General features: G+C 51.7%; 49 protein-coding genes, 1 other RNA gene and 3 pseudogenes (2 of these 53 only partly in view). 24 read left to right on the top strand and 29 right to left on the bottom strand.

The features are described 5' to 3' along the window. The 12 genes and pseudogenes from garR to SK35_RS03100 all read left to right on the top strand — a co-directional run. On the top strand, positions 1–730 hold the 3' portion of the coding sequence (garR, locus tag SK35_RS03045; protein WP_048215480.1) for a 2-hydroxy-3-oxopropionate reductase. 161 nt of this gene lie to the left of the window's left edge; the window shows 730 of its 891 coding nt (coding positions 162–891); its start codon lies off the left edge, out of view; the stop codon is at positions 728–730. Between the two features lie 65 nt (positions 731–795). Next, positions 796–1,941: a glycerate 2-kinase gene (gene garK, locus SK35_RS03050; protein WP_048215481.1), complete on the top strand. Its 1,146-nt coding sequence runs from the start codon at positions 796–798 to the stop codon at positions 1,939–1,941. Positions 1,942–1,973: 32 nt separating this feature from the next. After that, an RNA gene (gene rnpB, locus SK35_RS03055) (RNase P RNA component class A) lies at positions 1,974–2,350 on the top strand. 1,075 nt (positions 2,351–3,425) lie between these two features. Beyond that, on the top strand, positions 3,426–4,364 hold the full coding sequence (tdcA, locus tag SK35_RS03060; RefSeq protein WP_003828596.1) for a transcriptional regulator TdcA: 939 nt from the start codon (positions 3,426–3,428) through the stop codon (positions 4,362–4,364). Between the two features lie 98 nt (positions 4,365–4,462). Beyond that, on the top strand, positions 4,463–5,452 hold the full coding sequence (gene tdcB / locus SK35_RS03065; protein ID WP_003828594.1) for a bifunctional threonine ammonia-lyase/L-serine ammonia-lyase TdcB: 990 nt from the start codon (positions 4,463–4,465) through the stop codon (positions 5,450–5,452). A gap of 22 nt (positions 5,453–5,474) precedes the next feature. Continuing rightward, positions 5,475–6,806 (top strand): threonine/serine transporter TdcC, encoded by a 1,332-nt coding sequence (tdcC, locus tag SK35_RS03070; protein ID WP_008785886.1) that lies wholly within the window; start codon positions 5,475–5,477, stop codon positions 6,804–6,806. A gap of 31 nt (positions 6,807–6,837) precedes the next feature. Then, on the top strand, positions 6,838–8,046 hold the full coding sequence (tdcD, locus tag SK35_RS03075) for a propionate kinase (RefSeq protein ID WP_008785885.1): 1,209 nt from the start codon (positions 6,838–6,840) through the stop codon (positions 8,044–8,046). Positions 8,047–8,074: 28 nt separating this feature from the next. Beyond that, positions 8,075–10,369, top strand: coding sequence for a formate C-acetyltransferase (gene pflB / locus SK35_RS03080; RefSeq protein WP_043017750.1), 2,295 nt, complete (start codon positions 8,075–8,077; stop codon positions 10,367–10,369). A gap of 13 nt (positions 10,370–10,382) precedes the next feature. Then, positions 10,383–10,778 carry an enamine/imine deaminase gene (locus SK35_RS03085; protein WP_003024870.1) on the top strand — a complete coding sequence of 132 codons (396 nt, stop codon included), beginning with the start codon at positions 10,383–10,385 and terminating at the stop codon, positions 10,776–10,778. Between the two features lie 87 nt (positions 10,779–10,865). Further along, positions 10,866–12,230: an L-serine ammonia-lyase gene (gene tdcG, locus SK35_RS03090; RefSeq protein ID WP_048215482.1), complete on the top strand. Its 1,365-nt coding sequence runs from the start codon at positions 10,866–10,868 to the stop codon at positions 12,228–12,230. Between the two features lie 153 nt (positions 12,231–12,383). After that, positions 12,384–12,604: pseudogene (locus SK35_RS03095) on the top strand (IS5/IS1182 family transposase); the annotation flags it as partial. Positions 12,605–13,068: 464 nt separating this feature from the next. Next, complete coding sequence (locus tag SK35_RS03100) at positions 13,069–13,761, top strand: DUF2726 domain-containing protein (protein WP_187426973.1); 693 nt, start codon at positions 13,069–13,071, stop codon at positions 13,759–13,761. Between the two features lie 108 nt (positions 13,762–13,869). On the opposite strand, the pseudogene SK35_RS26805 reads toward SK35_RS03100, so the two are convergent. Further along, a pseudogene (locus SK35_RS26805) lies at positions 13,870–14,158 on the bottom strand (YciI family protein); the annotation flags it as partial. Between the two features lie 304 nt (positions 14,159–14,462). Between SK35_RS26805 and SK35_RS03105 the strand changes: the two are divergent. From SK35_RS03105 to SK35_RS03115, 3 genes and pseudogenes are all read left to right on the top strand, one after another. Continuing rightward, positions 14,463–14,614: pseudogene (locus SK35_RS03105) on the top strand (L-serine ammonia-lyase, iron-sulfur-dependent, subunit alpha); the annotation flags it as partial. Between the two features lie 348 nt (positions 14,615–14,962). Further along, positions 14,963–16,294, top strand: a complete 1,332-nt coding sequence (locus SK35_RS03110) for an amino acid permease (protein WP_048215483.1) — start codon at positions 14,963–14,965, stop codon at positions 16,292–16,294. Between the two features lie 24 nt (positions 16,295–16,318). Continuing rightward, positions 16,319–17,629 carry an L-cysteine desulfidase family protein gene (locus SK35_RS03115; RefSeq protein ID WP_048215484.1) on the top strand — a complete coding sequence of 437 codons (1,311 nt, stop codon included), beginning with the start codon at positions 16,319–16,321 and terminating at the stop codon, positions 17,627–17,629. 54 nt (positions 17,630–17,683) lie between these two features. On the opposite strand, the gene SK35_RS03120 is transcribed toward SK35_RS03115, so the two are convergent. Continuing rightward, positions 17,684–17,833 carry a hypothetical protein gene (locus SK35_RS03120; RefSeq protein WP_003828578.1) on the bottom strand — a complete coding sequence of 50 codons (150 nt, stop codon included), beginning with the start codon at positions 17,831–17,833 and terminating at the stop codon, positions 17,684–17,686. Between the two features lie 26 nt (positions 17,834–17,859). Further along, a complete protein-coding gene (locus SK35_RS03125) occupies positions 17,860–18,561 on the bottom strand; it encodes a pirin family protein (protein WP_003024860.1) in 702 nt (233 codons plus the stop codon). 104 nt (positions 18,562–18,665) lie between these two features. Between SK35_RS03125 and yhaJ the strand changes: the two genes are divergently transcribed. Continuing rightward, positions 18,666–19,562, top strand: a complete 897-nt coding sequence (gene yhaJ, locus SK35_RS03130) for a DNA-binding transcriptional regulator YhaJ (RefSeq protein ID WP_003024855.1) — start codon at positions 18,666–18,668, stop codon at positions 19,560–19,562. A 108-nt stretch (positions 19,563–19,670) separates the two neighbouring features. Here yhaJ and SK35_RS03135 read toward each other — a convergent pair whose 3' ends face one another. From SK35_RS03135 to SK35_RS03185, 11 genes are all read right to left on the bottom strand, one after another. Continuing rightward, a complete protein-coding gene (locus SK35_RS03135; protein ID WP_008785879.1) occupies positions 19,671–20,036 on the bottom strand; it encodes a DUF805 domain-containing protein in 366 nt (121 codons plus the stop codon). A 125-nt stretch (positions 20,037–20,161) separates the two neighbouring features. Next, on the bottom strand, positions 20,162–21,148 hold the full coding sequence (gene yqjG / locus SK35_RS03140) for a glutathionyl-hydroquinone reductase YqjG (RefSeq protein ID WP_048215485.1): 987 nt from the start codon (positions 21,146–21,148) through the stop codon (positions 20,162–20,164). Between the two features lie 72 nt (positions 21,149–21,220). Then, positions 21,221–21,613, bottom strand: a complete 393-nt coding sequence (locus SK35_RS03145; RefSeq protein WP_003024847.1) for a DoxX family protein — start codon at positions 21,611–21,613, stop codon at positions 21,221–21,223. A gap of 173 nt (positions 21,614–21,786) precedes the next feature. Then, positions 21,787–22,086, bottom strand: coding sequence for a YqjK-like family protein (locus SK35_RS03150; protein ID WP_003828569.1), 300 nt, complete (start codon positions 22,084–22,086; stop codon positions 21,787–21,789). Continuing rightward, positions 22,086–22,481, bottom strand: a complete 396-nt coding sequence (locus tag SK35_RS03155) for a phage holin family protein (RefSeq protein ID WP_003828567.1) — start codon at positions 22,479–22,481, stop codon at positions 22,086–22,088. The genes SK35_RS03150 and SK35_RS03155 overlap by 1 nt, the downstream gene beginning before the upstream one ends. A gap of 2 nt (positions 22,482–22,483) precedes the next feature. Beyond that, positions 22,484–22,789, bottom strand: a complete 306-nt coding sequence (locus SK35_RS03160) for a DUF883 family protein (RefSeq protein WP_003024832.1) — start codon at positions 22,787–22,789, stop codon at positions 22,484–22,486. A 33-nt stretch (positions 22,790–22,822) separates the two neighbouring features. Next, positions 22,823–23,191, bottom strand: a complete 369-nt coding sequence (locus SK35_RS03165) for a DUF1090 domain-containing protein (RefSeq protein WP_032941739.1) — start codon at positions 23,189–23,191, stop codon at positions 22,823–22,825. 148 nt (positions 23,192–23,339) lie between these two features. After that, the gene (mzrA, locus tag SK35_RS03170) at positions 23,340–23,708 is read right to left on the bottom strand and encodes an EnvZ/OmpR regulon moderator MzrA (RefSeq protein WP_165690002.1); all 369 of its coding nucleotides are present in this window, start codon (positions 23,706–23,708) and stop codon (positions 23,340–23,342) included. Positions 23,709–23,726: 18 nt separating this feature from the next. Further along, positions 23,727–24,389, bottom strand: coding sequence for a DedA family general envelope maintenance protein YqjA (gene yqjA, locus SK35_RS03175; protein ID WP_003828561.1), 663 nt, complete (start codon positions 24,387–24,389; stop codon positions 23,727–23,729). Between the two features lie 348 nt (positions 24,390–24,737). Further along, positions 24,738–25,514 (bottom strand): transcriptional regulator ExuR, encoded by a 777-nt coding sequence (gene exuR, locus SK35_RS03180; RefSeq protein WP_003828559.1) that lies wholly within the window; start codon positions 25,512–25,514, stop codon positions 24,738–24,740. Positions 25,515–25,648: 134 nt separating this feature from the next. Then, positions 25,649–26,950: an MFS transporter gene (locus SK35_RS03185; RefSeq protein WP_048215487.1), complete on the bottom strand. Its 1,302-nt coding sequence runs from the start codon at positions 26,948–26,950 to the stop codon at positions 25,649–25,651. 472 nt (positions 26,951–27,422) lie between these two features. Between SK35_RS03185 and uxaC the strand changes: the two genes are divergently transcribed. From uxaC to SK35_RS03200, 3 genes are all read left to right on the top strand, one after another. Further along, entirely contained in the window at positions 27,423–28,835 is a 1,413-nt protein-coding gene (uxaC, locus tag SK35_RS03190; protein ID WP_003024811.1) for a glucuronate isomerase, read from the top strand. 15 nt (positions 28,836–28,850) lie between these two features. Further along, complete coding sequence (locus tag SK35_RS03195; RefSeq protein ID WP_048215488.1) at positions 28,851–30,338, top strand: UxaA family hydrolase; 1,488 nt, start codon at positions 28,851–28,853, stop codon at positions 30,336–30,338. Positions 30,339–30,476: 138 nt separating this feature from the next. After that, the gene (locus SK35_RS03200) at positions 30,477–31,031 is read left to right on the top strand and encodes a YgjV family protein (protein WP_032945077.1); all 555 of its coding nucleotides are present in this window, start codon (positions 30,477–30,479) and stop codon (positions 31,029–31,031) included. Positions 31,032–31,047: 16 nt separating this feature from the next. Here SK35_RS03200 and sstT read toward each other — a convergent pair whose 3' ends face one another. The 4 genes from sstT to SK35_RS03220 all read right to left on the bottom strand — a co-directional run bounded on the left by sstT (position 31,048) and on the right by SK35_RS03220 (position 35,346). After that, positions 31,048–32,292, bottom strand: coding sequence for a serine/threonine transporter SstT (sstT, locus tag SK35_RS03205; RefSeq protein ID WP_048215489.1), 1,245 nt, complete (start codon positions 32,290–32,292; stop codon positions 31,048–31,050). 242 nt (positions 32,293–32,534) lie between these two features. Continuing rightward, complete coding sequence (locus tag SK35_RS03210; protein WP_048216385.1) at positions 32,535–33,503, bottom strand: TerC family protein; 969 nt, start codon at positions 33,501–33,503, stop codon at positions 32,535–32,537. 271 nt (positions 33,504–33,774) lie between these two features. Next, complete coding sequence (locus tag SK35_RS03215) at positions 33,775–34,773, bottom strand: Gfo/Idh/MocA family protein (RefSeq protein WP_048215490.1); 999 nt, start codon at positions 34,771–34,773, stop codon at positions 33,775–33,777. Positions 34,774–34,845: 72 nt separating this feature from the next. After that, on the bottom strand, positions 34,846–35,346 hold the full coding sequence (locus SK35_RS03220; protein ID WP_008785867.1) for a M48 metallopeptidase family protein: 501 nt from the start codon (positions 35,344–35,346) through the stop codon (positions 34,846–34,848). A gap of 82 nt (positions 35,347–35,428) precedes the next feature. Between SK35_RS03220 and rlmG the strand changes: the two genes are divergently transcribed. Then, entirely contained in the window at positions 35,429–36,565 is a 1,137-nt protein-coding gene (rlmG, locus tag SK35_RS03225; RefSeq protein WP_048215491.1) for a 23S rRNA (guanine(1835)-N(2))-methyltransferase RlmG, read from the top strand. A 53-nt stretch (positions 36,566–36,618) separates the two neighbouring features. On the opposite strand, the gene SK35_RS03230 is transcribed toward rlmG, so the two are convergent. The 7 genes from SK35_RS03230 to ebgR all read right to left on the bottom strand — a co-directional run bounded on the left by SK35_RS03230 (position 36,619) and on the right by ebgR (position 48,607). Next, a complete protein-coding gene (locus SK35_RS03230; RefSeq protein ID WP_048215492.1) occupies positions 36,619–38,637 on the bottom strand; it encodes an NADPH-dependent 2,4-dienoyl-CoA reductase in 2,019 nt (672 codons plus the stop codon). 229 nt (positions 38,638–38,866) lie between these two features. Continuing rightward, entirely contained in the window at positions 38,867–41,218 is a 2,352-nt protein-coding gene (gene ygjK, locus SK35_RS03235) for an alpha-glucosidase (RefSeq protein ID WP_048215493.1), read from the bottom strand. Positions 41,219–41,234: 16 nt separating this feature from the next. Beyond that, positions 41,235–42,296 (bottom strand): protein YgjJ, encoded by a 1,062-nt coding sequence (ygjJ, locus tag SK35_RS03240; RefSeq protein WP_032945071.1) that lies wholly within the window; start codon positions 42,294–42,296, stop codon positions 41,235–41,237. Between the two features lie 82 nt (positions 42,297–42,378). Next, positions 42,379–43,812, bottom strand: a complete 1,434-nt coding sequence (locus SK35_RS03245) for an amino acid permease (protein WP_003828538.1) — start codon at positions 43,810–43,812, stop codon at positions 42,379–42,381. A gap of 65 nt (positions 43,813–43,877) precedes the next feature. Then, complete coding sequence (locus SK35_RS03250) at positions 43,878–44,327, bottom strand: beta-galactosidase subunit beta (RefSeq protein ID WP_048215494.1); 450 nt, start codon at positions 44,325–44,327, stop codon at positions 43,878–43,880. Continuing rightward, entirely contained in the window at positions 44,324–47,416 is a 3,093-nt protein-coding gene (gene ebgA / locus SK35_RS03255) for a beta-galactosidase subunit alpha (RefSeq protein ID WP_048215495.1), read from the bottom strand. The genes SK35_RS03250 and ebgA overlap by 4 nt, the downstream gene beginning before the upstream one ends. Positions 47,417–47,623: 207 nt before the next feature. Then, entirely contained in the window at positions 47,624–48,607 is a 984-nt protein-coding gene (ebgR, locus tag SK35_RS03260) for a transcriptional regulator EbgR (protein ID WP_032945068.1), read from the bottom strand. A gap of 209 nt (positions 48,608–48,816) precedes the next feature. Between ebgR and SK35_RS03265 the strand changes: the two genes are divergently transcribed. Further along, positions 48,817–49,149, top strand: coding sequence for a tRNA-binding protein (locus SK35_RS03265; protein WP_016157522.1), 333 nt, complete (start codon positions 48,817–48,819; stop codon positions 49,147–49,149). A gap of 77 nt (positions 49,150–49,226) precedes the next feature. On the opposite strand, the gene ygjG is transcribed toward SK35_RS03265, so the two are convergent. Continuing rightward, the gene (gene ygjG / locus SK35_RS03270; RefSeq protein WP_057067552.1) at positions 49,227–50,606 is read right to left on the bottom strand and encodes a putrescine aminotransferase; all 1,380 of its coding nucleotides are present in this window, start codon (positions 50,604–50,606) and stop codon (positions 49,227–49,229) included. Between the two features lie 430 nt (positions 50,607–51,036). Here ygjG and SK35_RS03275 point away from each other — a divergent pair, with 430 nt between their 5' ends. Beyond that, a complete protein-coding gene (locus tag SK35_RS03275; protein ID WP_048215496.1) occupies positions 51,037–52,557 on the top strand; it encodes a methyl-accepting chemotaxis protein in 1,521 nt (506 codons plus the stop codon). A 53-nt stretch (positions 52,558–52,610) separates the two neighbouring features. Here SK35_RS03275 and SK35_RS03280 read toward each other — a convergent pair whose 3' ends face one another. After that, a complete protein-coding gene (locus SK35_RS03280) occupies positions 52,611–53,291 on the bottom strand; it encodes a PadR family transcriptional regulator (RefSeq protein ID WP_187426974.1) in 681 nt (226 codons plus the stop codon). Positions 53,292–53,526: 235 nt separating this feature from the next. Between SK35_RS03280 and SK35_RS03285 the strand changes: the two genes are divergently transcribed. Then, positions 53,527–54,300 (top strand): siderophore-interacting protein, encoded by a 774-nt coding sequence (locus SK35_RS03285; protein WP_048215498.1) that lies wholly within the window; start codon positions 53,527–53,529, stop codon positions 54,298–54,300. On the opposite strand, the gene SK35_RS03290 is transcribed toward SK35_RS03285, so the two are convergent. Next, on the bottom strand, positions 54,301–55,149 hold the full coding sequence (locus tag SK35_RS03290; RefSeq protein ID WP_020996343.1) for a helix-turn-helix domain-containing protein: 849 nt from the start codon (positions 55,147–55,149) through the stop codon (positions 54,301–54,303). Positions 55,150–55,216: 67 nt separating this feature from the next. Here SK35_RS03290 and cfa point away from each other — a divergent pair, with 67 nt between their 5' ends. Beyond that, on the top strand, positions 55,217–56,371 hold the full coding sequence (cfa, locus tag SK35_RS03295; RefSeq protein WP_048215499.1) for a cyclopropane fatty acyl phospholipid synthase: 1,155 nt from the start codon (positions 55,217–55,219) through the stop codon (positions 56,369–56,371). 247 nt (positions 56,372–56,618) lie between these two features. Here cfa and SK35_RS03300 read toward each other — a convergent pair whose 3' ends face one another. After that, positions 56,619–57,671, bottom strand: the 3' portion of a protein-coding gene (locus tag SK35_RS03300; protein WP_048215500.1) for a glycerone kinase. The gene runs 606 nt beyond the window's last position; 1,053 of the gene's 1,659 nt are visible here — the last part of the coding sequence; its start codon lies off the right edge, out of view; it ends in the stop codon at positions 56,619–56,621.

Here is a 57,671-nt window from a genome sequence, read left to right on the forward strand (position 1 = left end):
TATCGCTGAGCAGTGTGATGTGATCATCACCATGCTGCCGAACTCTCCGCATGTTAAGGAAGTGGCACTGGGTGAAGGCGGCATTATTGAAGGGGCGAAACCGGGCACAGTGCTTATCGACATGAGCTCCATTGCACCGTTGGCCAGCCGTGAAATTAGCGACGCGCTGAAAGCGAAAGGCGTGGATATGTTGGATGCGCCGGTCAGCGGCGGCGAGCCAAAAGCGATTGACGGCACGTTGTCGGTGATGGTCGGCGGCGATAAAGCGATTTTCGACAAGTACTACGATCTGCTGAAAGCGACGGCAGGCTCCGTGGTGCATACCGGTGAAATTGGCGCGGGTAACGTCACCAAGCTGGCGAATCAGGTGATTGTGGCGCTGAACATTGCCGCGATGTCTGAAGCGCTGACGCTGGCGACCAAAGCGGGTGTGAATCCGGACCTGGTGTATCAGGCGATCCGTGGCGGGCTGGCAGGCAGCACCGTGCTGGATGCGAAAGCGCCGATGGTGATGGATCGCAACTTTAAACCAGGTTTCCGTATTGACCTGCATATCAAAGACCTGGCGAACGCGCTGGATACCTCTCATGGCGTTGGCGCTCAGTTGCCGCTGACTGCAGCAGTCATGGAGATGATGCAGGCGCTACGCGCAGATGGATTGGGTACTGCCGATCACAGTGCGCTCGCATGCTACTACGAAAAACTGGCGAAAGTGGAAGTCACTCGCTAACAAGAAGGGCGCGGATGTGCGCCCTGTATTTCTTGCCTTGCGCGGCACAGTCAGGCTACATAACTATGAAAATCGTAATTGCCCCAGACTCTTATAAAGAAAGCCTTTCTGCCACCGAGGTAGCTCAGGCAATAGAAAAAGGATTTCGGGAAATTTTCCCCGATGCGCAATATGTTTCTGTTCCGGTTGCCGATGGCGGCGAAGGAACGGTTGAAGCCATGATTGCCGCGACGCAAGGGAGTGAGCATTCAGCGTGGGTGACGGGGCCGCTGGGCGAAAAAGTGAATGCCTGCTGGGGCATGTCCGGGGACGGTAAAACCGCGTTTATCGAAATGGCGGCAGCCAGTGGTCTGGCGCTGGTGCCTCCTGAAAAGCGCAACCCTTTAGTCACTACGTCACGCGGTACCGGAGAGCTGATTTTGCAGGCGCTGGATAGCGGTGCGCAGAGCATCATTATTGGCATCGGCGGCAGTGCGACCAACGACGGTGGCGCGGGTATGGTGCAGGCGCTGGGGGCAAAACTGTGTGACGCCAACGGGACAGAAATTGGCTACGGTGGGGGAAGCCTGATGAGTCTGAACTCCATCGATATCTCGGGTCTGGATCCGCGCTTAAAAACCTGTTCTATTCGCGTGGCCTGCGATGTGACTAATCCACTCATCGGCGATTCTGGCGCTTCGCGCATTTTTGGCCCGCAGAAAGGGGCGACGGAAGAACGCATTCTCGAACTGGACCGTAATCTGTCTCATTATGCCGACATCATTAAAAAATCGCTGCGGGTCGATGTGAAAGATGTGCCAGGCTCCGGTGCGGCAGGCGGAATGGGCGCGGCATTAATGGCTTTTTTAGGCGCCGAGCTACGCAGCGGTATCGAGATTGTGACCCAGGCGCTCAATCTGGAAGAGCATATTCACGACTGTACGCTGGTGGTGACCGGCGAAGGGCGGATCGACAGCCAGAGCATTCACGGCAAAGTGCCGGTAGGCGTGGCGAATGTCGCGAAGAAGTACCACAAGCCGGTTATTGGTATTGGCGGCAGCCTGACGCGCGATGTGGAGGTAGTGCATCAATATGGTATCGATGCGGTGTTTAGCGTATTGACCAGCATCAGCACGCTGGAAGAGGCCTTCCGTGGGGCATTTGATAATATTTATCGCGCCTCAAGAAACATCGCTGCCACGTTAGCGATAGGAATGCGCAGTGCGGGGTGACATTGCCCCGCAAACCCTCTATACTGCGCGCCGAAGCTGACCAGACAGTCGCCGCTTCGTCGTCGTCCTCTTCGGGGGAGACGGGCGGAGGGGAGGAAAGTCCGGGCTCCATAGGGCAGGGTGCCAGGTAACGCCTGGGGGGGAAACCCACGACCAGTGCAACAGAGAGCAAACCGCCGATGGCCCACGCAAGTGGGATCAGGTAAGGGTGAAAGGGTGCGGTAAGAGCGCACCGCGCGGCTGGTAACAGTCCGTGGCACGGTAAACTCCACCCGGAGCAAGGCCAAATAGGGGTTCACAAGGTACGGCCCGTACTGAACCCGGGTAGGCTGCTTGAGCCAGTGAGCGATTGCTGGCCTAGATGAATGACTGTCCACGACAGAACCCGGCTTATCGGTCAGCTTCACTCTTTAATAAAACCCCGCTTCGGCGGGGTTTTTGCTTTCTGGGTAAGACAGATGAATGACTGTCCACGACGCTATGCTCAAAAGAACGCGGCTTATCGGTCAGCTTCACTCGTTATAAAACCCCGCCGAAGCGGGGTTTTTGCTTTCTGGGTAAGCCAGATGAATGACTGTCCACGACGTTATGCTCAAAAGAACGCGCCTTATCGGTCAGCTTCACTCTTTATAAAACCCCGCTTCGGCGGGGTTTTTGCTTTCTGGGCAGGTTGCCATGCCTGATGGCGCTGCGCTTATCAGGCCTACTGGGGGAGAGACTGGTTTTGTAGGCCGGATAAGGTGTTTACACCGCCATCCGGCAGAGGTTTTACAGCGAGCATTGAGATTGGTTTTCGAGGATGCAGGCGCTTATTTCCTTCTTATCTAATTTTTATATCCCTATTATTTATGCACCGAATTTCTTTTATCTGAGGGGAATGTGTCGGTGGATATTTCTAATTTTGTGACGACCAACACAAAACACTGTGCGATACGTTTTTATCGAGAATAATCGAACGCAATCGATCGCCATCACAAAATTACTTGCTAATAAATTGCACAAAATCAGTGTTAATATGATGTTGCATATGATAATTGTTTGTGTTTTTTAGATTGAATTTTAATGAATGCAATGTTTCTTTACAAACAAATATGGCGAAAAAATGTGATGCATAACGTTATTTAATCGCCATAATCATTAAAATATAATTAAATTTGATAAGTTGTTTATTAAATTTAAGCGCCATCTTGCCTGATAATTGTTCTGTAATTGATTGAAATATAGCCTTTCATGGTTTTAAAAAATAGTGGAAAAAATGGGGAGGTTATAGCCATAAAAAATCGTTATCCCCCCATCTTTTTTTGACTAAAATCAGGATAAAGTAAGATCGATAATTCATATCTATATGATTATTAAGTGATTTAAATTTCAATGATAGTCTTACAAAATGTAAGTCAAGGGGATTTGTGAGGGGTAGCACATATCCTTGTTCGCTTAATTTGGTACACTTCCTGCCGTCAACAAAGTAATTAACGCAGGTCGATATGAATACTATTACACTCCCTAAAACACAGCACTTAGTGGTCTTTCAGGAAGTCATTAGAAGCGGTTCTATCGGCTCAGCTGCAAAAGAATTAGGTTTAACCCAACCCGCTGTCAGTAAAATCATCAATGATGTTGAGGCTTATTTTGGTATTGAGTTAGTTGTACGTAAAAATACTGGTGTGACATTGACTCAGGCAGGTCAGGTGATGCTCTCATGGTCTGAATCTATTACCCGTGAAATGAAAAACATGGTTGATGAGATGAACAGTATGACGAGCAATGCGGTCGTTGATGTGTCGTTTGGCTTTCCTTCACTGATTGCCTTCACCATCATGTCCGGCATGATTAAAAAATTCAAAGAAGTGTTCCCGAAAGCGCAGGTTTCTATGTATGAAGCTCAGCTCTCCTCCTTCTTACCGGCGATTCGTGACGGACGGCTGGATTTCGCCATCGGTACGCTGAGTGATGAGATGAAACTGCACGATCTGCATGTTGAGCCGCTCTTTGAGTCAGACTTTATCCTGGTTGCCAGCAAGTCCCGAACATGCACCGGCATCACCTCGCTGAGCGCGTTGAAAAACGAACAGTGGGTGTTGCCACAAACGAATATGGGGTACTACAGCGAACTTCTTACCACGTTACAGAATAATGGCATCAGCAGTGAAAACATCGTTAAAACAGACTCTGTCGTTACGATTTATAATCTTGTTCTCAATGCTGATTTCTTAACAGTAATTCCCTGCGATATGACCACACCGTTTGGCTCAAACCAGTTTATTACTATCCCGGTAGAAGAAACCTTACCCGTCGCGCGTTATGCCGCCGTGTGGTCGAAAAATTATCGAATTAAAAAAGCAGCATCTATTTTGGTGGAATTAGCCAAAGAGTATTCATCATATAATTGTCGGAGACGAAGGCAATTAATTGAAATTGATTAAAGATTAAATTTGTTTTAACACGAAATAAACGCCATTTGTCTATATCTGACAATGGTCACGGCTATCTATTTACTTTAATACCCAGGTAAGAGGTTCTAATGCACATTACATACGATCTCCCAGTTGCAATTGAAGATATCCTCGAAGCGAAAAAAAGACTTGCGGGGAAAATTTATAAAACGGGAATGCCTCGCTCTAACTATTTTAGTGAACGTTGCAAAGGGGAAATTTTCCTCAAGTTTGAAAACATGCAGCGTACCGGTTCATTTAAAATCCGTGGTGCTTTTAACAAGCTCAGTTCATTAACCGAAGCTGAAAGATGTAAGGGCGTGGTGGCTTGCTCTGCAGGTAACCACGCGCAAGGTGTTTCTCTCTCCTGCGCTATGCTCGGAATCGACGGCAAAGTGGTGATGCCGAAAGGCGCACCGAAGTCTAAAGTAGCGGCAACCTGCGATTATTCCGCAGAAGTTGTACTGCACGGCGACAACTTCAACGACACCATCGCTAAGGTTAGCGAGATTGTGGAAACTGAAGGCCGCATCTTTATTCCACCTTATGATGACCCGAAAGTTATTGCTGGTCAGGGCACTATTGGTCTGGAAATTCTGGAAGATCTGTACGATGTCGATAACGTGATTGTGCCAATTGGCGGTGGTGGACTGATTGCTGGTATTGCGGTGGCAATTAAATCTATTAACCCGACCATTAAAATTATTGGCGTACAGTCTGAAAACGTTCACGGCATGGCGGCTTCTTTCCACGCTGGAGAAATAACCACGCACCGAACGACCGGCACCCTGGCGGATGGCTGTGACGTTTCCCGCCCGGGTACTTTAACGTATGAAATTGTTCGTGAGTTGGTGGATGACATTGTCCTGGTCAGCGAAGATGAAATTCGCAACAGCATGGTGGCATTAATTCAGCGAAATAAAGTTGTGACTGAAGGTGCCGGCGCGCTGGCATGCGCAGCATTATTAAGCGGGAAATTAGATAGCTATATCCAGAACAGAAAAACAGTCAGCATTATTTCTGGCGGTAATATCGACCTTTCTCGTGTATCTCAAATTACTGGTTTAGTTGACGCTTAATATACTTCGTTGAGGATAGGATATGAGTACTACTGATAGCATTGTATCCAGCCAGACAAAACAGTCGTCCTGGCGCAAATCGGACACCACCTGGACACTGGGTTTATTTGGTACAGCCATCGGCGCTGGGGTGCTGTTCTTCCCTATCCGCGCAGGTTTTGGCGGACTGATCCCCATTCTGATCATGCTGGTGTTAGCATACCCCATCGCTTTCTATTGCCACCGTGCGCTGGCACGCCTGTGTCTTTCCGGTTCTAACCCTTCCGGTAACATCACAGAAACGGTTGAAGAGCACTTTGGTAAAACGGGCGGCGTGGTTATCACGTTCCTCTACTTCTTTGCGATTTGTCCGCTGCTGTGGATTTATGGCGTCACCATTACCAACACCTTTATGACCTTCTGGGAAAACCAGCTGCAGATGCCAGCGTTGAACCGTGGCTTCGTGGCGCTGTTCCTGCTGCTGTTGATGGCATTCGTCATCTGGTTTGGTAAAGATCTGATGGTTAAAGTGATGAGCTACCTGGTATGGCCGTTCATTGCCAGCCTGGTGCTTATTTCTCTGTCACTGATTCCTTACTGGAACTCTGCGGTTATCGATCAGGTTGATATCAGCAATATCGCCCTGACTGGCCATGACGGCATCCTGGTTACCGTATGGCTGGGTATTTCCATCATGGTGTTCTCTTTCAACTTCTCGCCAATCGTTTCTTCCTTCGTCGTCTCTAAACGTGAAGAGTATGAGAAAGATTACGGTCGTGAATTTACCGAGCAGAAGTGTTCCAAAATCATCTCCCGCGCCAGTATGCTGATGGTTGCGGTGGTAATGTTCTTCGCCTTTAGCTGCCTGTTCACGCTGTCTCCGGCAAACATGGCGGATGCGAAAGCGCAAAACATTCCTGTGCTGTCTTACCTGGCGAACCACTTCGCTTCACTGTCCGGTACGAAGTCCACTTTCGCAACTGTTCTGGAGTACGGTGCTTCAATCATCGCCCTGGTTGCTATCTTCAAATCTTTCTTCGGCCACTATCTGGGCACGCTGGAAGGTCTGAACGGTCTGGTGCTGAAGTTTGGTTATAAAGGCGATAAAACGAAAGTTTCTGCCGGCAAACTTAATACCATCAGCATGATCTTCATCATGGGCTCCACCTGGGTTGTGGCTTACGCCAACCCGAACATCCTGGACCTGATTGAAGCAATGGGCGCGCCGATTATTGCCTCTCTGCTCTGCCTGCTGCCGATGTATGCCATCCGTAAAGCGCCATCACTGGCGAAATACCGTGGCCGTCTGGATAACGTGTTTGTTACCGTGATTGGTCTGCTGACCATCCTGAACATCGTCTACAAACTGTTTTAATCCTTAAGCTCAGGATGAGCGGAGTAGTGAAATGAATGAGTTTCCGGTAGTACTGGTTATTAACTGTGGTTCGTCTTCCATTAAATTCTCAGTGCTGGATGCAGCAAACTGTGAAGTTTTAATGGCGGGAATTGCAGACGGTATTAACTCTGAAAATGCGTTCATAGCAATTAATGGAGGAGAGCCAGCTAAGCTGGCTCACCACAGCTACGAAGACGCATTAAAAGCAATTGCCGTTGAACTGGAGAAACGTAATTTAATGGACAGCGTGGCCTTAATTGGCCACCGCATTGCCCACGGCGGAAATATCTTTACCGAATCAGCAATTATTACTGACGAAGTTATCGACAATATTCGCCGGGTATCGCCACTAGCACCGCTACATAATTATGCGAACCTGAGCGGGATTGAATCTGCTCAGCACCTTTTCCCAGGCGTGCAGCAGGTCGCGGTATTTGATACCAGCTTCCACCAGACGATGGCCCCTGAGGCCTATCTGTACGGTTTACCGTGGAAATATTATGAGGAGTTGGGCGTTCGTCGTTATGGCTTCCACGGCACGTCGCACCGCTATGTTTCTCAACGGGCGCATGAGCTTCTTGACCTGCAGAGTGATGACTCCGGTCTGGTTGTGGCGCACCTGGGGAACGGCGCGTCAATCTGTGCGGTACGTAATGGACAGAGCGTTGATACCTCAATGGGCATGACGCCGCTGGAAGGGCTGATGATGGGCACACGCAGTGGCGACGTCGATTTCGGCGCCATGGCGTGGATTGCCAGCGAAACCAACCAGACGCTCGGCGACCTTGAGCGCGTAGTGAATAAAGAGTCCGGTTTACTGGGTATTTCCGGTTTGTCCTCTGACTTACGTACGTTAGAAAAAGCCTGGCACGAAGGACATGAGCGTGCGCAGCTGGCGATTAAAACGTTTGTGCATCGTATTGCACGCCATATCGCCGGACATGCCGCATCGCTGCATCGTCTTGATGGGATTATTTTCACCGGCGGAATTGGTGAGAACTCGGTATTAATTCGTCGTCTGGTTATTGAACATCTCGCCGTTTTAGGGGTGAATATCGACAGCGAAATGAATAGCCTGCCAAATTCCCATGGCGAAAGAATTATCTCTAATAAAGATGCTCGTGTTATTTGTGCGGTTATTCCCACAAATGAAGAGAAAATGATTGCGCGTGATGCCATTGCCTTAGGCAAAATTAATACACCAGTAGAATTTGCATAATTAAATTTCAGCAGAGAGATTATTTTTCATGAAGGTAAATATCGATACCAGCGATATGCTGTATGCCGAAGCCTGGAATGGCTTTAAAGGTACGGACTGGAAAGAAGAAATTAATGTCCGTGATTTTATTCAGCACAACTATACGCCTTATGAAGGGGATGAATCTTTCCTCGCCGAAGCAACGCCTGCGACCACTGCATTGTGGGAAAAAGTTATGGCGGGCATCCGTATTGAAAACTCGACGCACGCGCCGGTTGATTTCGATACCAATATTGCGACCACGATAACCGCGCATGATGCGGGTTATATTGAACAAGAACTGGAAAAAATCGTCGGTCTACAAACGGATAAGCCGCTCAAGCGTGCTCTGCATCCGTTTGGCGGCATCAATATGATCAAAAGCTCTTTTGATGCTTATGGTCGTGAGATGGATGCTGATTTTGAATACCAGTTTACTGAACTGCGTAAAACCCATAACCAGGGCGTATTCGACGCCTACTCTCCGGATATGCTGCGCTGCCGTAAATCCGGCGTGTTGACCGGCCTGCCGGATGGTTACGGTCGTGGTCGTATCATCGGTGATTATCGCCGCGTCGCGCTGTACGGTATCCGCTATCTGGTGCGTGAGCGTGAACTGCAGTTTGCCGATCTCCAGTCGAACCTGGAGTGGGGCCAGAATCTTGAAGCCACGATTCGTCTTCGCGAAGAGCTGTCTGAACACCGTCGCGCTCTGCTGCAAATGCAGGAAATGGCGGCGAAATACGGCTGCGATATCTCCCGTCCGGCGCGTAATGCGCAGGAAGCGGTGCAATGGGTGTACTTTGCTTACCTGGCTGCGGTGAAATCGCAGAACGGTGGCGCTATGTCGCTGGGCCGTACCGCATCGTTCCTCGACATCTACATTGAGCGCGACTTCAAAGCGGGAATTTTAAACGAGCAGCAGGCGCAGGAGCTGATCGACCACTTCATTATGAAGATCCGTATGGTGCGCTTCCTGCGTACGCCGGAATTCGACACCCTGTTCTCAGGCGACCCTATCTGGGCGACCGAAGTTATTGGCGGCATGGGGCTCGATGGCCGCACGCTGGTGACCAAAAACTCGTTCCGCTACCTGCATACGCTGCACACTATGGGCCCGGCACCGGAGCCGAACCTGACGGTGCTGTGGTCTGAGCAGCTACCGATAGCCTTCAAAAAGTACGCCGCCCAGGTGTCTATCATCACTTCGTCTTTGCAGTATGAAAACGACGATTTGATGCGTGCCGACTTTGACAGCGATGACTATGCCATTGCCTGCTGCGTCAGCCCGATGGTTATCGGCAAGCAAATGCAGTTCTTCGGGGCACGTGCCAACCTCGCCAAAACGTTGCTGTATGCAATCAACGGCGGCGTGGATGAGAAGCTGAAAATCCAGGTCGGGCCGAAAACGGCACCGCTGATGGATGACGTGCTGGACTACGACACGGTGATGGAGAGCCTGGACCACTTTATGGACTGGCTGGCCGTGCAGTACATCAGCGCGCTGAACATCATCCACTACATGCACGACAAGTACAGCTACGAAGCTTCGCTGATGGCGCTGCACGATCGTGATGTCTATCGCACGATGGCCTGTGGTATGGCGGGTCTGTCCGTGGCGGCGGATTCTCTGTCGGCTATCAAATACGCTCGCGTGAAACCGATTCGTGATGAAAATGGTCTGGCAGTTGATTTCGAAATCGAAGGCGACTATCCGCAATACGGCAACAACGACGAGCGCGTAGACAGCATTGCCTGCGACCTGGTCGAACGCTTTATGAAGAAAATTAAGGTGTTGCCAACCTACCGTAACGCGGTGCCGACGCAGTCCATTCTGACCATTACCTCCAACGTGGTGTACGGACAGAAAACCGGTAATACGCCGGACGGACGTCGCGCAGGTACGCCGTTTGCGCCAGGGGCGAACCCGATGCACGGCCGCGATCGTAAAGGTGCGGTGGCGTCGTTAACCTCGGTTGCCAAACTGCCGTTCACCTATGCCAAAGACGGTATCTCGTACACCTTCTCCATTGTGCCGGCAGCGCTGGGCAAAGAGGATGGAGTGCGTAAAACCAACCTGGTCGGTCTGCTGGACGGTTACTTCCACCATGAAGCACATGTGGAAGGTGGTCAGCATCTGAACGTTAACGTTATGAACCGTGAAATGTTGATGGATGCCATTGAGCACCCGGAAAACTATCCGAACCTGACGATCCGCGTGTCTGGTTATGCGGTGCGCTTCAACGCGCTGACCCGCGAACAGCAGCAGGATGTTATTTCACGTACTTTCACCCAGGCGCTCTGACGCCGGAGGGACTATGAGAAAAGTAATTGCAACCGAATGTGCGCCAGGGGCGATTGGGCCTTACGTACAGGGTGTGGATCTGGGCAGCATGGTGTTGACGTCAGGTCAAATCCCGGTGTGTCCACAGACCGGTGAAGTGGCTGAAAACGTGTCCGATCAGGCGCGTCAAAGCCTGGAAAACGTGAAAGCGATCGTCGAGTCCGCAGGTTTGAAAGTGAGCGATATCGTGAAGACGACCGTTTTCGTTTCTGACCTGAACGACTTCGCCACCATTAATCAGGTGTACCAGCAGTTCTTTGATGAGCATAAGGCAATTTACCCTACGCGCAGCTGCGTACAGGTCGCCCGCTTACCAAAGGATGTGAAGCTGGAGATTGAAGCCATCGCCGTACGTGGCGACACGCTGTAATCCCTTGCGGGGCGATCTCAGGATCGCCCCGATCCTTAATGAGTGTGAAACCTGGTCTTCACTGAACGGCAATCCGAGGGTGTGGATATGATTAGCGCATTCGATATTTTTAAGATTGGCATTGGACCTTCCAGCTCCCATACCGTGGGGCCAATGAACGCAGGTAAAAGCTTTATCGATCTGTTGGTCAGCAGCGGGGAACTTCCCAAGGCTACGCATATTGTGGTCGATCTTTATGGATCGCTTTCCCTGACCGGAAAAGGTCATGCGACGGATGTCGCCATCATGATGGGACTGGCCGGTAACAGTCCGCAAAACGTTAATATAGATTCTATCGCTGGTTTTACTCAGGAAGTGGCCCGTACCGGACGTTTACCGGTTGCAGAGGGCACGCATATTGTCGATTTCTCCCCAGACAAAAATATCCTCTTTCACACCGAAACGCTGCCGCGCCATGAAAATGGCATGCGTATCACCGCATGGAACGGCACCGAGACGCTATTAAGCAAAACCTATTACTCCGTCGGCGGCGGTTTTATCGTTGAAGAGGAGCAATTTGGTCAGGCGCATGATGTTGAAGCACACGTGCCCTACAATTTTCATTCCGCCAGCGAACTGCTGAAACTGTGTGAGCGTAACGGGCTGTCCGTTTCCGGTCTGATGATGCAGAACGAACTGGCGATGCGCAGCAAAGAAGAAATCGATGCTGGCTTTGCCGCCATCTGGGATGTCATGCACGCCGGGATTGAGCGCGGCATGAACACCGAAGGCGTCCTGCCTGGCCCGCTTAACGTACCGCGTCGCGCCGTAGCATTACGTCGGTTACTGGTTTCCAGCGATAATCTGTCCAGCGACCCGATGAACGTTATCGACTGGATCAACATGTTCGCGCTGGCCGTGAGCGAAGAAAACGCCGCCGGATGCCGGGTTGTGACGGCACCGACCAACGGCGCATGTGGAATTATCCCTGCCGTATTGGCCTATTACGACAAGTTCCGCCGTCCGGTGAATGCAAACTCCATTGCCCGCTACTTGCTGGCCGCGGGGGCGATAGGGGCGCTGTATAAAATGAACGCCTCTATTTCTGGTGCCGAAGTCGGCTGCCAGGGTGAAATTGGCGTAGCCTGTTCAATGGCGGCAGCCGGGCTGACCGAGTTGCTCGGCGGTAGCCCGTCGCAGGTTTGTATTGCGGCTGAAATCGCCATGGAGCATAACCTGGGGCTGACCTGCGATCCGGTTGCTGGACAGGTGCAAATACCGTGCATTGAGCGTAATGCGATCAACGCGGTAAAAGCCGTCAACGCCGCACGCATGGCGCTACGTCGCACATCTGAGCCACGCGTGTCGCTCGATAAAGTGATCGAGACCATGTATGAAACGGGCAAAGATATGAACGACAAATACCGTGAAACGTCACGCGGTGGTCTGGCGATTAAAGTGGTCTGTACCTGAAGTTAAAAGCCGTGCCTGGGTTTGTAGGCCGGATAAGGCGTAAGCGCCGCCATCCGGCAATGAATCCATCAATTTGGCATGATAAAAAGGTGTACTTTGGTGCACCTCAAATTTTGTTCTAATAAGATCAGTGCAAAAAATGGACTGATCACCATGCTTAGAGAACCATCCCCACAGCAGTACTTATTTGAAACCATGGCTCTTGGCGATCTTGTCCCCGAAGGCCATCTGGTCCGCAAAATCGATGCCATCATCGACTTTGAATTTATACGTAATACCGTGGCTCATTTATACTGCCGTTGACAACGGCAGACTCGGTATTGCTTCGCGTTCGCCTGATTAAGATAACGCTGCTGGGCTATATCTTTGGCATTCGACCATATCTGTTTATTTATTACTTAATTGACTTAGAGGCTAACCCATTAGGCTATTTTATTCGCCAGAATGGAACCGAGTGTTGCTCGACAAAACGCATTTGCGTTTTGAGCGGCCTTAGTGCGAGCGCAGCGAGTAATCCTCACGAACTACGTATATGCTCCGGTTTCTGCGTGCTCTCTGGCCCCAAACTGGCTTTAACAATTACTCTTGGAGGGATAGATTATTTAGATAAAACTTAATTATTTCAGTCTTATCTTAAAATAAATTTAATGATATGGATGATGCTAATATTATTTATACTCAAAATATTAATGTTGACGTAAAACATAAGTGGCGGTATTAATAAAAATAATATACTGTTTGTAAAGCAACTGTATTGGTAAGGGTATTTTATGATTTCGCACTATCAATGCTGTTTGTGAGATATAATGTAAATTGATTGAATGGGTAGTAATTAATTATGAGCTTTATTTTTTTTGTCAGTTGCCTTGCTATTGCTTTTGCCTCGGGAATTGTTGTTGCACGGAAGTTAATGCCTCGTACGGTCTATAAGTTACCGCCGACTGCGGCAGTACAACCTGTACCGAGCCCGGTCACATCCGCACCAAAATCAGCGACGCATGCACCGAAACCTTATGTTTCAGCAAAGAAATATCGTGATTCCCGTTGGCAAGAGCGTGACGAGTTATTTCAGGGAATGGTTGATGAAGGTGTCTGGTTAGAAGGAAAAGAGTGGCTCATTACCCGTAGTGAGAAAATCTATTTTGATAATCTTGAAAAATGGTTTGGGCAATATTGCTATATTCATTGCCAGGTATCTTTAGGTCGTTTGATTAACTTTCCTGAACAACCTGGGTTTAGTGAAGAAGAACGAAAACGTTTTTTTATGATTTATAATAATATGGCGATGGATTATGTTCTGGTATCTAAAAAGAATAATAAAATTGTCTGCATCATTGAACTGGACGATCCGAGTCATGAGCGAACAGAACGTATAATACGTGATCGCTGGTTAAATGTTATCATGTCAATTGCGCAAGTACCTTTTGTACGGGCCTCTGTGATGAAGATAGATGAAGAACCGCCTGTCTGGCAGATCCGTGACGCTGTTCGTCCATTTGTATCGGCGACAAAAAGCGAAAAAGTACACTGAGATTACGTTGATAACCCCTGCCGGGGTTTCCTCGCAGGTATGCAATATGTAAAAAGTCCGTTGCCCTGGCGTGAACTCCAACCGCCAGGCTTTTTTGTTCTTTGGTGATAAGACCGATTTTAATTCCGTGGCTACCATCGAGGGTTCAAAGGGAATTAAATCGATTTTAGCTGCAGCGGACAAGCGAAAAGGATCTTGCGCCAGACAGTTTGTTGTACATCCGCGTCATAATAGTTTGCAAGTATTATGCATCCTGTGCGTGGAATGTTTCGCTCTGAAGCCAGCAAAAGGCCATCGGCATAATTTTTTTTAGCCATTCCACATGTGCAGGGAGTTGTGCATCAATTTCATGCAATGGTTTTATGTCGGTTAAGGCAACCACACAAAGAATACTAATTTTGTTGTCCATAAATATAAAAAGGATATTACGTTAGCACCCTATGCAGAGACGTGATAAAAGTTAATGTTTGGAATTGTGGAAATGCCCTTCAATAGTCGGCTATTTTTCTATGTGCCAAAAGATGTTGCCAGTAATTTTGATGAACTTCATGCAGTGTAGGTTGAACTGAAAAAAGAGCTGGCCGAAGTGCCTGAAACAGAACTGGCTGCACCCATCCCCCAGATGGGTGTCGTATGCAAAAAAAGTCCCTACTTTCGAACAGGCTCAGACTTTGATCTAATAGGGTTAGGGCAAAAACGATAACGCCGCACGTATGGCGCTACGTCGAACATCTGATCCACGCGTGTCGCTCGATAAAGTGATCGAGACCATGTATGAAACGGGCAAAGATATGAACGACAATACCGTGAAACGTCACGCGGTGGTCTGGCGATTAAAGTGGTCTGTACCTGAAGTTAAAAGCCGAGCCTGGGTTTGTAGGCCGGATAAGGCGTAAGCGCCGCCATCCGGCAATTAATGATTTAATCAAGATAGCAGAATAAAAAAGGTGCACTTTAGTGCACCTTTTTTGTTGTGATCGGCTTCAAAAATAGAATTTAAATCCCATATGTTCATATAAAAGAGAAAATATTTCTTAACTTTTAGAAATTACAGGGGTTTGTTTGTGAAGTTTTTCTCTGATCCTGCGCGTATGATTTCTTCATTACTCCAATAGCTCACCTGCACCTAAGTACTGCGTATCGCATTGATGCAGTACGAAAAAAATATAAAAACCTCTACCTACACATTGAGCGGGAAATTATGGAAACGGCAACGAATAGTAGCGTAATACTCGACGCATCTGCTCCGGCACGTCGGGCGGGAATGACCGAAAGCGAATGGCGTGAAGCCATTAAATTCGACAGCACGGACACCGGCTGGGTCATTATGAGTATCGGTATGGCAATTGGCGCGGGGATTGTTTTTCTTCCTGTCCAGGTAGGATTGATGGGGCTGTGGGTGTTCTTGCTCTCCTCTATCATCGGCTACCCTGCCATGTACCTGTTCCAGCGCCTGTTTATCAACACGCTGGCTGAGTCCCCAGAGTGTAAAGACTACCCGAGCGTGATCAGCGGCTATCTGGGTAAGAACTGGGGCATCCTGTTAGGTGCGTTGTATTTTGTGATGCTGGTTATCTGGATGTTCGTTTATTCCACTGCCATCACCAATGACAGCGCCTCCTATCTGCACACGTTTGGTGTGACGGAAGGTTTACTGTCCGACAGCCCGTTCTATGGCCTGGTACTGATTTGCATCCTGGTGGCTATCTCGTCACGCGGGGAACAAATGCTGTTTAAAATCTCCACCGGCATGGTAATGACCAAGCTGCTGGTTGTGGCAGCGCTTGGCGTGTCGATGGTAGGGATGTGGCATCTGCATAACGCAGGTTCACTGCCGCCGATGGCGCTGCTGATCAAAAATGCGATCATCACCCTGCCGTTTACGCTGACCTCGATTCTGTTTATTCAGACCTTAAGCCCGATGGTTATCTCATACCGTTCACGCAACAAATCCATCGAAGTGGCGCGCCATAAAGCCCTGCGTGCCATGAACATCGCGTTCGGTATTCTGTTTGTTACCGTCTTTTTCTACGCCGTTTCCTTCACGTTGGCGATGGGCCACGACGAAGCGGTTAAAGCTTATGAGCAGAACATTTCCGCTCTGGCGATTGCCGCGCAATTTATCAATGGTGCGGGTGCTGGCTGGGTGAAAATCGTCAGCGTTATTCTGAACATTTTCGCCGTTATGACCGCTTTCTTCGGTGTCTACTTAGGTTTCCGTGAAGCGACTCAAGGGATCGTGATGAACATTCTGCGCCGCTATATGCCAGCTGAGAAAATCAACGAAACCTTTGTTCAGCGCGGCATTATGATTTTTGCCATCTTGCTGGCCTGGAGCGCAATTGTGCTCAACGCGCCGGTGCTGAGCTTCACCTCTATTTGTAGCCCTATCTTCGGCATGGTGGGTTGTCTGATCCCGGCCTGGCTGGTCTACAAAGTTCCTGCACTGCACAAATACAAAGGCGTTTCCCTGTATCTGATTATTTTCACGGGCCTGCTGTTGTGCGTTTCTCCGTTCCTGGCATTTTCCTGAGATATTTGAGCAAAGGTTGTTGTTATGTTTGAGACTACATTGAATCCATTATGGGATAGTTTTATCCGCGCGGTGCAGGAAGAAGTTAAGCCTGCGTTGGGCTGTACAGAACCTATCTCTCTGGCTCTGGCGGCGGCGGTTGCATCCTCTGAGCTGGACGGCGCGGTTGAACGCATTGACGCGTGGGTCTCACCGAACCTGATGAAAAACGGCATGGGTGTTACCGTGCCGGGTACCGGAATGGTCGGGTTACCTGTCGCGGCGGCGCTGGGTGCGCTGGGGGGAAATGCCCGTGCCGGTTTAGAGGTACTGAAAGATGCGTCGCCACAAGCGATCGCCGATGCGAAAGCGATGCTGAGCGCTGGCAAGGTTGCGGTGATGCTACAGGAGCCTTGCGAGGACATCCTCTTTTCCCGCGCGAAGGTTTACAGTGCTGAAGGATGGGCGTGCGTGACGATTGTGGGCGGTCATACCAACATTGTGCACATCGAGACCAATAAGGGCGTAGTGTTCACCACAGAACAGAATGCTCAGGAAGAGGAACAGGAGTCGCCGCTGGCGGTACTGTCTCACACCTCGCTGGAAGAGATTCTGGCGTTCGTGAATGTGGTACCGTTTGAGTCAATCCGCTTTATCCTCGATGCAGCAAAACTGAACGGTGCGCTGTCTCAGGAAGGGCTGCGCGGTAACTGGGGTTTGCACATCGGAACCACGCTTGAGAAGCAGTGTGCGCGTGGCCTGCTGGCGAACGATCTCTCCACCTCTATTCTGATCCGCACCAGTGCGGCATCGGATGCGCGAATGGGCGGGGCGACGCTGCCGGCCATGAGCAACTCCGGCTCTGGTAATCAGGGCATTACCGCGACTGTTCCGGTGATGGTGGTGGCCGAGCACTTTGGCGCGGATGAGGAGAAACTGGCACGTGCGCTAATGTTGTCTCATCTGAGCGCTATCTACATCCATCATCAGCTTCCGCGTTTGTCTGCACTGTGTGCAGCAACCACGGCGGCGATGGGGGCAGCTGCGGGGATGGCATGGATCGTAGATGGTCGCTACAACACCATCGCGATGGCGATCAGTAGCATGATTGGCGACGTGAGCGGAATGATTTGTGATGGCGCTTCAAACAGCTGCGCGATGAAAGTCTCAACCAGTGCTTCCGCGGCGTGGAAAGCGGTACTGATGGCGCTGGATGATACTGCTGTAACCGGCAACGAAGGGATTGTGGCGCATAACGTTGAACAATCTATCGCTAACCTGTGTGCGCTGGCGTGTCGTTCAATGCAGGAAACCGACAAGCAGATTATTGAGATCATGGCCAGTAAGGCACATTAATCTATAGGCCGGGTAAGGCGTTGACGCCACCCGGCATAAGTCTAAGCCGCCTGTTCAGGCGGCTTCTTCGTCTTCCAGCCGTAGTTCGGCATCGGCCACAATCGCTTCCAGCTCTGTCAGCATTTCTTCATAGCCGAAGGTAACTGTTTCCTGTTTTTTCGGCTCAACCTGAGGCTGGCGTTTTTTTGATGATTTCTTGCTCAATAGTCGTACTCCATTGTTTTCCCTGACTATACGGGCAAATCTATCAGCAAAGCGCGCAGCGGGGTATCGGCGACTAACGTTATGTTAGTTTCGTCACGAATAAATGCCCCATCGCCACAGGTGAGCGCTTCTTTTTCGGCGCCAGATGTCACCGCATGGAATCTGCCGTGAATCGACTGTAAATAAGCACGTGGCCCATGTAACTGAAAACTCAACGATTCACCTTGCTGCAGCTCAACGTGGTGCACCCATACCTGTTGGCGCAGATGTAGGCTGCCTTGTTCACCGTCCGGCGAGGCCAGCAGCTGATGCTTACCGGTGCCCAGCGTGGCTTTCTGTACACAGGCGTTCTCACGCTGTGGGCAGGCGTCCAGCCAGAGCTGCATCCGGGTTAACGGTTTGTCTTTGCTGATATTGTGTTCGCTATAGCTAATCCCGGGCTGTGTCGCGAGCAGTAAAACTTCACCTGCTTTGGCCTTGATATGGTTGCCTTCGCTGTCTCGGTACTCCGCTTCCCCTTCGAGGATCAGATTGACGATATCCACCTTCGGATAGGTCCGTGGCTGGAAAGAGGCCCCCGGTGCCAGAACTTCCTGGTTCAGAACACGCAGCGAGGCATAACCCAGCAGTTTAGGATCAAAATAGTGTCCAAAGGAGAAGGTATAACGGGCCTGCAGCCAGCCGTAGTCTGCTTGCCCGCATTGTTTGGCTGTACGGGTAGTAATCATAGTTCTTGACCTCTCTTTACTTCCTTTTATGTTAAATGGCTAGACGCTGCATTGTTAGCCAGATATTCTGCCCGGTATGTTCAAATTTCCTGAATGAGAACGAGATGGCCAAAGAAAGGGCTTTAACGCTTGAAGCGTTACGCGTCATGGACGCAATAGACAGACGCGGTAGTTTTGCTGCTGCGGCAGACGAACTGGGACGCGTGCCTTCCGCACTTAGCTATACCATGCAGAAGCTGGAGGAAGAGCTGGACGTGGTGCTGTTTGACCGTTCAGGCCACCGCACAAAATTCACTAACGTTGGGCGTATGTTGCTGGAGCGCGGGCGCGTACTGCTGGAAGCTGCGGATAAACTGACTACCGATGCCGAAGCATTGGCTCGCGGTTGGGAAACGCATCTGACTATCGTTACCGAAGCGCTGGTGCCGACGGCGGCGTTTTTCCCGCTGATCGACAGGCTTGCCGGGAAGGCCAATACCCAGCTTTCCGTTATTACCGAAGTTCTGGCCGGGGCGTGGGAGCGTCTTGAGCAGGGGCGGGCGGATATCGTGATTGCGCCGGATATGCATTTTCGCTCATCCTCAGAAATTAACTCGCGCAAGCTGTACTCGCTGATGAACGTCTATGTAGCGGCCCCGGATCATCCCATCCATCAGGAGCCGGAACCGTTATCGGAAGTCACCCGCGTTAAATACCGTGGGATCGCGGTGGCGGATACCGCCCGTGAACGTCCGGTGCTGACGGTTCAACTGCTGGATAAGCAGCCGCGTCTGACGGTGAGTACGATAGAAGATAAACGTCAGGCGCTGTTGGCAGGACTTGGCGTGGCGACGATGCCGTACCCGCTGGTGGAAGAGGATATTGCGGCTGGTCGGCTGCGGGTCGTTAGTCCGGAATCGACAAGCGAGATAGATATTATTATGGCCTGGCGTCGTGACAGCATGGGCGAGGCGAAATCCTGGTGTCTGCGGGAAATCCCCAAGCTGTTTGCGGGTAAATAGTCTGACTGTTACGCCGGATGCGGTGCATTGCACCTTATCCGGCATGGAAGACGGAGTATGTTGTAGGCCTGATAAGCGCAGCGCCATCAGGCATCTACATATGCTACGTCAGGATAACTGTTTGGGATCGGGCCCGAAGCGGTTACTCCCCTGAGTACCGTTTTGACAGTTGAAAATGATGATCACCAGCCAGCCAACGATCGGGATCAGCAGCACCAGTAGCCACCAGGCTGAACGATCGGTGTCATGTAAACGCCGGAACTGTACCGCCCACCACGGAATAAAGACCAGAACCCCGTAAATCGTCGTTAATATGCCTTCTCCACCGGCGCGCTCCCAGCCAAACATTCTGTCCAGAATACCCAGCACGAATGTGAAGATGATGTTGACCAGCACAAACATCCAGTATTCTTTACGACGCGCGCGGCCACCAAAACCAAAGTAATTCTTTAATACGTTTAAATACCAATCCATTTTTGCCTCGTTCTGCATTCAATTACTTGTTTTTAAAGTAATCAAATTAAGAATAGCTGTGAATGGAATGATGGTAAATATTTACGGTATTAATTATTTAGCCCCCAAATGGGGGCCTGTGTAAATCATGCGAAACGCTCGTCACGCCCATGAGGTTCGTTGAGGTCCTGCCACGGCCCAACAGAAATAATGCCGGTCGGGTTAATGGTTTTGTGGCTACGGAAGTAGTGATTGCGGATGTGATCGAAATTGACGGTTTCCGCAATACCCGGCATCTGGTAGATATCACGCAGGAAACCGTACAGGTTCAGATAGTCGCTAATCCGGTGTTTGTCGCACTTGAAGTGGGTGACATACACGGGATCAAAGCGTACCAGTGTGGTCCACAGGCGAATATCTGCTTCTGTTAACTGGTTGCCGGTCAGGTAGCGATGTTGCCCAAGGATCTGCTCCAGTCGTGCCAGAGATTGAAAGACGTTATCCACGGCGTCGTCGTAGGCTTCCTGACTGGTGGCAAATCCGGCTTTATACACGCCATTATTAACGTTGTCATAAATCCAGCCGTTCAGCTCGTCGATTTTACTTTGCAGGGCAGGGGGATAGTAATCTCCGGCTTTCGCGCCCAGCGCATCAAACGCGGTGTTAAACATGCGGATGATTTCTGCAGATTCGTTGCTGACAATAGTGTGATTCTTTTTATCCCACAGCACCGGAACGGTGACCCGACCGCTGTAGTGCGGATCGGCGTGTAAATAGAGCTGATAAAGAAATTCGTGCTGATACAGGGTATCGCCAGTTGCCGCCGGGAAGTTATCGTCAAAGGTCCAGCCGTTTTCCAGCATCAGCGGATGCACAACAGAAACGGAAATAAACGGTTCCAGCCCTTTGAGTTTGCGCAAAATCAGCGTGCGATGCGCCCACGGACAGGCCAGAGAAACGTACAGATGATAGCGGTCTTTTTCGGCAGCAAAGCCACCTTCACCGGTCGGGCCAGGCGCGCCATCCGCGGTGAGCCAGTTACGGAAAGCCGATGCAGAACGTTGAAATTTTCCACCGGTTGATTTGGTATCGTACCAGGTGTCATGCCAGACGCCGTCAATCAGTTGTCCCATGATTTTCGCCTCCTCAGATAGCAAAAGCGAGGAGATATCTCCTCGCTTTTTGATGTGTTCAGTATAGTTTGATTACCACTTTTTATTCAGTACGCGGTCAATACTAAATGCGCCTGGACCGGTGATAGCCAGCAGCAGGAAACCGCCTGCGATGGTCAGGTTTTTCATGAACATCAGAGAGTTCACACCTTCCGCAAAGTTGCTGTGGAAGAGGAACGCCGTCAGCAATGTGAAGCCTGCGGTGAACAGCGCGGTTGTACGGGTCAGGAAACCGAACAGAATTGCCAGACCGCCGCCAAACTCAAGCAGAATCACCAGCGGCAGCATAAATCCTGGGACGCCCATGGCTTCCATGTACTGTTGGGTACCCGCATATCCGGTGATTTTTCCCCAACCTGCGGTAATAAACAGGATTGGCATCAGAATGCGCGCTACCAGTACACCAACATCTTCTAATTTCTTCATCATACTCTCCAGGAAACCACTCAGGCGGCTTATTGTGTTTTTTTGTGCATCGACGCTGCAGAGCGCGTCGTTGCTGTCGATGGAGAGAATCATAAACGTGCTTAATGAGAATTGTTAGCAAGGAAAACTGTCAGTATTTTTCAAAATTTTTGAGGTTGGGGGTAAGGAAAGGATTAGCCGCGCAGTTGCTGCTGTCTGATGGTCGATTTCACCAGACGCCAGATACTCCAGACGCTAAAGCCGCGCTTAGCCCAGCGTACCAGCAGATTCGGGTTGCGGATGGTGCGAACCGCCATAATACTGCTCCCGACCAACACCCAGCCACGCAGATTCAGTAGCGTCTTCCAGCCACGATCGTAGACCTCGGTGGCTTCCAGCCAGTCGCGGCGAGTCGCAGACAGATCCAGCCGTTGCTGCTGGATCTGTCCAAGCAGTTGCGCCTTACGCTTTTGACGTTCGACTTTGCTGCTCATTATGCATCATCCTCCAGGGCTTGCCTGTCATTAGCGAGTTCCTGGCGTGTATGGCGTAGCAGCGTTGTTTTACGTGCTTTACGCAGCGTCCATATCCCGCCAATCAGCGCTAACAGCAACAGCACAACGGTGGTGGCAATCATGGCGTTCAGGCGGTATTGAGGGTCAATGGCCCAGATTATAAGCACCATCAGGCTCATCAGGCCAAACGCCGCGAACAGCATAGTCAGCCCAAGCATCAGCAGGATCTGGATGAGATTGGCTTTTTCCTCTTCCAGCTCAACGACGGCCAGCCGCAGCCGTGTTTCTACGATCTCAACGAGAATCGTCAGGATCCGCTGTCCAATACCCAGTACGCCTTTGCCTGGACCTTGTGCGTGTTGAGAATCAGCCATTGTTAACGGCGCGACAGCAGTACACCAAGCACCACACCGACTGCAGCGCCAATGCCGACGCCTGTCCATGGGTTTTCGCGCACGTAGTTATCGGCTTTAGCCGCGGCCTCACGGGTCTGTTTGGCGATTACATCGCTGGTTTCACTCAGACGATGGCGGCTCTCGCGCAGCGCGTGTTCGGCTTTGCTGCGAATTTTACTCATCTCTTCCTTCGACTTATCGCCAGAGGAGCTAAGTACTTCTTCAAGCGTATCCGCAAGAGATTTCAGCTCAGCGCGCAGGTTTTCCGTAGCATTATCTTTCGACATAGTTTTCTCCAGTTGAGTGGCTAGTTACCGTACTTAGTAATCGCGGGTCTCGAGTTCTTTTAGCTCTTGCTGAGCTTCAGCAAGCTTGTGTTCACGCTTTGCTACCTTATCCGCATCGCCTTTTTGCTTAGCTTCGGCTAAGTCACGTTGACGCTCGGCAATCTCATTTTTCTGCTCGGCGATCTTTTTCTGATGGTTAGCGCGCAGTTTGCTGTCAGTACAGTTTGCTCTGACTTCGCTCAGCGCTTTGTTCAGCCCATTGATACGGCTCTGATTGTTGTGTTTTTCGGCATAGCTAATCTCCCGCTGAATGTCTTGTTCTTTTTCCTGACAGAGGGTGGTGGCGTAGCTGCCGGCACTGAGAGCGAAAAGGCTAATTGCCAAAGCGATGCGGTATTTCATTCTTGAACCTTCCATTGTGATTCGACCTCTTCGTTTAGGGTCGATGCTCCAGAATAATAAAGCGTTGGGTCATAAACCCAGTTTATTAATCATAGGCGCTAAACGGTGAAATCACCAAAGTGAGTGATCTAATTCAGATTCCTGGAAATTAACCAAAACGGTGTGGGGTCTCACGTAAGCGGGATAACCACTGAACCGCCTGATTATTTTCATCCTGCTGAGCGATAACGAAACCGTGCGGTAACGTTCGATCCAGTACGACTTTTGCCGCTGCGCTCTGCGCACTGGAATCAAAGGTAATCAGCAGGGCGTCATTTTGCGGAGTGATGCTTTTAAAACGAATGCCGTTGGCATCCAGGTGATGCCAGATAGAGAAGCCATCAGGCATGCTGGCTCCCTGGTTTACGGCGCGAATGGCAAGCGTTGACTCCTGCTGGCGAATGACCGACCAGGTCAGGAGCAACGCGCCGATGAACAACATAAAAGTGGTGGACCAGGCAAGTCGTCGGAGCGTTATGCATGATTTCAGCATAATTTACCCTCGGTTCCCGTATTTCTTTTTCCAAAGAACAACCAGTGAACCTGCCAGACCAAACACCAGTAACACCACAGGAAGCAGCATCAGGCAAGACATCAGCTGATCTTCATATTTGAGAAACACCGGTGTTTTGCCAAGCAGATAGCCCAACGATGTGAGAATAAGGACCCAAAGCAGTCCGCTCATCCAGTTGAAGAACTGAAAGCGCGCATTGTTCAGGCCGGACAATCCTGCGATGGTCGGCAGTAATGTTCTGACAAACGCGATAAAGCGACCGACCAGCAGCGCAGACAAGCCATGCTTATGGAACAGATGATGCGCACGCTGATGGTAATGTGCAGGAAGATGAGATAACCAGTTTTGCACTGTGCGGGTATTGCCCAACCATCGACCTTGTATATAGCTGAGCCAGCAACCGAGGCTGGCTGCGGTGGTGAGTAATAGCACCGTTTGCGGAAAACCCATTGCGCCTTTGGCAATAAGTACGCCGACCAGTACCAGCAAACTGTCGCCAGGTAAAAAGGCTGCTGGCAGCAGTCCGTTTTCCAGAAACAAAATGGTAAAGAGTACAAAATAGAGCATGCCAATCATGGAAGGATTGGCCAGCGTTTCAAAATCCTGAGCCCATAAAGCATTTAGTAATTGAGTCAGTAGTTCCATTCAATATTCCTGGAGAATCGGTTGTCGTCATGCCGGTTTTCTGGGTTTTGTAACACCACGATTTTATTAATATTTTTTACATGACTCGCGGTTTGATACAAATTCACGGCCTGAACTATTCCCTGTAAAGTTGTGAAGTTAGCAAGCTCTTAAATACAAAAATTCAAACAGCATCTAATTGTAACAAAGGTCAACGTAGTCCGTTATAGAAATTACGGTTGTTGAACTGTGATTTTGCTTATCGCAATGGAGGGTGGCGAGAGGATTTACACAGGCTGACATTTTATACCTAATGCTTACCAAGTGTCAGAAACAGGCGCGTGGTCGCGCCTGCATTGATAAGATTGTTTATTTTGCGCTGTTAGCCGCTGTATCGAGATGAACGACCGGATTTTCGGTAAATAGATAACGGTCCGCATTGAACTCAAAATCATCGCTGGTTTCGTTAAACAGCATCTGCTTCGTGTTCTCAAGATGCTGCCACATCGCCAGTTTGGCGGCATGAGGATCTTTGCGAATCAGCGCCCGAAGGATCTGGTCATGGTCATCACACCAGTTATCAACCGTGCGCAGGTCGATGTGGTCGTGCAGTTTCTTCCAGTAGGGGTTATGAATGCGCTGAGTCCACATTTTTTCAACAATCGCGGCCAGAGCCGAGTTCTGCGTTGCCAGGGCTACCTGCACATGGAACTGGAGATCCCACTCGGAGTCACGAAAGCTTTTTTCGTTACGTGATTTCTCCTGAATCTCCATCAGCTTCATGATGTCCTGTTTGGTCACCTGCGTGGCGGCAAACTCGGCAATGTTACTCTCAATGAGCTGACGCGCCTGGAGCAGTTCGAAAGGACCGTAGCTGGCGAATTCCAGGTTTTCATCTGGCGCGACATAGTGTCTGGGTTGGTTGGAAATGACGTGGATCCCCGATCCTTTGCGCACCTCAACGTAACCCTCTACCTCGAGCATGATAATTGCTTCACGAACCACGGTACGGCTGACATTTTTTTCATCGGCGATAAAGCGCTCGGCAGGGAGTTTGTCACCCACCAGATAGACGCCTTGCTCAATGCGTTCTTTCAGATCAGCTGCAAGTTGTTGGTACAAACGTCGTGGTTCGGTGATTTCCATATGCGCTCCAGGCATGATACGGCAGACTATATTTGTTATACCACTTTTGCGATTACTGCTCCACTCGCGGCGATAAAAAAGCCGCCAGATAACTGGCGGCTTCGCATTATATACCCTTGATGAAAAACAGCGGGTTAATTTTGCGGAGCAGGATCGCCAGTCTGTGATCCCGAGTCGACCTCGCTGGCCGATTTGTTCTGCAATACCGTCCAGATAACGAGTGCGCCGAGCAGGTCGAATACCGCCAGTACGGCGAACAGCGGGCTAAAGCCGATGGTGTCAGCCAGTGCGCCAACAACCAGTGCAAACAGCGTACTTGCAAGCCAGGCGGACATACCGGTCAGGCCGTTTGCCGTTGCCACTTCATTACGACCAAATACGTCAGAAGAAAGCGTAATCAGCGCACCGGACAGCGCCTGGTGAGCAAAGCCGCCGACGCACAGCAGGGCGATAGCAATGTACGGGCTGGTGAACAGACCAATCATCCCTGGGCCAATCATCAGCAATGCGCCCATGGTGACGACCATTTTACGTGAAACGATCAGGTTAACGCCGAACCAGCGCTGGAACAGCGGCGGTAAGTAGCCCCCAACGATACAGCCCAGGTCAGCAAACAGCATCGGCATCCAGGCAAACATCGCAATCTCTTTCAGGTTAAAGCCGTAGACTTTAAACATGAACAGCGGGATCCAGGCGTTGAAGGTACCCCAGGCCGGCTCAGCCAGGAAACGCGGCAGTGCGATGCCCCAGAACTGGCGGTTACGCAGGATCTGACCGAGCGACATTTTTTTCGAGGTGTTGTTTTTATGCTGTGATTCCTGACCATTCAGAATGTAATCACGTTCTTCATCAGACAGTTTTTTCTGGTCGCGCGGGTGTTTGTAGAACACAAGCCAGCACATCGCCCAGATGAAGCTCAGCGCACCGGAAATAATGAATGCCATCTGCCAGCTGTGCATGACGATTGCCCAGACGACCAGCGGCGGAGCAATCATCGCACCGATAGAAGAGCCGACGTTAAAGTACCCCACGGCAATTGAACGTTCTTTTGCCGGGAACCACTCAGAACTGGCTTTCAAACCCGCAGGGATCATTGCGGCTTCAGCGGCACCTACCGCGCCACGCGCCAGCGCCAGTCCACCCCAACTGCCAGCCAGTGCGGTCGCGCCACAGAAGACGGCCCACAGAACGGCGAACATCGCGTAACCAACTTTTGTGCCGAGCACATCGAGCACGTAGCCGGCAACGGGTTGCATTACGGTGTAAGCAGCAGAATACGCTGCGATGATATAGGAATACTGTTGAGTGGAGATGTGTAACTCTTCCATCAGAGTTGGCGCAGCTGCCGCCACAGTGTTACGTGTCAGGTAACCCAGCACGGTGCCAAGCGTCACCAGTGCAATCATGTACCAACGTAACCCTTTAATTTTACGCATGTAAAACCTCATCGTTTTGTTATGTCCGCGAACGAGCGGTCATCTTCCAGTTCAGGGCGGAGGATGTTCTTTTACGAGGGGGGACCGAAATAAAAGCCGGTACTCCCCGAACTTTGCCATGTCAATAATTGTGCTAATTCGGTTTCCGTACCGGTCAATCCGATGGTTATACATCGGTAATTTGCATTCCGTCGGCTTATGTATCGCGACGGCCAAAAGATAACTTGTCATACAGCTTTAAAAGGTGAGTGCCATCACAAAAGTGTGAATCTTCGTGTGGTCATTATTTCGATTCAGCAAAGCCAGCGCTGGCGCGGCTTGACGCGTGATTTACCTCTTTGAGAGTAATTTTTTTGTCACCATTTGTTGATCTAACTCACGAAAATATCTTCAGTGTATGGAAATTGGTGTGATAACTTTGTCAACATCAAAACATAAGCAATCTGACGCACTCGTTGAGAGGAAGACGATAATGACCCCGTTTATGACTGAAGATTTCCTGCTGGACACCGAATTTGCCCGCCGTCTGTACCATGATTACGCCAAAGACCAGCCGATCTTCGATTACCACTGCCATTTACCACCGCAACAAATCGCTGAAAACTACCGTTTTAATAACCTGTATGACATCTGGCTGAAGGGTGATCACTACAAATGGCGTGCGATGCGTACCAATGGCGTCGCTGAGCGCTTGTGTACCGGCGATGCGTCCGATCGCGAGAAGTTTGACGCATGGGCCGCCACGGTTCCGCACACTATCGGTAACCCGCTGTATCACTGGACGCACCTCGAATTACGTCGTCCGTTTGGTATTACAGGTAAGCTGCTTTCTCCTGCGACTGCTGATGAAATCTGGAACCAGTGCAACGAGCTGCTGGCGCAGGATAAATTCTCCGCGCGCGGCATCATGCAGCAGATGAATGTGAAAATGGTCGGCACTACCGATGACCCGATCGACTCTCTGGAGCATCATGCGGCCGTTGCTAAAGACGGAAGCTTTGATGTGAAAGTGCTGCCGAGCTGGCGTCCGGATAAAGCCTTTAACATTGAGCTGGCGACCTTTAATGACTACATGGCGAAGCTCGGTGAAGTGTCTGACACGGATATCCGCCGCTTCAGCGATCTGCAAGCTGCACTGACCAAACGTCTGGATCACTTTGCGGCTCACGGCTGTAAAGTTTCTGACCACGCGCTGGACGTGGTGCTGTTTGCCGAATCTAACGAATCTGAACTGGATAGCATTCTGGCGCGTCGCCTGGCGGGTGAAACCCTGAGTGAGCATGAAGTTGCCCAGTTTAAAACTGCCGTGCTGGTGTTCCTTGGTGCGGAATATGCTCGTCGCGAATGGGTACAGCAGTACCACATCGGCGCGCTGCGTAATAACAACCTGCGCCAGTTCAAACTGTTGGGCGCGGATGTTGGCTTCGACTCCATCAATGACCGTCCGATGGCTGAAGAACTGTCCAAACTGCTGAGCAAGCAGAATGAACAGAACCTGCTGCCGAAAACCATTCTCTACTGCCTGAACCCGCGTGATAACGAAGTGCTGGGCACCATGATCGGCAACTTCCAGGGCGAAGGTATGCCGGGCAAGATGCAGTTCGGTTCCGGCTGGTGGTTCAACGATCAGAAAGACGGGATGGAACGTCAGATGACGCAGCTGGCCCAGCTCGGCCTGCTGAGCCGTTTCGTCGGCATGCTGACCGATAGCCGTAGCTTCCTGTCATACACGCGCCATGAATACTTCCGTCGCATTCTGTGCCAGATGATTGGCCGTTGGGTTGCTGCAGGTGAAGCACCGGCAGATATCCAGTTGCTGGGTGAAATGGTCAGAAATATTTGCTTTAACAATGCGCGTGATTACTTCGCCATTGAACTGAACTAAGGCCCGGGTGAAGGTATGCAATACATCAAGATCCATGCGCTGGATAACGTCGCGGTAGCGCTCGCTGATTTGGCTGAAGGAACCGAAGTCACCGTTGATGGGCAGGCGGTAACCCTGCGTCAGGCGGTCTCTCGTGGCCACAAATTCGCTTTACGTGATATTGCGAAAGGCGAAAACGTCATTAAATACGGTTTGCCAATTGGTCATACGCTGGTGGACGTTGCGGCGGGTGAGCATATTCATGCTCACAACACGCGCACTAATCTGAGCGACCTGGACACGTATAGCTACCACCCTGATTTTCAGGCGGAAGTTGCACAACCGGTGGATCGCGATGTGCAGATCTACCGTCGTGCCAACGGCGATGTTGGCGTGCGCAACGAACTGTGGATCCTACCGACGGTTGGCTGTGTTAACGCCATGGCGCGCCAGATGCAGAACCGTTTTCTGAAAGAGACTAACGATGCCGAAGGAATCGACGGCGTACATCTCTTCAGCCACACCTACGGCTGTTCACAGCTCGGCGACGACCACATTAACACCCGCACCATGCTGCAAAACATGGTGCGTCACCCGAATGCGGGTGCGGTGCTGGTGGTTGGCCTTGGTTGTGAAAACAACCAGGTTGATGCCTTCCGTGAAACCTTAGGCGAGTACGATCCTGAGCGCGTTCACTTCATGGTCTGCCAACATCAGGAAGACGAAGTGGAAGCGGGGATTGAACATCTTCACCAGTTGTACAACGTGATGCGTAACGATAAGCGTGAGCCGGGTAAACTGGGTGAGCTGAAGTTTGGTCTGGAATGCGGCGGCTCTGACGGCCTGTCCGGTATTACCGCCAACCCGATGCTGGGGCGTTTTTCTGACTACGTGATTGCCAACGGCGGCACCACCGTACTGACCGAAGTACCGGAAATGTTCGGCGCCGAGCAACTGCTGATGGACCACTGCCGCGATGAAGAAACGTTCGGCAAGCTGGTCACCATGGTCAATGACTTCAAGCAGTACTTCATTGCTCACGACCAGCCGATCTACGAGAACCCATCGCCGGGCAACAAAGCGGGCGGTATCACCACGCTGGAAGATAAATCTCTCGGCTGCACGCAAAAAGCAGGCTCCAGCCAGGTGGTGGACGTACTGCGCTACGGCGAACGTCTGAAGACGCATGGTCTGAACCTGCTGAGCGCACCGGGTAACGATGCGGTGGCGACCAGTGCCCTGGCGGGCGCGGGCTGTCATATGGTGCTGTTCAGTACCGGTCGCGGTACGCCGTACGGTGGTTTTGTGCCGACGGTGAAAATTGCTACCAACAGCGAGCTGGCGGCGAAGAAAAAGCACTGGATCGACTTTGACGCTGGACAGTTGATCCACGGCAAAGCGATGCCGCAGTTACTGGAAGAATTTGTCGATACCATCGTCGAGTTCGCCAACGGCAAGCAAACCTGCAACGAGCGGAATGATTTTAGAGAGTTAGCGATATTTAAAAGCGGCGTAACGTTGTAGTAAATACCTGATGGTACCTGCATGCAGGTCTGCGCAAACCGTAGGCCTGATAAGCGCAGCGCCATCAGGCACAAACCGTTGCCGGATGGCGGCGAACTCGCCTAATCCGGCCTACGAGATAGAATTGGGGTTGCTTGCATGACCGCGTATTGGCTGGCCCAGGGCGTAGGTGTCATCGCCTTTCTGATCGGTATTACCACCTTTTTCAATCGCGATGAGCGCCGGTTCCGGCTGCAACTCGCCGTCTATAGCGCCACCATCGGCGTGCATTTTTTCCTGATGGGGGCCTGGCCTGCGGGAATGAGCGCAGAACTCAACACCATCCGCACACTTGTCTCAATGCATACCCGCAAACTGTGGGTAATGACCGTTTTTATTGTCCTCACCCTGGTTCTCGGGCTGGCGAAATTACAGCATGCGATGGAGCTGTTGCCGATAATTGGCACGCTGGCCAGCACCTGGGCGCTGTTTCGCTGCAAAGGGTTAACCGTACGCTGCGTCATGTGGTGCGCAACTGCCTGTTGGGTTATCCATAATTTCTGGCTGGGATCGATTGGTGGGACGATGATCGAAGGGAGTTTTCTGGTGATGAACGGCCTGAATATTATTCGCTTCCGGCGAATGCAAAAACGCGGAATTGATCCGTTCAAACTTGAAAAAAGCGTACAAGAAAAGAACCCCTCCGCCCGATGACGGAGGGGCGTAGAGATTATCCGCGCAGGGCGTTATTTGCCAGACGCTCGTCTTCTGCCTGGCAGGCTGCAGCGGTAAACAGGACGTCTGTAGAAGAGTTCAACGCCGTTTCACATGAGTCCTGCAATACGCCGATGATAAAGCCAACGGCAACAACCTGCATGGCGATGTCATTCGGGATACCGAACATGTTGCACGCCAGCGGGATCAGCAGCAGAGAACCGCCCGCCACGCCCGATGCACCACAGGCACACAGCGAAGCCACCACGCTCAGTAACAGCGCCGTCGGTAAATCAACCGGAACACCCAGCGTATTCACCGCCGCCAGCGTCAGTACGGTAATGGTGATCGCCGCGCCCGCCATATTGATGGTGGCTCCCAGCGGAATAGACACCGAATAGGTATCACGATCCAGATTCAGCTTCTCACACAGCGCCATGTTCACCGGAATATTTGCTGCCGAACTGCGGGTAAAGAAGGCATACACGCCGCTTTCACGCAGACAGGCCAGCACCAGAGGGTACGGGTTACGGCGAATTTTCCAGAAGACCAGCAGTGGGTTAACCACAAATGCCACCAGCAGCATACAGCCTACCAGTACGGTCAGCAGTTGGGCGTAGCCCCAAAGCGTGGCGAAACCGGTGGTTGCCAGCGTGGAGGAGACCAGACCAAAGATACCGATTGGCGCGAAACGAATCACCAGCTTCACCATAAAGGTGACGGCGTTGGACATATCATTGACCAGATTTTTGGTCGTTTCATTGCCGTGGCGCAGCGCAAAGCCCAGGCCGACAGCCCATACCAGAATACCAATATAGTTGGCGTTCAGCAGAGCATCAATTGGGTTAGAAACCATGCTCATCAGCAGGCTACGCATCACTTCAACAATCCCGGATGGCGGTACGATATCCCCCGCGCTGCTGGAAAGATGCAGTGTTGATGGGAAAGCAAAGCTGAAGACAACGGCGGTTAATGCCGCTGAAAATGTTCCGAGCAGGTAGAGGAACAGAATGGGGCGGATATTGGTTTTTTGCCCGTGCTGGTGGTTGGCGATAGAAGCCATCACCAGCATCAGAACCAGAATTGGCGCGACGGCTTTTAATGCGCCGACGAACAGCGTACCCAGCAGACCAACGGCTTCTGCCGCAGGCTTTGACACCAGTGCCAGTAAAATCCCCAGTACCAAACCGATCAAAATTTGTTTAACCAGGCTCCCTTGCGCCAAACGCGAGAGTAGCCCCGATGAACGTTGCGTAGTCATGTAGTAATCCTTTCATTGTGTTGTTGCCTTACCTTTGTGCGTTCTGTTGACGCATCTTTCAGGATCGGGCAAATGTTTGCATGGCTGAGTATAAGGAAAGAACGCGGTTCGGGAAGCGAAATATCCTGGATTCCGCGTTGAGATCATATTTTATAACTTTAACTTAACATTATTTTGACATGATAAATAAAAAGCCCGACGCACGAAGTGTGCTGTCGGGCTTTTCAGCTAGCAGATGAAACTTACTGTATTTGCTGCTTTTTATCGTGCTGGTGGTTGACCCACGCGTTAACAACCAGCGTCACAAACAGAATGCCAAATACCACGCCTAACGAGATAGCGATCGGGATATGGTAAAAATCGACGATCAGCATCTTAATACCGATAAACACCAGAATGACCGACAAGCCGTACTTCAGCATGGAGAAACGCTCCGCCACGCCCGCCAGCAGGAAGTACATCGCACGCAGACCCAAAATAGCAAACAGGTTCGAGGTCAGCACGATGAACGGGTCGGTGGTCACGGCAAAGATAGCCGGAATACTGTCGACGGCAAAAATCACATCGCTCAGCTCAACCAGAATCAACACCAGCATCAGCGGCGTAACAAACAGCAGGCCGTTTTTACGCACGAAGAATTTTTCATCTTCGATGGTATCGGTCATGCGCAAATGACCGCGCAGCCAGCGTACTAACGGTCTGTCGCCAATACCGGAGGCATCTTCTTTCGCCAGCGCCATCTTCACGCCGGTAAACAACAGGAACGCGCCGAACACGTACAACAGCCACTCAAACTGGGTGATAAGCCAACTGCCGGCGAAGATCATGATCGTACGCAGCACAATCGCACCCAGCACGCCATACACCAGTACCCGACGCTGCAACGCAGGCGGTACGGAGAAGTAGCTGAACAGCATCAACCAGACAAAGACGTTATCTACCGCCAGCGATTTTTCGATCAAATAGCCGGTCAGGAACGCCAGCGCCTGTGGGTCGGCAACGGCGCGCCCCTGGGTTTCCGCCAGGTACCACCAGAAGGCGGCGTTAAACAGTAACGACAGCGTTACCCAGACGATAGACCAGGCTGCAGCCTGCTTCATTGACATCGTATGCGCGCCACGACGACCCTGTAACAGCAGGTCGATGGCCAGCATAATTACCACTACGACAGCGAAGCCACCCCATAACAACGGTGTGCCGACAGTATTCATTGTATTTCCCCATGCATAAAAAAAACGGCCAACGCCGAATGACGTTAGCCGCTGCTTTTTATGCATAGACCTTGCCATTCGGCAAGGTCTCACTTACAACAACAAAGGAATACGGTGGCGTATTCCTTTGTTATCGCCCGGTGACCGGATGTGGTTTTTCACACATCGTAATGACGATCAACCGACAACGAAGTTACTCCCCTTTGCGGGTTACAAAATATTACAGGCCATGCATTCAGTCAATGGCCTGCAACATTCGTTTTACACACCTTTACGCAGTCAGCGATGTTTCCGCTTCGTCTGCCGGGAAAACCACGCCGGTCTGGCGGCGAATCTCCGTTTGCAGTTTGGCGGTGATACAGCTGACGGCCAGTGCCGGGTGATCCACTTCGTCGGATTCAACCAAATGGGCAAAAGCCTCTGCCTCATACAGCATAGTATTGATGTGTTGAGGCGTCGTCAGATCCTGCGTTTTCCCACCGCGTGGCACGAAGCACACCTTTTGGCATTCGGAGATATGCTCGATGACCAGCGATCCCGACTCGCCCTGAATTTCACTGGCTAATACCGAGTCGCTTACTTTTGAGTGCTGGAGCGTAACGCTGAAATCACCGTAATTCAGCACCACCACGCCGTGGGCATCCACGCCACTTTCCAGCAGGCTGGCGCTGGCCTGAACGCTCAGCGGTTCGCCCCACAGCGCAACCGCTGAGGCCAGGCAGTAAAAACCGATATCCATAATCGAGCCATTGGAGAATGCCGGATTAAACGTGTTCGGATTTTCACCGTCCAGATAGCGCTGGTAACGCGAGGAGTACTGGCAGTAATTGATAAACGCTTTCCTGATTTTTCCTACTCTGGGTAGTGATTGCTGTAACAGCAGGAAATTAGGCAGGTAGGCGGTTTTAAACGCTTCAAACAGCACGACCTGATTCTCACGCGCGCAGGCGATAGCGGCTTCGGCTTGCGCCAGATTGGAGGCCAGCGGCTTTTCGCAAATAACATGCTTTTTGTGCCGCAAAAACAGCTCGGTCTGTGGAAAGTGCAGGGAGTTCGGGCTGGCGATATAGACAGCGTCGATTGCCTCGCTTTGCGCCATCGCTTCCAGTGAGGTAAACAGATGTTCGACAGGGTAATCGTTGGCGAAGGTCTGTGCCTGCTCAAGGCTACGGGAATAGACTGCGGTTAACTTATACTTGCCGGTTTCATGGGCGGCATCGACAAACTGGCGGGTGATCCAGTTTGTGCCAATTACTGCGAAACGTATCATAAAGGCCTTCAGGCTGCGAAAAGGGATTCTTTTGTCAATTTAGCATGCCCTGAAGACAAAGCCAGTGCGCGACTACGCAGTTTGCTTTAACGATTGTTGCGTTAACCACAGGCGGGTATCGAACTCCAGTTGATGATACTGAGGCTCCATATGACAGCAAAGCTGGTAAAACGCTTTGTCATGTTCTTTTTCTTTCAGATGCGCCAGTTCATGAACGACGATCATGCGTAAAAAGGGTTCTGGGGCGCTGCGAAACACGGTGGCGACGCGGATCTCCGCTTTGGCTTTGAGCTTACCGCCCTGCACGCGAGAGACGGCGGTATGCAGCCCAAGTGCATTCTTCAGAACGTGGATCTTGCTGTCATACATGACTTTATTCAGCGGCGGGGCGTTACGCAGAAACTGATTTTTCAGATCCTGGGTATATTGCCAGAGCGCTTTGTCGGTCGCGAAGTCATGCGTACCCGGATAGCGCTTCTCCAGCACTGCGCCCAGGCGCTGCTCAGCAATCAGCGTTCTCACTTGAGAAAGCAAATGTTCCGGGTAGCCCTGGAGGTAAGTTAGTTGGTTCATTCATGTCCACGCAAATCATAAAAGTGTATACTCACGCACCCTTTTCAGGGATACGCCGAAATTTTACCATTCAGGAGGGCCGATGAGCCACATAGACAACGGTTTCCGTTCGCTGTCACTTAAACGTTTCCCGGAAACGGATGACGTTAACCCGCTGCTGGCGTGGGAAGCTGCAGATGAATATCTGCTGCAACAGCTGGACGATACCGAGATTAGCGGCCCGGTGCTGATCCTGAATGATACCTTCGGCGCGCTGGGCTGTGCGCTGGCGGAACATACGCCGTACAGCATCGGCGATTCCTATCTCAGCGAGCTTGCCACGCGCGAGAACCTGCGTCACAACGATATTGCCGAGTCGAGCGTCAAGTTCCTCGACAGTACCGCTGACTATCCGCAGGCGCCGGGCGTGGTGCTGATTAAGCTGCCAAAAACCATGGCGCTGCTGGAGCAGCAACTGCGTGCGCTGCGCGAAGTGGTAACGCCAGAAACGCGCATCATCGCCGGGGCAAAAGCGCGTGATGTACATACCTCGACGCTGGAACTGTTTGAAAAAGTGCTGGGTCCAACCACCACGACGCTGGCGTGGAAAAAAGCCCGATTGATCAACTGTACGTTCAGCAAACCGGAGCTGGCCGCTGCCTCGCAAACGCTAAGCTGGAAGCTGGAAGGCACCGACTGGACTATCCATAACCACGCCAACGTCTTCTCCCGTACCGGGCTGGATATCGGCGCGCGCTTTTTTATCGAGCATCTGCCGGAAAACCTCGAAGGGGAGATTGTTGATCTCGGCTGCGGCAACGGCGTCATCGGTATGACGCTGCTGGCGAAAAACCCTGAAGCCAGTGTGGTGTTTGTTGATGAATCGCCAATGGCGGTGGCTTCAAGCCGCCTGAACGTGGAAAGTAACATGCCTGAAGCGTCGGATCGCTGCGAGTTTATGATTAACAACGCGCTGTCTGGCGTTGAACCGTTTCGCTTTAACGCTGTGCTGTGCAACCCACCGTTCCACCAGAAGCACGCGCTGACGGATAACATTGCCTGGGAAATGTTCCACCATGCCCGCCGCTGCCTGAAAATCAACGGTGAGTTGTATATTGTGGCTAACCGTCACCTCGACTACTTCCACAAGCTGAAGAAGATTTTCGGCAATTGCGTAACCATCGCCACCAATAATAAATTCGTGGTGCTGAAAGCGGTCAAAACCGGTCGCCGTCGGTAATAGCGGGTGCCGGATGCGGCTAACGCCTTATCCGGCCTACGAAAGATATAACGTTAAATTTCCAGTGCCAGTCGGGTGCCCTGCGCAATGGCGCGTCGGGCATCCAGTTCCATCGCCACATCGCAGCCGCCGATCAGATGCACCGTTTTACCAGCCGCGTGCAGCGGATCGACCAGCTCACGGCGCGGCTCTTGTCCGGCACAAATCACCACGTTATCCACGTTAAAGATCAGCTGTTCACCGTTCAACACAACGTGTAACCCATCATCATCAATCTTCTGATAGCTGACTGCCGGGATCATTTTCACGCCGCGTGAGAGCAGGGTGGCGCGATGGATCCAGCCCGTCGTTTTACCTAAACCTTGTCCCGGTTTGCTGGCTTTGCGCTGTAACATCACTATCTGGCGCGGGCTGCGGGATAAGTGCGGGCCTTCCGGGCGTAAGCCGCCAGGCTGTTGCAGACTGGTGTCGATCCCCCATTCCACGCAGAACTCCGCAATGTTCTGGCTGGTGGGTTCACCGGGTTGACTCAGATACATTGCGGTATCAAAACCGATCCCGCCGCAGCCCACGATCGCCACGCGTTTACCCACTGGCGTTTTATCGCGCAGAACGTCGAGATAGCTCAGTACCTTAGGATGATCGATCCCCTCGATCGGCGGCATACGAGGCTCGATCCCACTGGCAAGGATCACTTCGTCGAAAGTGTGCAGATCGTGTGCGCTGACAAAGTGATTCAGCTTTAGGGTCACGCCAGTCACGTCGATCATCCGACGGTAGTAGCGCAGGGTTTCATAGAATTCTTCTTTGCCGGGGATCTGTTTGGCGATATTAAACTGCCCGCCAATCTCGCCATGTGCGTCAAATAGCGTCACGTGATGCCCGCGCGCTGCGGCATTAATGGCGAAGGCGAGGCCCGCAGGACCCGCACCGACAACCGCCAGATTCTTTGGCGTAGCTGCCGCAACAATCGGCATTTTGGTTTCATGGCAAGCGCGCGGATTGACCAGGCAAGAGGTGACTTTGCCGACGAAGATCTGATCCAGACAGGCCTGGTTACAGCCGATACAGGTGTTGATCTCATCCGCTCGTCCGGTTTGCGCTTTTGACAGCAGCTCGGCATCGGCGAGGAACGGACGGGCCATCGACACCATATCGGCATCGCCTTGGGCCAGAATGTCATCGGCGACCTGGGGGTCGTTAATGCGGTTGGTGGTGACCAGTGGGATTGTCACATGCCCTTTTAGCTTACGCGTCACCCAACTAAACGCGCCGCGCGGTACCGGGGTAGCGATAGTGGGAATACGCGCCTCATGCCAGCCAATACCGGTGTTAATAATGGTGGCCCCCGCGGCTTCTATAGCCTGCGCCAGCTGAACGGTTTCGTCGAAGGTTCCGCCGTTTTCCACCAGATCGAGCATCGACAGGCGGAAGATAATAATAAAGTCATTCCCGGCACGCTGACGTACCGCTCGCACCACCTCAACGGCAAACCGCATGCGGTTGGCATACTCACCACCCCATTGGTCATCGCGCTGGTTGGTACGCAGGGTCAGGAATTCGTTGATGAGATACCCTTCCGACCCCATCACTTCCACGCCATCGTAGCCCGCTTCCCGCGCCAGCTGTGCGCAGTGGGCAAAATCTTCAATCAACTGCAGCACTTCATCGTGCGTTAATTCATGTGGCGTAAAGCGGTTAATGGGTGCCTGAATAGCAGAAGGTGCCACCAGATGCGGCTGGTAGCTGTAACGTCCGGTGTGCAGGATCTGCAGGGCGATTTTACCGCCTTCATCATGCACAGCATCAGTAATGACTCGATGGTGAGCAAGCTGGCTGGTGTCGTTCAGCATCGCACCGCCTTCCATTCCCACGCCGGAAAGCGCAGGCGCAATGCCTCCACTCACAATTAACGCTACGCCGTGACGGGCGCGCTCGGCGTAGAACGCGGCCAGCCGTTCTGCACCATCGGGATACTCTTCCAGCCCGGTATGCATTGAACCCATCAGCACGCGGTTTTTAAGCGTGGTGAAGCCTAAATCGAGCGGGGCGAACAGCGACGGATAGCTCATAAAGGTGTCCAGTATGTAAAATTATTGTTATGTGGTCGGATGAGTTAATAATTTAGCCGTCGCCGCGTAAAAGGGAAAAGGGGAATGCCGTGATTGTGATGGGATTCAAAAAAGGAGTGGAGCCAGAGGACGAATATGCCGGATATCGGTGCAAGCACCTAATCCGGCCTGTGAAAATGTGTCTTTGTAGGCCGGATAAGCGAAGCGCCATCCGGCGTTATGTCACAGATTACTGTTTTTTAAGAAAATCGTTATACAGCATATAGAGATGCGCCGCGCTCCAGGAGAAGTTCGGTGCGCCCTGCTGTGCGCCGGTCAATGGGTTATAGTTTTCCTGAATCGGACCGTCAGCGGTGAGGCCTTTGGCGTGGCTGAAGAAGGTATCCGCCAGTTTTAACGCTTCATCGCGATAGCCGTAACGCTCCATCCCTTTTAGCCCGAACCAGAACTGATCCACCCAGACGCGCCCGCGCCAGTAGATATCCGCGCCGAAAGCCGGGTTGGTCAGCGCCGCCGTGCCAAGCGGGACAAAGGTGTTGAACTCTTTGGGGTCGAGCATCACCTTAACCACCGCGTCCGCATGGGGCTGCGTTGCTGCGCCGTTAAACAGCGGCGACCAGCCTTCCGGCCCTTTGCCACGTTCGACGATCGGTTTACCCGCACAGCCGTTTGCCAGCGGTTGGTCCTCAATACGAACGTCATAATAGAATTTTGTTGTCGGGTCGAACATGCAGGTGTTGATGTAATCTGCGAGTTTTTGCGCCAACTGGCGATAGCGTTGCGCCTCTTGGTGTTTGCCGAGCAGGGTTGCCATCTGCGCCAGATAATGGTTGTCGCTGTACATGTAGCTGGCCTGATCGACTGACTCCTGCAACAGCGAGTAACCCAGCAAATTACCGTCTTTACTGCGATTTTCGGCAAATTTCACCACCCAGTCGCTGCGTTTTCCACCACCCGCGACGTATTTATCCAGTTGATCTTTATCGATAAAACCGAATACAGCCGCATCGTCACGACCGGACTCCCACGAGGCGGCAACCTGCGCTGGGATCTCCAGGCTGTCATACTGACCCTTATCGATCACAGTGGCGTAGTTGTTAAGCCCGGAGAGCGTTTCTTCCTTGTCGCCTTTTTTCACCGTAAACAACATTTCGCCGCGGTCAGTATTGTGGGCTTTATCGCGGGTAGCGCCGTATTCCGGCACGCCGTTGCCGTTATGATCGCGGTTACGCAGCCACCAGTCGTGATACGCAACCAGCTTTGGATACATCTCTTCGAGCCAGGCCTTGTCTTTGGTGACGTTGTAGACCTCCATCACCGACCAGGCCGCCAGGCTGGGCTTGGTGTTGCGCTCGTTCCAGTTACCGCCGTCGCCGCCGCGTTCCGGGCTGAGATTCCAGGCAATCAGGTCGGGAATGAATCCGGCATCCTGCGGGCGAACCGGATCACCGGGTTTAACCTGCCATGAAAAGACGGCGCGAATATTCTCTTTGGCGATCTCCGGGTTAAAGTGCGCCATGGCGAAGGCTTGTTTCCAGGTGTCCCACGGCCAGGTTTGGTTGCCGGAGAACCAGCGGCCGGTGACCGATGGCGTCACGGTATTGTGTTTTACCGCACCGCCTGGCGAGCGCCAGTTGCCGTTCAGCGTTTCAATAGCTTTTACCGCGACCCGGGTTTGTTCCGTTGTGGCATCCGGGTTAGTTAAGCCTTTTTGCAGATAATCTGCCCAGCGCTTTTGTGATGCAGCAAGATACCAGGCCGGGCGCGCCAGAATATCGCGGATCTGCGGCTGCTCTTTCGCCACATCCTCGGCGGTAAGCAGATGAGACCAGGTGGTGTAAATGGTTGTCGAACCACTGATATGGGCCTTCCCCGTAAAGCGATGACCGTTAACCGTGGTTTTCATAGCGACAGATTTATGCACCTGATACTCCGACTCACCGGAGGTGAGCAGATCCCAGGTTGAGCGCACTTTGCCGAAGGTGACTTTCAGACCGTCGTGCGTGGCGGTGATTTTGCGCTGATAGCCAGGGAATTCGCTATCAATGGTTTTATCCGACAGCGCTTTTCCCTCTTTGGCTTCCAGTTTCTCCAGCAGCTCGCCGTCCCACACCAGATCCAGCGGCGTGTTGCTGGTGATTTTGGTTTCCAGCAGCGAGGTGCGCGGGCTGGCAAAACGCAGCGTCATCTCTATTTGCACATGCTTAGATGACAGCTTTTGCACCAGCGCGCCGGGAATGCTGTAGGCCTCAAGCGCGAAATCGACCTTTTTACCGTGCTGGTACACCGTCAGACGGTCAAAATTATTGGCCATAAAATTGATGTATTCTTCGGTCAGCAACGCCACGCCTGGAAAACCACCCATCGTTGCAGGGCCGTCCGGGAGCAAATGACCGTGCCAGGCGCCGAGATCGAAAAATGGATTAAAGCGCTGGTGGTCGTCGTGATCGTAGTCATGCATGTAGCCCGGCGCACCGGTGCGATTAATGATGTTTTTAAAGTCGTTAGCACTGGCGGCATGTGCGGAGAAGTTCATCAGCAGGATACAGGCCAGCGGCGTAAGAATAGGTTTCATGTTCATGGTATTCCGGTCCTTGTTACCAATAGAAATATTGCATCAGGAAGATTTGGTCGCTCGGGTCGCCGGATGCATTCTGCATATAGAACCGACTGTCGAAGGCGGTAGCGAAACGGCCGCCGCCGTATTCATACCAGATACCGAACTGCATAAAGGAAGTGGTTTCGTCCTCGGCGCGATCCGGTCGGTGTTTGGCGTAGCTATAAGCAGTGGAGAGGTAAACGCCTTTTAGTGCTTCATACATTGCGCTGACCATATAGCCGGTTTCGGTGCCGGACACATCCAGCCCGTCGGCGCGGCCCGTGTGGTGCCAGGCACGGGCGGCGAAGTTGGGCGAAAGGATGCCGGTCAGGAACAGCTGTCCGGTACCATCTGTGATCTCCAGGCCGTTCATCCAGGTTACGCCTTCAGTCAGGTCGTACTGGATATAGCCGTTCATCATGGCCGGATAGGTATATTTATCGTCGTAGCGATCGTATTTACCAAAGTGCAGCCAGGCTTTGCTCTCGTCGTGGTGTCCGGCGGGCGTTGCTGTCACGCTGTAGCGCAAAGGACCGGTCAGGTTTTGCACCTTAATGGCAGTCATGATGTCACGGGTGTTGGGAATAACGTAGCCCAGGTCTGGAGTGAAATCCCCCCACCATTGCAGGTCATCCAGCGAAGAGTCCTGGCGCAGGCTGAGCATCAGCTCCGTTCCGTCATTGGTACGATAACCGCCGTAAAAGCGGTTGATCCCGCCCTCGAATCCGCCCCAGCTATGGTCAGGAACCCAGGCATTGCCCTGATGGTCGGCCTGCACGGTCCAGCCCTCGCCGTAGATCAGACCAAACCAAGAGCCGTGTTTTATCTCCAGGCCACCTTCTATATAGGTACCATCACTGTATTTATGTTTGTCTTGTCCTTCTAAATCCATATATCCCCCCATGCCCAATTCGCCATAAAAGCGAAATGAGGGGGAAGATATTTCTGGCGTTTTCGTGTCGTCGTGTTCTGCAGGGCGAACTTCTTCTGCACCCAGAGAGGAGACGCAGAAAAAGGGCAGGGCAATAATTGCCCTGCAACAATGGCTAATGTTTTTCATGCTTCGATCCTAAGCAAATAAAATTTAATTTTTATTGTTATAGCCTTGGCGAATATTGTTTATTGTTATTATGTTTTAGTCATTAATTGATATCTGAAGCAGGGGCTGCCTCAATAGCTTTTTCTTCTTTGGTTAGCCCTTTGATATATTTACTGTATTTCCACCAGGCAAAACCGAGGAAAATAACAATCCCACCGACGTTATAGAAAATAATGGTCATGATATTGCCGCCGGTTGGGAAGGTAGAGGCAATAAATCCGATGGTGAAAAGAACGATCAGCATCGACACTACAACAATGCCGGTTTTTTGCGAACCCATACGGAAGTCGCGCGGTAAGTGGTCCAGTTTTGCACGCAGATTCAGGTAAGCCAGCATAATAAACAGCGGCGGCAGCATCGAGGCGGCGGCGGTCATGTTGATGATAGTGTTCATTAAATCCTGCACGGTATTGGAGCCGAGCGTCGGGATAATCATCAGCGGGATAACGATCAGGAACTGGATCCATGCTGCACGGGCCGGGACGCCGTTTTCATTCAGTTCGACGGTTTTTTTACCGAAAATACCCGCCGGAATTTCAGAGAAGAAGATCTTCACCGGCGTTGCGGTCCACATCAGCAGGGAGCCGAACATCGCGGTAAAGGAGACCAGGCCGACAAAGCGGTTAACGACCAGCTCCGGCAGGCCGAAATATGCCGCTAGGCCGTGGAATACCTGCACCGATCCACCGGTAAACTTCAGCTCTTTGCTGCTGACGAAGACGTTAATCAACACCGAGGAGATGGAATAGAGCACGCCGATAAAAATTCCGGCAATGATAATGACCTTCACGAACGATTTGGAGCCGCCCTTGACGTCGTTGACGTAAACCGCCACCGACTCCGCGCCGCCTGCCGCCATAAAAATCCAGGTGGTGATACCGAGGAAGGCCCAGTTAAAATTCGGGATCATTGCGTCTACGGTGATAGGGTCAGCAGGCTGTACGCCGCCAACCAGCGCCGTACCTGCCAGTAAAATATAGGACAGCGTCAGCAGCAGCATCAACGTGGAGGTGACCGAGGTAATCGGCCCTAACATTTTTGCACCATTGGTCGAAACCCAGGTGGAGAAGGCAAACAGCACCATACTTAACACGGTGGTTGCGAACGGCGTCAGAATGTATTCGTAGCCTAAAAAAGCATATGAGGCGTAGGCAATAACGCGGGGCAAAAGCGAGGTAAAAAAGAACAGGTTAACGAACCAGTAGGTGTAGGCAGTAATAAATGCCCAACGTCCACCCAGCGAACTTTTTACCCATGCGTAGACACCGGCTTCGGAGTTTTTATTCAGCGAAACAAATTCGGCGATGATTAAGCAAAACGGAATAAAGTAGAAAATCGTCGCGAGGAAAAACATCGGTGCGGATGCCAGACCAAGCTCAATATTATTGTTGATTACGTTATTAAAACTATAAACCGCGGCAAAGGTGAGTGAAAGTAAGCCGAACTTGCCGATGGTATTACGTTTGGTATCAGACATAGCACATCTCCGATTCCTGATTATTATAGGGTACTGGCGGCGCAACGTCGGCGCCGCCTGTGTTTTTATTTATTATGAAAATAACCATCTTCGATGGTGACTTTGAGTACGACTTTTTTCACTGCGTTATTACAAATAAAACGATAGGCTTCATGGTTGTCACAAATAACCATTTGTCCTTCGTGCACTTCGACGGTTTTTCCACAACCTTTCAGATATTCGCGATCGGTTTCATCGCGATAATATTCAACCACCTGGAGATCCTCTTTGGCGGCATACTCTATTTTTTGCTGCCCTTGCAGGTAGTAATGGATCTCAAAATAACGACGATGACCGGTAAACAGCGCATCGGTCGCGGAGTCTGTCTCCACGCGGTAGCTCAGGGAATCACCGATAGAGTGGGCGACGCCTGACTGAATATTGTCAATATTTTCAATAGCCTCGACGCAGCGTTGCCATTTCCGACCTGAAGCATAGCGTTGCTGGAACTGCTCTAAGTTGTCGATGATCCTCATTTTGTATTCTCGCTGTGCATATTCGTGGAAAAGAACCCGGTGCCAAAGGCGCGGTTGGCGGTGGTTTGAGCGCCAGATTCGCTGCCGGAAATCGGCAACAACGTGAAGCCGTAGCTGAATGACGTAAACCAGACGCGCCAGGAATCGAGTACTTCACTTCCCCACGAGTTGGAACCTAAGCCCAGCAACTGGTGGTCCAGATTCAGGGTGATGTCATCGCTACGCTGTAGCGCGTTGCAGTGTTGTGCGGCAAAGATATTTTCTGGCGTATAGCGCCAGGCGCTCAGGTTGACAGGGCGCTGCGGAACCACCAGCAGACCGTTGCCGTGGCGGTTGGTTAGCGTTGCCCAGCGCACGTCCTGACGATTGCCGTTGTTTTGCGGGAAAGGATAATTTTCGAACATCTCATCCACGCTGCTGCGCCAGATGTCGATGATGTTGGCCTGCTGGCTATCGGCATAGTTTTCACCTGGACCACGTCCGTAATACGCCACCTGGCCCAAATCACCGTTGATGCCCATAGTGAAACCGATGCACGGAATAATGTCCCGGTACTCGCCGTAAGGCTGGCCAGAAAGTTCCACATTCAGCTGACCGTCCGCGGCAATACGCCAGCGATAGGTGCAGCGCATACCGAAATCGAATACCGGCGGGGCGATAATGGTCTGGCTGGTTATCAGCAGCGCATCATCGGTTTGCTCAAGGGTAAACTCGCGCAGATGCTCCTGCATAATCTGTAAATGATTCGGCTGCCAGAGACCTTCGAACTCTTGCTTGTGGTTATCAATGGTCGGTTTGAAGAAATTAATCTTCGGCTCGCGGGTAATCAGCTCTTCGCCATTGACGTTCCAGGCGATCGGTTTACCGGTCAGCTTTGAGAAGGTCAGATGGAAGTTATAACCGCGAACGGTGCAGCTCTGGCGGCTGTCTTCCAGCGTCAGAGGGTTGGCGTTTTGCAGGCTAAACGGTACGGCAGTCGCCGTTCTGGCCTTCAGCGGGAACTGATAAGTCGCGATGTGATGCCCGGCTTCGCTGTATGACGTGCGGGAATCTTTCGTCACGGTGACGTTAAGGAACGCTTCGCGCGCATCCAGCTCCGGCAGTGCGCATTGCAGCAGCGCGTCGCTGTTGGGAAGAACGTCGCGCAGTTTTATCTGCTGAACAGAGAGCGTATCTCCTTCGGCGCGAACCTCAATATGCAAGGTGTAGTCGTCAAGCGTGGTGAACCAGAGTTTGTTTTCTACCCGTAGCTCGCCGCGGGCCAGATCCTGTGCGCGCACTTTCACCAGCGCAATTACCTGCTTGTACTCTTTCAATCCCGGTCCTGGGGTTTGATCGGAATAAATCAGGCCATCAAGGCAGAAGTTGTAGTTGTTCGGATAGTCGCCGTAGTCGCCGCCATAGTTGTACCAGACGTTGCCGTCGTCATCTTTAGCCTGAATCCCGTGATCGCACCACTCCCAGACATAGTGCCCCTGAATGCAATCATGCTGATAGAAGACGTTCTGATATTCCGTTAGCCCGCCGGGACCGTTGCCCATGGCGTGAGCATATTCACAGATGATGCGTGGTTTAGGATGCGGATATTCACCAAACTCATTCATCAGCGGCACGCGGGTGTACATGGTGGAGATGATATCCACCACTTCAGCGTCACGATCTTCTTCGTAATGGATCAGACGCGTGTCATCCAGCGCTTTCGCAGCGTGATACATGGCGCGGATGTTACAGCCGTATCCGGATTCGTTACCGAGCGACCAGATGATGATCGATGGGTGATTTTTCTGCGCATGGACGTGGCGCACGATGCGCTCAACGTAGACATTTTCCCACAGTGGATCGTCGGTGATCCGACTGATATTGCCGATATTGGCGAAGCCGTGAGATTCAACGTCTGTTTCGGCCATCACGAACAGGCCGTAGATATCGCACAATTCATAGAAGCGCGGATCGTTCGGGTAATGGGCGGTGCGTACGGAGTTGATGTTGTGCTGCTTCATTAACAGCAGATCTTTTTCAACGCGATCCATACCGACAGCACGGCCCTTAAGATGATCGTTATCGTGGCGGTTAACACCATGCAGCATCACGTAGCGGTTATTGATGTAAAACAGACCGTCGCGAACTTTAATATCGCGGAATCCAACACGCTGTGGCACGACCTCAAGGATGTTGCCGCTGGCATCTTTCAGCGTCATCACCAGATGGTAGAGATACGGCGATTCCGCCGACCACTGCTGCGGCGCGCTAACCTTGAAATGAAAAGCGGTCTGCGTTTGTTTATCCACCTTCAGGGTGTTAATCACACCGCTATGCAGCGCCTTCTCACCGTCAAACAAGGTGTATTCCAGCGACGCTATCGCTGGCGTGGAGGCCAGGTTTTCCAGCGCAATGTCGCAGGAGAGGGTGGCGTCGCGATAGTCATCATCGAACTCGGTGCGAACGGTAAAATCCTGAATGTGGGTCGCCTGTTTGCCGACCAGATAGACGTCGCGGAAAATTCCCGCCGACCACCACATATCCTGGTCTTCAACGTAGGTGGAATCAGCCCATTGCATTACGCGAACGCACAGCAGGTTATCACCGGTCTTCACCACTGCGCTGATATCAAATTCGGCCGTCAGGCGACTGCCTTTGCTGAAGCCAACGTACTGACCATTCACGTAAACTTCGAAGTAGGTTTCTACGCCATCAAACTTAATCAGCGTCTGTTTGCCCTGCCAGCCTTCGCTGAGGGTGAAAATACGCTGATAGGCCCCGGTGGGGTTATTGGTCGGAACGTAGGGGACATCAATCGGGAAAGGAAAACCTTCGTCGGTATACTGCAGCTTGCCGTGTCCTTCCATCTGCCACATGCCGGGGACGGTGATGCTGCCCCAGTCACTCATAAACTGCGACGTAAAGGCTTCCGGTACCTGCAGCGGATGCTCAAAGAACTGAAAATTCCACTGACCGCTTAGCAGCTGAAAGAGGCTGCTGGTTTCGCGGGCAAACGAGCGAGCCTGCGCAACGGAGTCATAAGAGAAAAAATATGCGCGTGGCGCCAGTCGATTTTCGTGGGTGAGCTGAATGTTTTCCCAGCGATTCATAAGGCCTCCCGGTGGAGAAAAATCGGAACCATTCATTTTAATGGTGAGTAAGTGTGATTGATGGTGATTTTAGTAAAAGTTTTACTAAAATATAGCGAGTGAGGTGATTTACTTTAACTGGATCACGAAAATAATTCGGACGCGGAAAAGAATGCATGACAATGCGCGCCCGGCATCAGAAGAAACCGGGCGGGTTAGCGGGGGATTTTAGCGGGTGGTGCCGCGCAGTTTCAGCTTGCTGGGAACAAAAACCAGCAGGGGAAGCGCACGCCCGTCACGGGCTTTTTCGAACAGCAGGTTGACGCCCTGACTGCCCATCATTTCCGAATGAATGCGAACGGTGGAAAGCGGAGGAAAGGTGAAACGCGCCGTTGGGATATCATTAACGCTAATCAGCGAAATATCCTGCGGAATATTCAGACCACGCTCGTGGATGGCGCGCAGAACGCCAATGGCAATCGAGTCTGAAGCCACAAACAGGGCGCTGGGATAGTCGGGTTTTGCCAGCATTTCTTTAGCCAGTTCATAGCCTGATGAACTGGAAAAACCGCCGCGATAGATGTCCTGTTCAGAAACGACCTGCTGTAGACGACCGTATTCGACAAACGCGGCTTCGCGGATATCGGCCTTGCCTGGCTGGTCTTCGCCGCCGATGAAACCAATGCGGGTGACGCCCTGGGCAATGAAGAAGTCGATGCTCTCTTTGCTGATGCGGGCCAGATCGATATCGACGGCGTCATATTCGCTGCCGGATTCATGGAAATCGATAAAGCAGATGTTGTCGGTAAGCGCTGTTGCCGCCTCGCGCAGAGCGGGAGAAGGCTTGCCGACAATAAGAATGCCGGTAATGTGTTTGCTCTCCGGCAGCCCACTGTGCTCATAGCAGTTGGTCAGTTCGATCCCGAGTTTCTCACACTGGGTTTCAATCCCATGGCGGATCGCGAGGTAGTAAGGATCGTTGATTTCCAAATCTTGCTGATAGCTGTAGAGCGCCAGAATATGCTGGGGGCCGAGCGCGCTGGTCTGGTTCTTTCGGGCGCTGCTGGTTTTGTACTCCAGCTTTTCCGCGATCTCCAGAATGCGATGCTTAGTCTCTTCTTTTACATTCAGCGTGGGGTCATCGTTTAAAACCCGGGACACTGTCGCCAGGGACACGCCAGCTTCGATTGCGATGTCTTTAAGTGTTGCCATGTTTGCCTTTTCCCTGAGTTACCTGCGCATTGTAAATGAAGTGCTTATCTATTCATCTGTTTTCAGTAAAAAAAGCATGATTAATTGACATGCTCGGGGTAAAACTGGGCTTTCAGAGTGTGATGAGTACGTCATTTTCCCGCTTTTGAGAACAATGCCCGGAAAATATTTTGCTAGTATTTAGTAAAATTTTACCAAAGGAGAAAACAATGGATACCGTCGCATTTGCTGATTTTGCCCGAATGGAAATACGTGTTGGAAAAATCGCACAGGTAAAGCGCCATGACAATGCCGATAAGCTGTATATCGTACAGGTAGATGTGGGAGAGCGTACGCTGCAAACCGTAACCAGCCTGGTGCCTTACTACAGTGAAGAGGAGTTGATGGGCAAAACGGTGGTGGTGCTGTGTAATCTGCAAAAGGCCAAAATGCGTGGTGAGACATCAGAGTGCATGCTGCTGTGTGCGGAAACCGACGATGGCAGCGAAAGCGTACTGTTGACGCCAGAACGCCTTATGCCTGCTGGTGTGCGGATTGTTTAAGTTAGGCTAATTGCCGGATGGCGGCTGCGCCTTATCCGGCCTACAAAAGAGTGTCTTTTATAGGCCGGGTAAGGTTGTTACATTTGCTCCACGCTCACCCGTAATGCTGCCAGGGCTTTGCGTGTCGATCGCAATACCAGATCGCATTGCTCGATCGTTAACGTCAACGGCGGTTCGATGCGGATCGTCTTTGCATTGTTAAGCGTGCCGGCAACCAACACCCGCTGGCGGAACATCTCACTGGCAAAGTTGTAGCCGATTTCATTATCGACAAACTCAATCGCCATCAGCATGCCCTTGCCGCGAACATCATGTACCAGGTCCGGGTATTCCCGCGCAAGCTGACGGAAACCATCCAGCAACATATCGCCTTTCTGCTCCGCCTGAGCCGGTAAATTTTGCTCCAGCAGGACGTTAATGGTGGCCAGCGCCGCCGCACAAGCGAGCGGGTTACCGCCAAACGTGGTGGTATGCAGGAAAGGATTGTCGAACAGGACGGAGAACACCTCTTCGGTGGCAATGGTCGCGCCAATGGGCATCACACCGCCGCCCAACGCTTTGGCCAGACACATAATGTCGGGTTGCACGTTTTCGTGTTCGCAGGCGAACATCTTGCCGGTACGCCCCATGCCGGTTTGCACTTCGTCAAGGATCATCAGCGCGCCAAACTCATCGCAAAGTTTACGAACGGCAGTCAAATAACCTTGCGGCGGCAGGATCACCCCTCCTTCACCCTGGATCGGCTCGAGGATCACAGCTGCGACATCGTCACCGGTCTTTTTACACTCGCTGAGCATGGTGCGCATTGCGTTAATATCGCCAAACGGCACATGACGGAAGCCCGGCAGCAGCGGCATAAAAGGTTTACGGAAGGTGGATTTAGCCGTAGCGGACAGCGCGCCCAGTGATTTACCGTGGAATGCGCCGCTGGTGGCAATAAACGTAAATTTACCGCGCGGCGATTGATATGCTTTCGCCAGCTTCAAGGCGGCTTCAACCGACTCGGTCCCGCTGTTACAGAAAAAACTGTATTTCAGTTTACCGGGCGCCAGTGCGGCGAGGGTTTTTGCCAGCATGGCCCGCAGAGGGTCAAGTAACTCCTGGCTGTGCAGAGGTTGTTTCGCGAGTTGATTCTGTACGGCGGAAACCACGACTGGATTACGGTGCCCCACGTTGAAAATTCCAAAACCGCCCAGGCAATCGACGAACTCCTGCCCCTGGGTGTCGACAAGCGTATTCAGGCTTCCCGCTTGCCACTCTACGGCTCCGTAATCCCCGCCTGCAGTTACAGATTTTCGATACTCTAAGAACCCCGGATTGACATGCTCCTTGAAGTACTCAATCACCTCTTTGTTCAATGATTTCATTTCCTCATGATCAAGCGTGCGCTTTTCAATGAGATTCAGTGCGTGTGCGCTGCAGGCCAGGGCCGATGCGCTGGAAGGTAACCTGTTCAAAATATGCTCCCGGAGCTCGCGTATCACATGATACTGATTTAAGTATTGCAGGGATTGCGCCATTCCGGCGCGCTTAGCAAAAATCGGGATAAACACCAGGAAATATCTCATTTACGCAACATTTAATGCCATGCTTTAACATTTGCTGGCATTTTGCCCAGGTCAGAAGCCTGAAAACAGATCGAATAAACGCAAATTTGCGCTAAAAATGGGCAATATTTGCACTGTGACGGTGCGCTGGTAGAAGTGACGTTGAATAGTTACTAGATGAAAGTATTTTAAATCAATGGATTAGAATGCGTACAAATTTTGAGGTTTAATCGCAAATTGCGATCTAAATCAAATTTAACAACTAAAGATAAAAAAATTATCGCCGAAATAACATAAGCCGAAAGAGTTAACAACCAGATAACCTGCACAGGACGCAATCATGTCTTCTCATCCCTACGTTAGTCAGCAAAATACACCGCTGGATGATGATATCACCCTCATGTCTACCACCGATTTACAAAGCTATATCACCCATGCGAACGATACATTTGTCCAGGTCAGTGGCTATCAGCTGAATGAATTGCTCGATAAGCCGCACAATCAGGTTCGTCATCCGGACATGCCAAAAGCGGCGTTTGCGGATATGTGGTACACCCTGAAGCAGGGCGAGCCATGGAGCGGGATTGTGAAAAACCGGCGTAAGAATGGCGATCACTACTGGGTGAGGGCCAATGCGGTGCCGATGGTGCGGGAAGGACGCGTGACCGGGTATATGTCGATTCGTACCCGGGCAACTGACGAGGAAATTGCGGCGGTAGAGCCTTTATATAAAGCGCTGAACGAAGGACGTTGCAACCGGCTTATTCATAAAGGGCTGGTGGTACGCAAAGGCTGGCTGGGTAAACTGCCGGCGATGCCGATTCGCTGGCGGGTGCGCAGCGTGATGGCATTCCTGTTTGTCCTGCTAGCGGTCGCATTGCAGCAAATGGGCGCCGAATGGCCGTTACTGCTGATGAGCGCGTTGGTGATGGTGCTGGGAACGGCTATTTTCGAATGGCAAATTGTGCGTCCTATTGAGAATGTCACCCGTCAGGCGCTGAAAGTGGCGACCGGTGAGCGGAACAGCGTGTCGCATCTTAACCGTAGTGATGAACTAGGCCTGATGCTACGAGCAGTGGGCCAGCTTGGGTTAATGTGTCGCTGGCTCATTCACGACGTCTCCAGCCAGGTGAGTTGCGTGCGCAGCGACAGCGAAACGCTGGCGAAAGGCAGCGACGATTTAAACAAGCATACGCAGCAGACTGTCGAGAACGTGCAGGAAACGGTGACCACCATGAATCAGATGGCGGCATCGGTGAAACAAAACTCAGAGACCGCCGCCGCGGCCGATAAGCTCTCTATTGCCGCCAGCAGCGCAGCAACGCACGGCGGTGAGGCGATGGATACCGTCATCAAAACCATGGACGATATCGCCAACAGCACCCAGCGGATCGGCACCATTACGACGCTGATTAACGATATTGCCTTCCAGACCAACATTCTGGCTTTGAATGCTGCTGTTGAAGCCGCGCGGGCGGGCGAGCAGGGGAAAGGGTTCGCCGTGGTGGCGGGAGAAGTACGTCATCTTGCTAGCCGTAGCGCCAGTGCAGCCAATGATATTCGCAAGCTGATTGATGCCAGCGCTGACAAGGTGCAGTCCGGATCTGACCAGGTTCACGCCGCAGGGCGCACGATGGACGATATTGTGGCGCAGGTGCAAAACGTCACTCAGCTGATCGCCCAAATCAGCCACTCCACGCTGGAACAATCAGACGGTCTTTCCAGCCTGACCCGCGCGGTGAATGAGCTGAGCAACATTACACAGAAAAACGCCGAACTGGTTGAAGAGAGTGCGCAGATTTCCGCGATGGTGAAACATCGCGCGGGTCGTCTGGAAGATGCGGTTACGGTGCTGCATTAATACTAAAAATACAGGCGGAACGTCGGGCATACGGGTTCCGCCTGCTGTGCAGATTAATCCAGCTGAGTAATATCCAGCGCAGCGCGATCGATAATACCGATGATTTTTTTGATCTGCGCATCGCTGGTATCACCATGATTGACCCGTAGATCCAGCACAGCTTTGAAGTTTTCCAGCGCGCGTTTCATCTGTGGATTTTTGCGTAATTCAAAACCCACGCAGCGGGCTTTAATACGTTCGTGGATATGTTCCAGATGTTCACGGTTCTCATCCAGCCACTGCTGGCCCTGGGTCGTGATCGCAATCTGTTTACGCCCACCTTCCTCGTCGCGGACGGTGATCAGTGCCTGATCCTGCAAGAAATCCAGCGTTGGATAGATAACGCCCGGGCTTGGGGTGTAGTTACCCTGAGTCAGGGTTTCAATCGCTTTAATCAGTTCGTAGCCGTGGCTGGCGTCGCGGGTCAAGATATCCAGAATCACCAGGCGTAATTCGCCGTGGCCAAAGAACCGCTGACGACGACCACCGCCGCCACCACGACCGTGGCGATGTCCGCAACCCTGCTCGTGGTGATGTTCTTTGTTACAACCTTCATGGCGATGTTCTTCACCTTTGCAGCAACCTGCATGGTACTCGTTGTGGCGGCCTTCATGGTGATGTCCTTCACCCTTGCAGCAGCCTTCGTGTTGGTGCTCAGTGTGCTTACAGCAACCTTCATGATGGTTTTGCATCATCGTCTCCTGATGTTATTTAGATATATCTAATTTATATCTAAAAATTATCAGTTTGCAAGTCTACAAATTATATTCTGTATAACGTGATGATTATTAACTATTTTTATATGGGTGTGATAGCCGGGTAATCATAATTTAACTATATCAAAAAGTGCTTGCATTATTTTTGATTAGCAATCATTATCATTTAAAAAATCAATTTAGATATATCGTATTATCTTCACAAGGCGAAAAAATGACAAAAAACACCTCACGCTACCCACAGCGCGTTCGCAATGAACTGCGCTTCCGTGAACTTACCGTCCTGCGAGTAGAACGTATTAGCGCGGGTTTTCAGCGCATCGTACTGGGCGGTGACGCGCTGGACGGTTTTAGCTCGCACGGCTTTGATGACCATACCAAGGTCTTTTTCCCGGAGCCGGGCAGCAACTTTGTACCACCTGTCGTCACCGATGAAGGCATTGTCTGGGCGGACGGTGTACGTCCGTTATCCCGTGACTACACGCCGTTGTATGACGAAGCGCGCCATGAGCTGGCACTGGATTTCTATATTCATGACGGCGGCGTGGCAAGTACGTGGGCGATGAATGCCCGTGAGGGTGACAAGCTGACGATCGGCGGGCCGCGCGGTTCTTTGGTGGTGCCAGAGGATTATGCGTATCAGGTTTACGTGTGTGATGAGTCGGGAATGCCCGCGTTGCGCCGACGCCTGGAGTCGCTCAGTCGTTTAGCGGTACGTCCGCACGTCACGGCGCTGGTTAGCGTGCAGGATGCAGCGTACCAGGACTATTTAGACCATCTCGACGGATTTACCATTCAGTGGTTTATCGGTCATGACGAGCATGCGGTGGATGAACACTTATCGCGGCTATCGGTGCCCGCAGACGATTATTACATCTGGATCACCGGTGAAGGAAAGGTGGTGAAAAACCTGAGTGCTCGTTTTGAAACCGAGGCGTTCGATCAGCAACGGGTTCGTGCAGCGGCTTACTGGCATCAACGCCGTTAATCAGTAATTAGAGGGCGGAACGCCAAACGCCTGGCGGAATGCGTAGCTAAATGCCGCGGTACTTGAATACCCAACGTCGAGTGCCACGGCGGTTACGCTTTTATTTTTCTTCAGCATTAATACCGATTCAAGTATTCGCATTTTTTGCTTCCAGACGCTGAAGGGCAATCCGGTTTCTTTTTTGAAATGACGTGAAAAGGTACGGGCAGACATACCCAAATGCTGCGCCCAGTATTCAACCGAATGCTCCAGTGCGGGGGATTCTTGTATTGTTCGGCAGACTTTGGTTAATTCGCGATCCTGCGGCCAGGGTAATACAAAAGCGACTTCCGGGAGTTGCAGAATAATATCGACCAGCACACTAACCAGCTTGCCCTCTTTTGACTGACTATCATAATGGCCTGAAATTGAATTCGTGGCGTAATGAATAAACTCTCTGGCGAAATCACTGATAGCCACTACTTTGCATTCATTGATGCTCTCTTCAAGAAAACCCGGTTTAATATCCAGATTTTCTAAATATACATCATCTAATGCCCAAACCGCATGCTCCGTATTATTTGGGATCCAGATGCCATAATGCGCCGGGATTATCCAGCACTTACCGGCAACATCAATGCGCATGCTGCCTTTGCGGGCGAAATGAAACTGCATAAAAGAGTGTGAATGCTGCGGTACATGGTGGTTGGCTTCCAGGACATAAGAGCGAAAGAATACGTCCTGCGGCAGTTCGGTCATGGAGTTATCCGGGAAGGAGTTCCACTGTTTTTGCGCGAGAGTTTCCATAAATGAATCGTCAATGCTCCCGATGGTGTGTCCGCTGTTCGATAGATCTTGTCCGCGGATCATAATACATACACTCTTTTTTCCATAATAATCTTGCGTAATAATTTTTAGTCCACTTTTGGTAAATACCATGAACTCGCTTTGTTCAGATGCTGTCATCGTCAATGAAACAAATGATAACTGGACCCGAATGGGAAAAGAGCTGCTTTCGCAAGCGGATATCAGAATTAATGGCTCGCGCGCCTGGGACATTCAACTTCATCATACCGGTTTCTTTAAACGGGTATTGCAACAAGGCTCGTTAGGGCTTGGCGAAAGCTATATGGAAGGCTGGTGGGACTGCGAACGGCTCGATATTCTGTTCTGCAAAATCCTGAAAGCAAAACTCGACCAGCAGATGCCAGGTAATCTGAAAGATATTTTACGCATTGCCAGCGCACGCCTGTTTAATTTGCAGTCACGTAGCCGTGCATGGATCGTCGGTAAAGAACATTATGATATTGGTAACGATCTCTTTGCGCTGATGCTTGATCCGCATATGCAATATTCCTGCGGTTACTGGAAAGACGCGACCACATTAGACGAAGCGCAAAATGCCAAATTAAAAATGATCTGCGAGAAGCTGCAGCTTAAGCCGGGTATGCGTTTACTCGATATCGGTTGTGGATGGGGCGGGTTGGCAGAATATGCGGCGCGTCATTATGGCGTGGCGGTAGAAGGCGTTACCATTTCCAAAGAGCAGCAGAAAATGGCGCAGCAGCGCTGTGAAGGGCTGGACGTTAACATTCTGCTGCAGGATTATCGCGATCTTGATAAACACTACGATCGCATTGTGTCCGTGGGGATGTTTGAACACGTCGGGCCGAAAAACTACGACACCTATTTCAGCATCGCCGACCGTTGTTTAAAACCGGACGGACTGTTCCTGCTGCATACTATTGGCAGCAATAAAAAAGGGATGAGCGTCGATCCGTGGATCAATAAATACATTTTCCCGAACGGTTGCTTGCCGGCAATTTCCCATATTGCCGAGGCCAGCGAATCACGGTTTGTGATGGAGGACTGGCATAACTTTGGCAGCGATTACGATAAAACGCTGATGGCCTGGCATGAGCGCTTTAATCAGGCCTGGCCGGAGCTGTCTTCACGTTACTCCGCCACCTTCAGAAGAATGTTTAATTACTATTTATGTGCCTGCGCTGGGGCTTTCCGCGCCAGAGATATTGAGCTTTGGCAGGTGCTGTTTAGCCGCGGTGTAGAGGGCGGGATCCGCGTTTATCGTTAACGCACTGCCGGATGGCGGCGCAAGCGCCTTATCCGGCCTACATAGGTTTGCACTCGTAGGCCTGATAAGCGCAGCGCATCAGGCTGCGCAAAAGCCTTATCAGGCCTACAAAGGTTTGTACTCGTAGGCCTGATAAGCGCAGCGCATCAGGCTCTTCTTCGCCGGATGGCGGCGCAAGCGCCTTATCCGGCCTACATAGGTTTGTACTCGTAGGCCTGATAAGCGAAGCGCATCAGGCATTTATGGCTTAGCTCAATTCACTCTCTGCCAGCGCTTTAAATACCATTGCGACGGCATGCGCGCCGGGGTCCATATTTCCGAGCAGGCTTTCGCTGCTCAGATACGATGCGCGACCCGCATTGGCTTTGCTCGACAAACAGGTTCGTTCGGCTCCCGCTTGCGCGGCGTCGAAGGCGGCCTGCAGATTTTGCGGCTGCGTGAGCAGCGAAGTCAGAGCCGGTTGCAGCGCATCAATCATGGTGCGATCGCCTTCGTCTGCGCCGCCGTAAAACTTCATCTGCGCCAGTCCCGTATTCAGGGCTTCGGCAACGTTAGCTCCCTGTTCCAGTTTCTGCCCGGCAGCGGTAAAGAAAATAGACATCAGCACACCGCTGGAACCGCCCATCACCACGGTCAGACGTTCGCCAATCAGCGCAAACAGCGTGGCAAGGTTATCCAGCGGCAACTGCTGACGATGCAACAGACCGGCAATTTCGCGCGCGCCTGCGGCAAAGGTTGAACCGGTATCGCCATCGCCGACTTTGGCATCAAGCGCATTAAGATGGGTCTCCAGATCGGAAAGGGTTGTGGTGACAAGTTCCACAATCCCGGCCACCAGGGCGTTCGCCGAAGGCTGGAATTCCACGCGTGCGCTACGCTGAGATGACGGTACACAGCTGATTTCACGCGGTGGGACCGGCGTCGGCCAGTTACTGGTTTCCACCTCTGTGAGCAGCGCTTTTTCGATGCTCTCTTCCAGCACGATGGCCGTCAGTGAAAAGCCTTTCATATCCAGCGCGGTGACCAGCGAGGCCGGGCCAATCAGCCAGTCGATACGCGGATGCAGCGGGCTGCTGGCCAGTTCGCGGGTAATGATGGCCATTTCGGCAACAGAAACGCCGCCAAGATTGTTAATCATCACCGCCAGACGGCCGGTTTCAGGCAGGGCGGCCAGCAGTTTATCCACCATCAGGTTCACCACCTGCGCACTGTTCTGGGTGTCGATGACCGAGGCGCCTGGTTCGCCGTGAATGCCCATACCCAGCTCCGCGTGGCCCGGATGATGACGCGGGGCGGCGTC

Origin of the sequence: Citrobacter sp. MGH105 (genome assembly GCF_001037485.2) — a bacterium.
In the GTDB taxonomy this organism is placed as follows: Bacteria; Pseudomonadota; Gammaproteobacteria; order Enterobacterales; family Enterobacteriaceae; genus Citrobacter; species Citrobacter portucalensis.

Excerpts from the sequence above, each read along its gene's own strand:
- garK (WP_048215481.1), top strand. The coding sequence starts at position 796 with ATGAAAATCGTAATTGCCCCAGACTCTTATAAAGAAAGCCTTTCTGCC.
- tdcA (WP_003828596.1), top strand. The coding sequence starts at position 3,426 with ATGAATACTATTACACTCCCTAAAACACAGCACTTAGTGGTCTTTCAG.
- tdcB (WP_003828594.1), top strand. The coding sequence starts at position 4,463 with ATGCACATTACATACGATCTCCCAGTTGCAATTGAAGATATCCTCGAA.
- tdcC (WP_008785886.1), top strand. The coding sequence starts at position 5,475 with ATGAGTACTACTGATAGCATTGTATCCAGCCAGACAAAACAGTCGTCC.
- tdcD (WP_008785885.1), top strand. The coding sequence starts at position 6,838 with ATGAATGAGTTTCCGGTAGTACTGGTTATTAACTGTGGTTCGTCTTCC.
- pflB (WP_043017750.1), top strand. The coding sequence starts at position 8,075 with ATGAAGGTAAATATCGATACCAGCGATATGCTGTATGCCGAAGCCTGG.
- SK35_RS03085 (WP_003024870.1), top strand. The coding sequence starts at position 10,383 with ATGAGAAAAGTAATTGCAACCGAATGTGCGCCAGGGGCGATTGGGCCT.
- tdcG (WP_048215482.1), top strand. The coding sequence starts at position 10,866 with ATGATTAGCGCATTCGATATTTTTAAGATTGGCATTGGACCTTCCAGC.
- SK35_RS03100 (WP_187426973.1), top strand. The coding sequence starts at position 13,069 with ATGAGCTTTATTTTTTTTGTCAGTTGCCTTGCTATTGCTTTTGCCTCG.
- SK35_RS03110 (WP_048215483.1), top strand. The coding sequence starts at position 14,963 with ATGGAAACGGCAACGAATAGTAGCGTAATACTCGACGCATCTGCTCCG.
- SK35_RS03115 (WP_048215484.1), top strand. The coding sequence starts at position 16,319 with ATGTTTGAGACTACATTGAATCCATTATGGGATAGTTTTATCCGCGCG.
- SK35_RS03125 (WP_003024860.1), bottom strand. The coding sequence starts at position 18,561 with ATGATTACTACCCGTACAGCCAAACAATGCGGGCAAGCAGACTACGGC.
- yhaJ (WP_003024855.1), top strand. The coding sequence starts at position 18,666 with ATGGCCAAAGAAAGGGCTTTAACGCTTGAAGCGTTACGCGTCATGGAC.
- SK35_RS03135 (WP_008785879.1), bottom strand. The coding sequence starts at position 20,036 with ATGGATTGGTATTTAAACGTATTAAAGAATTACTTTGGTTTTGGTGGC.
- yqjG (WP_048215485.1), bottom strand. The coding sequence starts at position 21,148 with ATGGGACAACTGATTGACGGCGTCTGGCATGACACCTGGTACGATACC.
- SK35_RS03145 (WP_003024847.1), bottom strand. The coding sequence starts at position 21,613 with ATGAAGAAATTAGAAGATGTTGGTGTACTGGTAGCGCGCATTCTGATG.
- SK35_RS03150 (WP_003828569.1), bottom strand. The coding sequence starts at position 22,086 with ATGAGCAGCAAAGTCGAACGTCAAAAGCGTAAGGCGCAACTGCTTGGA.
- SK35_RS03155 (WP_003828567.1), bottom strand. The coding sequence starts at position 22,481 with ATGGCTGATTCTCAACACGCACAAGGTCCAGGCAAAGGCGTACTGGGT.
- SK35_RS03160 (WP_003024832.1), bottom strand. The coding sequence starts at position 22,789 with ATGTCGAAAGATAATGCTACGGAAAACCTGCGCGCTGAGCTGAAATCT.
- SK35_RS03165 (WP_032941739.1), bottom strand. The coding sequence starts at position 23,191 with ATGAAATACCGCATCGCTTTGGCAATTAGCCTTTTCGCTCTCAGTGCC.
- yqjA (WP_003828561.1), bottom strand. The coding sequence starts at position 24,389 with ATGGAACTACTGACTCAATTACTAAATGCTTTATGGGCTCAGGATTTT.
- exuR (WP_003828559.1), bottom strand. The coding sequence starts at position 25,514 with ATGGAAATCACCGAACCACGACGTTTGTACCAACAACTTGCAGCTGAT.
- SK35_RS03185 (WP_048215487.1), bottom strand. The coding sequence starts at position 26,950 with ATGCGTAAAATTAAAGGGTTACGTTGGTACATGATTGCACTGGTGACG.
- uxaC (WP_003024811.1), top strand. The coding sequence starts at position 27,423 with ATGACCCCGTTTATGACTGAAGATTTCCTGCTGGACACCGAATTTGCC.
- SK35_RS03195 (WP_048215488.1), top strand. The coding sequence starts at position 28,851 with ATGCAATACATCAAGATCCATGCGCTGGATAACGTCGCGGTAGCGCTC.
- SK35_RS03200 (WP_032945077.1), top strand. The coding sequence starts at position 30,477 with ATGACCGCGTATTGGCTGGCCCAGGGCGTAGGTGTCATCGCCTTTCTG.
- sstT (WP_048215489.1), bottom strand. The coding sequence starts at position 32,292 with ATGACTACGCAACGTTCATCGGGGCTACTCTCGCGTTTGGCGCAAGGG.
- SK35_RS03210 (WP_048216385.1), bottom strand. The coding sequence starts at position 33,503 with ATGAATACTGTCGGCACACCGTTGTTATGGGGTGGCTTCGCTGTCGTA.
- SK35_RS03215 (WP_048215490.1), bottom strand. The coding sequence starts at position 34,773 with ATGATACGTTTCGCAGTAATTGGCACAAACTGGATCACCCGCCAGTTT.
- SK35_RS03220 (WP_008785867.1), bottom strand. The coding sequence starts at position 35,346 with ATGAACCAACTAACTTACCTCCAGGGCTACCCGGAACATTTGCTTTCT.
- rlmG (WP_048215491.1), top strand. The coding sequence starts at position 35,429 with ATGAGCCACATAGACAACGGTTTCCGTTCGCTGTCACTTAAACGTTTC.
- SK35_RS03230 (WP_048215492.1), bottom strand. The coding sequence starts at position 38,637 with ATGAGCTATCCGTCGCTGTTCGCCCCGCTCGATTTAGGCTTCACCACG.
- ygjK (WP_048215493.1), bottom strand. The coding sequence starts at position 41,218 with ATGAACATGAAACCTATTCTTACGCCGCTGGCCTGTATCCTGCTGATG.
- ygjJ (WP_032945071.1), bottom strand. The coding sequence starts at position 42,296 with ATGAAAAACATTAGCCATTGTTGCAGGGCAATTATTGCCCTGCCCTTT.
- SK35_RS03245 (WP_003828538.1), bottom strand. The coding sequence starts at position 43,812 with ATGTCTGATACCAAACGTAATACCATCGGCAAGTTCGGCTTACTTTCA.
- SK35_RS03250 (WP_048215494.1), bottom strand. The coding sequence starts at position 44,327 with ATGAGGATCATCGACAACTTAGAGCAGTTCCAGCAACGCTATGCTTCA.
- ebgA (WP_048215495.1), bottom strand. The coding sequence starts at position 47,416 with ATGAATCGCTGGGAAAACATTCAGCTCACCCACGAAAATCGACTGGCG.
- ebgR (WP_032945068.1), bottom strand. The coding sequence starts at position 48,607 with ATGGCAACACTTAAAGACATCGCAATCGAAGCTGGCGTGTCCCTGGCG.
- SK35_RS03265 (WP_016157522.1), top strand. The coding sequence starts at position 48,817 with ATGGATACCGTCGCATTTGCTGATTTTGCCCGAATGGAAATACGTGTT.
- SK35_RS03275 (WP_048215496.1), top strand. The coding sequence starts at position 51,037 with ATGTCTTCTCATCCCTACGTTAGTCAGCAAAATACACCGCTGGATGAT.
- SK35_RS03280 (WP_187426974.1), bottom strand. The coding sequence starts at position 53,291 with ATGATGCAAAACCATCATGAAGGTTGCTGTAAGCACACTGAGCACCAA.
- SK35_RS03285 (WP_048215498.1), top strand. The coding sequence starts at position 53,527 with ATGACAAAAAACACCTCACGCTACCCACAGCGCGTTCGCAATGAACTG.
- SK35_RS03290 (WP_020996343.1), bottom strand. The coding sequence starts at position 55,149 with ATGATCCGCGGACAAGATCTATCGAACAGCGGACACACCATCGGGAGC.
- cfa (WP_048215499.1), top strand. The coding sequence starts at position 55,217 with ATGAACTCGCTTTGTTCAGATGCTGTCATCGTCAATGAAACAAATGAT.